This is a genomic window from Haloarcula salina (assembly GCF_049603855.1).
Taxonomy (GTDB): domain Archaea; phylum Halobacteriota; class Halobacteria; order Halobacteriales; family Haloarculaceae; genus Haloarcula; species Haloarcula salina_A.
On the sequence record NZ_CP187148.1, the window covers coordinates 285,788 to 342,469 of the forward strand.

The 56,682-nt window shown below is 65.7% G+C and carries 51 protein-coding genes (2 of these 51 only partly in view); 34 read left to right on the forward strand and 17 right to left on the reverse strand.

What is annotated here, in order from left to right; translation table 11 throughout:
- A protein-coding gene (locus tag ACOZ4I_RS18670) for an amidohydrolase family protein (protein ID WP_424004926.1) crosses the window boundary here: on the reverse strand, positions 1–738 show its 5' portion. 561 nt of this gene lie to the left of the window's left edge; 738 of the gene's 1,299 nt are visible here — the first part of the coding sequence; its start codon is at positions 736–738; the stop codon falls past the left edge of the window.
- A 145-nt stretch (positions 739–883) separates the two neighbouring features.
- Between ACOZ4I_RS18670 and ACOZ4I_RS18675 the strand changes: the two genes are divergently transcribed.
- Both ACOZ4I_RS18675 and thrC read left to right on the forward strand, forming a co-directional pair.
- On the forward strand, positions 884–2,224 hold the full coding sequence (locus ACOZ4I_RS18675; protein ID WP_424004927.1) for a dihydroorotase: 1,341 nt from the start codon (positions 884–886) through the stop codon (positions 2,222–2,224).
- Positions 2,225–2,408: 184 nt separating this feature from the next.
- Positions 2,409–3,668 (forward strand): threonine synthase, encoded by a 1,260-nt coding sequence (thrC, locus tag ACOZ4I_RS18680; RefSeq protein ID WP_424004928.1) that lies wholly within the window; start codon positions 2,409–2,411, stop codon positions 3,666–3,668.
- 46 nt (positions 3,669–3,714) lie between these two features.
- On the opposite strand, the gene ACOZ4I_RS18685 is transcribed toward thrC, so the two are convergent.
- The 4 genes from ACOZ4I_RS18685 to ACOZ4I_RS18700 all read right to left on the reverse strand — a co-directional run bounded on the left by ACOZ4I_RS18685 (position 3,715) and on the right by ACOZ4I_RS18700 (position 8,636).
- Entirely contained in the window at positions 3,715–4,749 is a 1,035-nt protein-coding gene (locus ACOZ4I_RS18685; RefSeq protein ID WP_424004929.1) for an LLM class flavin-dependent oxidoreductase, read from the reverse strand.
- A 142-nt stretch (positions 4,750–4,891) separates the two neighbouring features.
- A complete protein-coding gene (locus tag ACOZ4I_RS18690) occupies positions 4,892–5,872 on the reverse strand; it encodes an ABC transporter permease (protein WP_424004930.1) in 981 nt (326 codons plus the stop codon).
- On the reverse strand, positions 5,872–6,972 hold the full coding sequence (locus tag ACOZ4I_RS18695; RefSeq protein WP_424004931.1) for an ABC transporter permease: 1,101 nt from the start codon (positions 6,970–6,972) through the stop codon (positions 5,872–5,874). The genes ACOZ4I_RS18690 and ACOZ4I_RS18695 overlap by 1 nt, the downstream gene beginning before the upstream one ends.
- Positions 6,972–8,636: an ABC transporter ATP-binding protein gene (locus ACOZ4I_RS18700; RefSeq protein WP_424004932.1), complete on the reverse strand. Its 1,665-nt coding sequence runs from the start codon at positions 8,634–8,636 to the stop codon at positions 6,972–6,974. Before ACOZ4I_RS18700 ends, ACOZ4I_RS18695 begins: the two co-directional genes overlap by 1 nt.
- A 292-nt stretch (positions 8,637–8,928) precedes the next feature.
- Between ACOZ4I_RS18700 and ACOZ4I_RS18705 the strand changes: the two genes are divergently transcribed.
- Both ACOZ4I_RS18705 and ACOZ4I_RS18710 read left to right on the forward strand, forming a co-directional pair.
- Positions 8,929–10,095 (forward strand): BMP family ABC transporter substrate-binding protein, encoded by a 1,167-nt coding sequence (locus tag ACOZ4I_RS18705; protein WP_424004933.1) that lies wholly within the window; start codon positions 8,929–8,931, stop codon positions 10,093–10,095.
- Between the two features lie 181 nt (positions 10,096–10,276).
- Positions 10,277–11,431, forward strand: coding sequence for a BMP family ABC transporter substrate-binding protein (locus ACOZ4I_RS18710; RefSeq protein WP_424004934.1), 1,155 nt, complete (start codon positions 10,277–10,279; stop codon positions 11,429–11,431).
- Positions 11,432–11,541: 110 nt separating this feature from the next.
- On the opposite strand, the gene ACOZ4I_RS18715 is transcribed toward ACOZ4I_RS18710, so the two are convergent.
- The gene (locus tag ACOZ4I_RS18715) at positions 11,542–13,254 is read right to left on the reverse strand and encodes an N-acyl-D-amino-acid deacylase family protein (RefSeq protein ID WP_424004935.1); all 1,713 of its coding nucleotides are present in this window, start codon (positions 13,252–13,254) and stop codon (positions 11,542–11,544) included.
- A 131-nt stretch (positions 13,255–13,385) separates the two neighbouring features.
- On the opposite strand from ACOZ4I_RS18715, the gene ACOZ4I_RS18720 reads away from it, so the two are divergent.
- The 11 genes from ACOZ4I_RS18720 (at position 13,386) to yqeB (ending at position 24,540) form a co-directional block, all read left to right on the forward strand.
- Positions 13,386–14,612, forward strand: a complete 1,227-nt coding sequence (locus tag ACOZ4I_RS18720; protein ID WP_424004936.1) for a Zn-dependent hydrolase — start codon at positions 13,386–13,388, stop codon at positions 14,610–14,612.
- Between the two features lie 280 nt (positions 14,613–14,892).
- Entirely contained in the window at positions 14,893–15,465 is a 573-nt protein-coding gene (locus ACOZ4I_RS18725; RefSeq protein WP_424004937.1) for a (2Fe-2S)-binding protein, read from the forward strand.
- Positions 15,458–17,932 (forward strand): xanthine dehydrogenase family protein molybdopterin-binding subunit, encoded by a 2,475-nt coding sequence (locus tag ACOZ4I_RS18730; protein ID WP_424004938.1) that lies wholly within the window; start codon positions 15,458–15,460, stop codon positions 17,930–17,932. The genes ACOZ4I_RS18725 and ACOZ4I_RS18730 overlap by 8 nt, the downstream gene beginning before the upstream one ends.
- Positions 17,933–18,007: 75 nt before the next feature.
- On the forward strand, positions 18,008–18,376 hold the full coding sequence (locus ACOZ4I_RS18735) for a MarR family transcriptional regulator (protein ID WP_424004939.1): 369 nt from the start codon (positions 18,008–18,010) through the stop codon (positions 18,374–18,376).
- Positions 18,369–18,716, forward strand: a complete 348-nt coding sequence (locus ACOZ4I_RS18740) for a hypothetical protein (RefSeq protein ID WP_424004940.1) — start codon at positions 18,369–18,371, stop codon at positions 18,714–18,716. Before ACOZ4I_RS18735 ends, ACOZ4I_RS18740 begins: the two co-directional genes overlap by 8 nt.
- Positions 18,717–18,872: 156 nt before the next feature.
- Positions 18,873–19,460 (forward strand): (2Fe-2S)-binding protein, encoded by a 588-nt coding sequence (locus tag ACOZ4I_RS18745; protein WP_424004941.1) that lies wholly within the window; start codon positions 18,873–18,875, stop codon positions 19,458–19,460.
- Complete coding sequence (locus ACOZ4I_RS18750; RefSeq protein ID WP_424004942.1) at positions 19,457–21,922, forward strand: xanthine dehydrogenase family protein molybdopterin-binding subunit; 2,466 nt, start codon at positions 19,457–19,459, stop codon at positions 21,920–21,922. The genes ACOZ4I_RS18745 and ACOZ4I_RS18750 overlap by 4 nt, the downstream gene beginning before the upstream one ends.
- A gap of 71 nt (positions 21,923–21,993) precedes the next feature.
- Positions 21,994–22,365, forward strand: a complete 372-nt coding sequence (locus tag ACOZ4I_RS18755) for a DsrE/DsrF/TusD sulfur relay family protein (protein WP_424004943.1) — start codon at positions 21,994–21,996, stop codon at positions 22,363–22,365.
- Positions 22,362–22,715, forward strand: coding sequence for a DsrE family protein (locus ACOZ4I_RS18760; RefSeq protein ID WP_424004944.1), 354 nt, complete (start codon positions 22,362–22,364; stop codon positions 22,713–22,715). The genes ACOZ4I_RS18755 and ACOZ4I_RS18760 overlap by 4 nt, the downstream gene beginning before the upstream one ends.
- A 2-nt stretch (positions 22,716–22,717) precedes the next feature.
- Positions 22,718–22,963: a hypothetical protein gene (locus ACOZ4I_RS18765; protein ID WP_424004945.1), complete on the forward strand. Its 246-nt coding sequence runs from the start codon at positions 22,718–22,720 to the stop codon at positions 22,961–22,963.
- A complete protein-coding gene (gene yqeB, locus ACOZ4I_RS18770; RefSeq protein ID WP_424004946.1) occupies positions 22,960–24,540 on the forward strand; it encodes a selenium-dependent molybdenum cofactor biosynthesis protein YqeB in 1,581 nt (526 codons plus the stop codon). Before ACOZ4I_RS18765 ends, yqeB begins: the two co-directional genes overlap by 4 nt.
- A 74-nt stretch (positions 24,541–24,614) precedes the next feature.
- Here the strand turns inward: yqeB and selD are convergent, their stop codons facing one another.
- Together selD and ACOZ4I_RS18780 are read right to left on the reverse strand one after the other, a co-directional pair.
- Complete coding sequence (gene selD / locus ACOZ4I_RS18775) at positions 24,615–25,643, reverse strand: selenide, water dikinase SelD (protein ID WP_424004947.1); 1,029 nt, start codon at positions 25,641–25,643, stop codon at positions 24,615–24,617.
- A gap of 2 nt (positions 25,644–25,645) precedes the next feature.
- A complete protein-coding gene (locus ACOZ4I_RS18780; RefSeq protein WP_424004948.1) occupies positions 25,646–25,891 on the reverse strand; it encodes a sulfurtransferase TusA family protein in 246 nt (81 codons plus the stop codon).
- A 94-nt stretch (positions 25,892–25,985) separates the two neighbouring features.
- Between ACOZ4I_RS18780 and yqeC the strand changes: the two genes are divergently transcribed.
- The 6 genes from yqeC to phnE all read left to right on the forward strand — a co-directional run bounded on the left by yqeC (position 25,986) and on the right by phnE (position 30,580).
- Positions 25,986–26,762 (forward strand): selenium cofactor biosynthesis protein YqeC, encoded by a 777-nt coding sequence (yqeC, locus tag ACOZ4I_RS18785; RefSeq protein ID WP_424004950.1) that lies wholly within the window; start codon positions 25,986–25,988, stop codon positions 26,760–26,762.
- Positions 26,763–26,805: 43 nt separating this feature from the next.
- Complete coding sequence (locus ACOZ4I_RS18790; RefSeq protein ID WP_424004951.1) at positions 26,806–27,408, forward strand: nucleotidyltransferase family protein; 603 nt, start codon at positions 26,806–26,808, stop codon at positions 27,406–27,408.
- A 78-nt stretch (positions 27,409–27,486) separates the two neighbouring features.
- A complete protein-coding gene (locus ACOZ4I_RS18795) occupies positions 27,487–27,867 on the forward strand; it encodes a Rid family detoxifying hydrolase (RefSeq protein WP_424004953.1) in 381 nt (126 codons plus the stop codon).
- 84 nt (positions 27,868–27,951) lie between these two features.
- Positions 27,952–28,842: a phosphate/phosphite/phosphonate ABC transporter substrate-binding protein gene (gene phnD, locus ACOZ4I_RS18800; RefSeq protein WP_424004955.1), complete on the forward strand. Its 891-nt coding sequence runs from the start codon at positions 27,952–27,954 to the stop codon at positions 28,840–28,842.
- 6 nt (positions 28,843–28,848) lie between these two features.
- On the forward strand, positions 28,849–29,676 hold the full coding sequence (locus ACOZ4I_RS18805; RefSeq protein WP_424004957.1) for a phosphonate ABC transporter ATP-binding protein: 828 nt from the start codon (positions 28,849–28,851) through the stop codon (positions 29,674–29,676).
- Positions 29,669–30,580: a phosphonate ABC transporter, permease protein PhnE gene (phnE, locus tag ACOZ4I_RS18810; RefSeq protein WP_424004959.1), complete on the forward strand. Its 912-nt coding sequence runs from the start codon at positions 29,669–29,671 to the stop codon at positions 30,578–30,580. The genes ACOZ4I_RS18805 and phnE overlap by 8 nt, the downstream gene beginning before the upstream one ends.
- A gap of 31 nt (positions 30,581–30,611) precedes the next feature.
- Here phnE and ACOZ4I_RS18815 read toward each other — a convergent pair whose 3' ends face one another.
- From ACOZ4I_RS18815 to ade, 8 genes are all read right to left on the reverse strand, one after another.
- Positions 30,612–31,946: a 5'-deoxyadenosine deaminase gene (locus ACOZ4I_RS18815; protein ID WP_424004961.1), complete on the reverse strand. Its 1,335-nt coding sequence runs from the start codon at positions 31,944–31,946 to the stop codon at positions 30,612–30,614.
- 123 nt (positions 31,947–32,069) lie between these two features.
- Positions 32,070–32,267: a 30S ribosomal protein S17 gene (locus ACOZ4I_RS18820; RefSeq protein WP_424004962.1), complete on the reverse strand. Its 198-nt coding sequence runs from the start codon at positions 32,265–32,267 to the stop codon at positions 32,070–32,072.
- A 101-nt stretch (positions 32,268–32,368) separates the two neighbouring features.
- On the reverse strand, positions 32,369–33,217 hold the full coding sequence (gene nadE, locus ACOZ4I_RS18825) for an NAD(+) synthase (RefSeq protein ID WP_424004963.1): 849 nt from the start codon (positions 33,215–33,217) through the stop codon (positions 32,369–32,371).
- 479 nt (positions 33,218–33,696) lie between these two features.
- Positions 33,697–34,530, reverse strand: a complete 834-nt coding sequence (locus tag ACOZ4I_RS18830) for a hypothetical protein (RefSeq protein WP_424004965.1) — start codon at positions 34,528–34,530, stop codon at positions 33,697–33,699.
- A gap of 127 nt (positions 34,531–34,657) precedes the next feature.
- The gene (locus ACOZ4I_RS18835) at positions 34,658–35,602 is read right to left on the reverse strand and encodes a hypothetical protein (protein ID WP_424004967.1); all 945 of its coding nucleotides are present in this window, start codon (positions 35,600–35,602) and stop codon (positions 34,658–34,660) included.
- A gap of 102 nt (positions 35,603–35,704) precedes the next feature.
- Positions 35,705–37,492: an archaea-specific SMC-related protein gene (locus ACOZ4I_RS18840; protein ID WP_424004969.1), complete on the reverse strand. Its 1,788-nt coding sequence runs from the start codon at positions 37,490–37,492 to the stop codon at positions 35,705–35,707.
- The gene (gene rdfA / locus ACOZ4I_RS18845; protein WP_424004970.1) at positions 37,489–38,130 is read right to left on the reverse strand and encodes a rod-determining factor RdfA; all 642 of its coding nucleotides are present in this window, start codon (positions 38,128–38,130) and stop codon (positions 37,489–37,491) included. The genes ACOZ4I_RS18840 and rdfA overlap by 4 nt, the downstream gene beginning before the upstream one ends.
- A 135-nt stretch (positions 38,131–38,265) precedes the next feature.
- Entirely contained in the window at positions 38,266–39,927 is a 1,662-nt protein-coding gene (ade, locus tag ACOZ4I_RS18850; protein ID WP_424005395.1) for an adenine deaminase, read from the reverse strand.
- A 642-nt stretch (positions 39,928–40,569) separates the two neighbouring features.
- Here ade and ACOZ4I_RS18855 point away from each other — a divergent pair.
- The 8 genes from ACOZ4I_RS18855 to ACOZ4I_RS18890 all read left to right on the forward strand — a co-directional run bounded on the left by ACOZ4I_RS18855 (position 40,570) and on the right by ACOZ4I_RS18890 (position 49,648).
- The gene (locus ACOZ4I_RS18855; RefSeq protein ID WP_424004972.1) at positions 40,570–43,746 is read left to right on the forward strand and encodes a GAF domain-containing protein; all 3,177 of its coding nucleotides are present in this window, start codon (positions 40,570–40,572) and stop codon (positions 43,744–43,746) included.
- A 70-nt stretch (positions 43,747–43,816) separates the two neighbouring features.
- Positions 43,817–44,080, forward strand: coding sequence for a HalOD1 output domain-containing protein (locus ACOZ4I_RS18860; protein WP_424004974.1), 264 nt, complete (start codon positions 43,817–43,819; stop codon positions 44,078–44,080).
- Between the two features lie 632 nt (positions 44,081–44,712).
- Positions 44,713–45,255: a DUF7344 domain-containing protein gene (locus ACOZ4I_RS18865; protein ID WP_424004976.1), complete on the forward strand. Its 543-nt coding sequence runs from the start codon at positions 44,713–44,715 to the stop codon at positions 45,253–45,255.
- A gap of 1,366 nt (positions 45,256–46,621) precedes the next feature.
- Positions 46,622–46,822 (forward strand): hypothetical protein, encoded by a 201-nt coding sequence (locus ACOZ4I_RS18870; protein ID WP_162414327.1) that lies wholly within the window; start codon positions 46,622–46,624, stop codon positions 46,820–46,822.
- A 109-nt stretch (positions 46,823–46,931) separates the two neighbouring features.
- On the forward strand, positions 46,932–47,711 hold the full coding sequence (aglF, locus tag ACOZ4I_RS18875; protein ID WP_424004978.1) for a UTP--glucose-1-phosphate uridylyltransferase AglF: 780 nt from the start codon (positions 46,932–46,934) through the stop codon (positions 47,709–47,711).
- Positions 47,711–48,295, forward strand: a complete 585-nt coding sequence (locus ACOZ4I_RS18880; protein WP_424004980.1) for a metal-dependent hydrolase — start codon at positions 47,711–47,713, stop codon at positions 48,293–48,295. Before aglF ends, ACOZ4I_RS18880 begins: the two co-directional genes overlap by 1 nt.
- A gap of 177 nt (positions 48,296–48,472) precedes the next feature.
- A complete protein-coding gene (locus tag ACOZ4I_RS18885; RefSeq protein ID WP_424004982.1) occupies positions 48,473–48,748 on the forward strand; it encodes a hypothetical protein in 276 nt (91 codons plus the stop codon).
- An 84-nt stretch (positions 48,749–48,832) separates the two neighbouring features.
- Positions 48,833–49,648, forward strand: a complete 816-nt coding sequence (locus ACOZ4I_RS18890; protein ID WP_424004984.1) for a glycosyltransferase family 2 protein — start codon at positions 48,833–48,835, stop codon at positions 49,646–49,648.
- Between the two features lie 105 nt (positions 49,649–49,753).
- Here the strand turns inward: ACOZ4I_RS18890 and ACOZ4I_RS18895 are convergent, their stop codons facing one another.
- The gene (locus tag ACOZ4I_RS18895; protein ID WP_424004986.1) at positions 49,754–49,942 is read right to left on the reverse strand and encodes a hypothetical protein; all 189 of its coding nucleotides are present in this window, start codon (positions 49,940–49,942) and stop codon (positions 49,754–49,756) included.
- Between the two features lie 498 nt (positions 49,943–50,440).
- Between ACOZ4I_RS18895 and ACOZ4I_RS18900 the strand changes: the two genes are divergently transcribed.
- The 5 genes from ACOZ4I_RS18900 to ACOZ4I_RS18920 form a co-directional block, all read left to right on the forward strand.
- Entirely contained in the window at positions 50,441–51,580 is a 1,140-nt protein-coding gene (locus ACOZ4I_RS18900) for a Gfo/Idh/MocA family protein (protein ID WP_424004988.1), read from the forward strand.
- A gap of 206 nt (positions 51,581–51,786) precedes the next feature.
- Entirely contained in the window at positions 51,787–53,295 is a 1,509-nt protein-coding gene (locus ACOZ4I_RS18905) for a lipopolysaccharide biosynthesis protein (protein ID WP_424004990.1), read from the forward strand.
- Between the two features lie 49 nt (positions 53,296–53,344).
- Positions 53,345–53,857, forward strand: a complete 513-nt coding sequence (locus ACOZ4I_RS18910; RefSeq protein ID WP_424004992.1) for a hypothetical protein — start codon at positions 53,345–53,347, stop codon at positions 53,855–53,857.
- Positions 53,858–54,078: 221 nt separating this feature from the next.
- Positions 54,079–56,286 carry a carbohydrate-binding domain-containing protein gene (locus ACOZ4I_RS18915; protein ID WP_424004993.1) on the forward strand — a complete coding sequence of 736 codons (2,208 nt, stop codon included), beginning with the start codon at positions 54,079–54,081 and terminating at the stop codon, positions 56,284–56,286.
- 9 nt (positions 56,287–56,295) lie between these two features.
- Positions 56,296–56,682 carry the start of a hypothetical protein gene (locus ACOZ4I_RS18920; RefSeq protein ID WP_424004995.1) on the forward strand. Its footprint extends 873 nt past the window's final position, so only the first 387 of its 1,260 coding nucleotides appear in the window; it begins with the start codon at positions 56,296–56,298; its stop codon lies beyond the right edge, outside the window.

Below are 56,682 nucleotides of genomic sequence, written 5' to 3' on the forward strand. Positions count from 1 at the left end.
GTCGAAAAAGCCCATCTCCGCCAGCGCGGGGACCGGTCGTTTCCCGTACTCGGCGATGGACTCGTGGACGTCGACTAGGCCCTCTTCGAGGTGAATCTGGATCGGGCGGTCGTCGTCGGTCGCCCGGTCGACGCACGCCTCGACGACGGCTTCCGTGTTGGTGAACAGCGTGTGCAGGCAGTAGTGACCCGAGATCCTGTCGTAGTCGCCCTCGCCCTCGCGGACGAACTGGCGGTTCTCCTCGATGCCGGCCATCGCCTCGTCCTCGGAGTTGCGGGCCGTCGTCTCGAACGTTATCATCCCGCGAATCGGCGTCTGGGCGACGCCCTCGGCGACGGCGTCGAGACCGCCGGGCAGCGTGTTCGGCCCGGAGTAGTTGTCACAGAACGTCGTGACGCCGCTCTCGAGCATCTCGGCCGACGAGCCGAGCGCCGAGAGTCGGGCGTCACGCTCCGTGAACGCCTCGTCCACGTTCCACCAGATGTCGACCAGCGCCTCGTAGAAGCTCTCGGGCGCGGCGTCGAGGGGCGCGCCGCGGATCGGGAGCGCGTACATGTGGGTGTGGCAGTTCACCAGGCCGGGGATGACGACCTCGTCGCGGGCGTCGACCGCGTCCTCGCCCGACGCGTAGCCGTCCTCGATGGCGACGATCTCGCCGTCCTCGACGACGACGTGGACCTCCGAGCGGACCTCGCGCTCGTCGTTCATGGTGACGAGCGTGCCTGCGTTCAGTATCACAGGTCCGAGGATACCGCCACGGGACTAAAAGCTATCCGCGGCACGCGGTCGCTCCGCCCGGCGTGGCGCGCCAACACCGATGTGTCTCCGATGTGTGACTGCGCACACACCAACTGTTTTCTCGCTGCGCGCCCCCGGTTCGGGCATGACTGACCTCCTCGTCGAGCGGGCGCGGGTGGTGACGCCGACGGGCGTCGAGCGCGGGGCGATCGCGATTTCGGACGGGAGCATCGACGCCGTCGGTCCGGACGCCGCGGCCGCCGCCGGATCGGCCGACACCGTCGTTGACGCCGACGGGATGGTGGCGCTCCCGGGCGCGCTCGACGTGCACACGCACATGCACGACGACGACCTGTTCCCCGACGGCATCGACTTCGCCTCACAGACGGCCAGCGCCGTCGCCGGCGGCGTGACGACCGTCGTCGAACTGCCGACGCAGACGCCGGTCACGACGCCAGCGGCGCTCCGAGAGAAGGCCGAGGAGTGCGCGGACCTGGCACACGTCGACTTCGGCCTCGTCGCGGGCAACGTCCAGGACCCTGACCTCGACGTCGACGGGCTCATGGAAGCGGGGACGCCGGATTTCAAGACCTTCACCGCCGACCCATATCTCGCGAGCGACGAGGCCATCGCTCGGCTGATGCGCCGGGTGGGCGAGGCGGGCGGGACGGTCCGCGTCCACTGCGAGACGCAGGGCCTGCTCGACGACGCGCGCTCGACCATCGACGGCGACGACCCCGAGGTGTACATGGACTCTCGGCCGCTGGAGGCCGAACTCGACGGTATCTCCCGGGCGGGCTACTTCGCCGAGTACGCCGACTGCCCGCTCCACGTCGTCCACATCTCCAGCGGGAGTGGGGCGCGAGAGGGCGCGCGATTCGCCTCTCGTGCGACCGTCCCCGTCACGCTGGAGACGTGCCCGCAGTACCTCGCGTTCTCGAAGGCGGACGTGGCCGAGAAGGGCCCGTTCCTGAAGGTCAATCCGAGCCTGAAATCGGCCGAGGAGGTCGACCGACTCTGGGACGCGGTGCGTGACGGGACCATCGACGTCGTCGGCACCGACCACTTCCCCACCTACCGCGAGAACCGCGAGCGGGGGTGGGACGACATCTGGGAGCCCTACGCCGGCCTTCCCGGCGTCGAGACGATGGTGGAGTTCCTCGCAAGCGAGGGCGTCGGCGAGGGCCGGCTCTCCTGGCCGCGCCTGCACGAACTGGTCTGTGCCGGGCCGGCCCGGTCGGCCGGCGTCTACCCGCGGAAGGGGTCGCTCCGGGTCGGGACCGACGCCGACGTGATGCTCCTCCGTGTGGGCGAGTACGAAGTGACTGCCGACGATCTCGAGTTCTGCGGCGGGTGGACGCCCTACGAAGGCGAGCGCTGGAGCGCCCGCGTCGACACGGTGATCGCGGGCGGCGAGGTCGTCGCCGAGGACCACGAGGTCCGGTCGGAGCCCGGGCGGGGGACGTTCCTGGACCGGCCGCTGTGAACGCGACACGGGCGGCCCCGAGTCACACGCGGCCGTGTGGGGCGTGTGTCGCGTGTGTCGCAAGTCACACATCGGGCGGCTCGGCGGGTGTAGCGTCCGACACGCGGGCCGACGGTGCCCACTCGACGGAGCCACCGACGGGCGAGGCGGCACTGTTTTTTACCCGGTTGTCGTGGGAGTCACCATGGGAATGCAGCAAGTCACGACGCTAGAGTGTACGCTGTGCGGGGCGGAGTACGACCCCGCCCAGGTCATCTACACCTGTCCGGAACACGACGGCGTCAAGGGCATCCTCGAAGTGAAATACGACTACGACGCCATCGACGACGCCTTCGACGGCGACCTCGGCGGGCCGATAGCGAGCCAGTGGAAGTACGAGGCGTTCCTCCCGGTCGCCGAGGACGCCGACGTGGTGACGCTCAACGAGGGCGGGACGGACCTCTTCGACGCGCCGAATCTCAGCGACGCGCTCGGGGTCACGACGCTCGTCAAGGACGACGGCCGCAACCCCACGGGCTGTTTCAAGGACCGCGCCAGCTCAATCGCGGTCACGAAGGCAAAGCACGCCGGCCGCGACATCATCACCTGCGCCTCCACGGGCAACGCGGCCGCCTCGCTGTCGGGCTACGCCGCCCGCGGCGGGATGGACTGTCGCATCTTCGTCCCCGGCGACGCCCCGACCGGAAAGCTCGCTCAGCCGCTCGTCTACGGCGCGGACGTGCTCGCCGTCAACGGGAGTTACGACGAGGCCTACGACCTCAGCGTCGAGGTGACCGAGAAGTACGGCTGGTACAACCGCAACGCCGCGATCAACCCCTTCCAGGTCGAGGGCAAGCGGACCGTCGGCCACGAACTCGCCGACCAGTCGATCGACCGCGGGCACGTCCCCGACTGGGTCGTCTTCTCGATGGGCGACGGCTGTACCATCGCCGGGGCTTGGAAGGGCTTCAGGGAGTTCTACGACATGGGCTACGTCGACGACCACCCGAAGATGCTGGGCGTCCAGGCCGAGGGCGCGTCGGCCATCCACGACGCCTTCCACGAGCACGACAACGTGGACGACATCGCCGACACCGTGGCCGACTCCATCGCCGTCGGCCGGCCGCGCAACACCGTCAAGGCCTGCCGCGCGCTCGAACAGAGCGGCGGGACGAGCGTGCTGGTCTCCGACGACGAGATTCTTGCGGCCGAGAAGCTGCTCGGAAGCACCGAAGGTATCTACTCCGAACCCGCGGGCGCGACGCCCGTCGCCGGCGTCCGGACGGCCCTCGACCGCGGCATCGTCGCCGAGGACGAGACGGTCGTCGTCGCCTCGACCGGGTTCGGGCTGAAGGACACGGAGAGCGCCGAGAAAGCCACGGGCGGCGTCGACCGCATCGACCCCGACATCGAGGAGGTCGAGCACCTCTACGGCACGGCCGAGGAAGCCGCGGCGGACGACTGAGACGGACAGCAGTCCGATAAAAACAGCTCGTGCGCCTCGCCTCAGACTACAGGTAGCCGTCGGCGAACTCGTCGATCATCAGTTCGCGGTCGTCGCCGAGTGGGTAGAGGATGGGGCACTGACAGCCGTTCTGTGCGTACTCGCGGACCTTCTCGCGGCACTGCTCGGGCGTCCCGCTCGCCGTGAGCTTGTGGACCACCTCGTCCGGGATGAGGTGCATCCCCTTCTCGATGTCCTCGTGGTCGGCCGGCCAGCCGCCGATGGTCTCGCCCACCTCGTCGATGAGGTCCTGGCTGACGCCGCTGGCCTTCATGATGTGCGGTTGCTGGCCGAGGTACTGGGTGATGAGTTCGCGGGCGTTGTCCAGGGCCTTCTCCTCGTCGTGGTCCATCGAGCAGACGACCAGCTGCGGGCGGTCGATGTCTTCCAGCGTGCGGTCGGCGCGCTCCGCGCCGGTCTCCAGCGCGTCGAGGGCCTTCTGGTTGTACTCGGGGCTGACGAGGTAGTTCAGGAGTGCGCCGTCGGCGAAGTGGCCGGTGAGTTCGAGCATCTTGAAGCCGGTGCCGCCGACGTAGACGGGCACGGTTCGGGGACCGGCGTCGCCGTGGACCACGTCGAGTTCCACGTCGCGCATCTGGACGAACTCGCCGTCGTAGGTGACGTTCTCCATGTCGAGTAGGTCCTGGGTCACCTCGACGCACTCGCGCATCGCCCGGAGTGCGCCGCTGCGGTCGATGCCGACCTTCTCCGCCAGCGGGTCCCACCACGCACCGACGCCGCACATGATGCGGTCCGGGCCGGCCAGTTCCTCCAGCGTGCTCATCGACTGGGCGATCAGCGCCGTGTTGCGCGTCCAGTTGTTGATGACGCCCGTTCCGAGTTTGATGTCGTCGGTGACGGCGGCGTACGCGCCCAGCGGTGAGACGGCGTCCCGAGCGAGTCGAGACTCGGCCTGCCAGATCTCGTCGATCCCCTGCTCCTCGGCGTACTGGACCAGTTCGACGTTCGCTTCGAGGGAGTGCTTGTCCTGTAAGTAGATCCCGACACGGTCGCCTCTATCGAAGACCTGTCTGTCGCTCATGAGACATGCGAGGTTGAGAGAATGCGGATAAATAGATTTGGGTGACGTGGACGTGACACACGGTCTGTGTGGCGTGTGTGGCGGCGGTTCGGGGCGGGTGTCGTCCGGGGTGAGTGGTCGCCGCGGGGCTGAAGCCGCGCCGTCAGTCCGTCTCGCGGCTGTAGGACTGCAACAGCGCGGACGGGACCGCGAGCCGGTCGCTCTTGGTCCGGATGACTGCGTAGGCCAGGACGACGATGGTCGCCAGGTACGGGTACGTCCCCATGATCTGTGGCGTCATGAGGAACTCGACGATGGGGTTGATCAGCGAGGCCAGCGGCGCGTCGGGCCCGAGCGTCAGCGAGAGCGACTGCGAGCGCAACTGGAGCGCGTCGAGCAGGCCAAAGAGGTACGCGCCGACGAGCATCCGGCGGGGCCGCCACTGCGCGAAGATGACGAGCGCGACGGCGATCCAGCCCCGGCCCGCGGTCATGCCGGGGACCCAGAGCTGTGAGAACGCGAGCGAGAGGTGCGCCCCCGCAGCGCCCGCGAAACCGCCGCCGATGAGCACTGCGAGGTAGCGCAGTCGGAACACGGAGACGCCCATCGTGTCCGCCATCTCGGGGTCCTCGCCGACCGAGATCAGCTCAAGCCCGAGGTTCGAGTGGTACAGGAAGTACCAGACGACGACGACGAGGAGCAGGGCGAGGTAGTCAGTGGCGGTGCTGCGGAAGAACGCCTCGCCGATGACCGGGATGTCGACGAGCACCGGGATCGCGATCTGCGGGAAGCCGCTGATTGACTCCTCGACCCATGCCGACCCGAAGAAGGTCGTGATGCCGGTGCCAAGCAGCGTCAGCATGACGCCGCTGATGACCTGGTTCGACTTCAGCGTGATACAGAGGAAGGCGTGTATCAGCGCGAGCACCATCCCGAGGACGATGCCGGCGGCGAAGCCCAGCCAGTAGCTCCCGGTGACGACGGTGACGATGAACCCGCCGAGCGCGCCGACGAGCATCATCCCCTCGACGCCGAGGTTGAGCACGCCAGCCCGCTCGCTGATGAGTTCGCCCAGGCCGGCGAGCAGGAGGACCGTCGCCGCCTGGACGGTCGCGTCGAGCAGGCCGGCGAGGAAGCTGACCATCAGTCGTCACCTCCCTGTGGCTCGACCGCTGCCCCGCTTGGCCCGCGGTCGAAGTCGAGGCTGACCCGGTAGTTCTTGAAGAACTCCGCGGTGATCAGAAAGAGGATGACGAGCGCCTGGATGATCTCGACGAGCGCCGCGGGCACGCCGAAGGCCACCTCCATGCTCGACCCGCCGACGAACAGCACGGCGAAGAACAGGCCGGCGAGCAACACCTTCAGCGCACTGTTGCGACCGAGCAGGGCGATCGGGATGGCGGTGAAGCCGTACCCCGGCTCGAACGCGGCGCGGTAGCGCCCCTGCGCGCCGGCGATCTCGCTGATGCCGCCCATGGCGGCGAACGCGCCGCCGACCACGAACACCAGCAGGTACACCTTGTACCGGCTCATGCCGGCCTGCTGTGCGGCCTCGTGGTTCGACCCGACGAACGTGATCTCGAAGCCCAGGCGCGTCCTGGTCATCATGACGTAGGTCACGACGACCATCGCGACAGCGACCAGCAGGCCCGCGTGGACGCCCGAATACAGCTCCGGGATCGTCGCCGCGTCGGAGAATCGCGCCGACTGCGGGAAGTTCCCGGTCCCGCCCTGCATCGGCCCGCGGAGCAGGTAGCTCTGGATTTCGAGCGCGACGAACGTCAGCAGGAGTGACGTGATAATCTCGTTGACGTCCCACTTCGCCCTGAGCCACGCCGGAATCCCGGCCCAGACGGCCCCGGCGACCGCCGCGGCGGCGAACATCAGCGGGACGAGCGCGAGGCCCGGCAGGGAGACGTTGAGCCCGACCCACGTCCCGGCGAGCGCGCCCGCGATGAGCTGGCCCTCCGCGCCGATGTTGAACAGCCCGGCCTTCAGCGGGAGGTAGACCGCCAGTCCCGTGAGGATCAGCGGGACGGCTTTGACGAGCGTCTCGGTGAGACCGAACTCGGTCGTGAGCGTCTCGACGAACATCGTCGCGTAGGCCGCCAGCGGGTTCACGTCGAGCAACTGGAGGGCGACGGCGCTCACCGCGAGCGCGGCAAGGACGGTGAAGACGGGCGTGCCGTAGGCCAGCCAGGCGGGGACGTCCTCACGGGCGTTCACGTCGATGGCGACGTTCATCAGCTCTCACTCTCCTGGGTGACCTCGGCGTGGGTCGCCGTCGGGTCCGACGCCGACTCGCCGCCGCTGCCCCCGGTCATCTCGAGGCCGATTCGCTCGCGGTCGGCCTCGGCCGGCGTGGTCTCGTAGACGAACTCGCCCTCGTAGACGACGAGAATGCGGTCGCTCAAGTCGAATATCTCGTCTAAGTCCTCCGAGAGGAGGATGATGCCGGTCCCCTCCTTGCGCTGTTCGAGCAGCGTCTCCCTGATGAACTCGATGGCACCCACGTCGACGCCCCTGGTGGGCTGGTTCGCCACCAGCAGGTCGGGGTTGCGGTGGATCTCACGGGCCAGGATCAGCTTCTGGAGATTCCCGCCGGAGAGGTCGCCGGCGGCCGTCTCTGTCACGTCCCTGACGCCGCGCACGTCGAACTCCTCGACCAGCGTCTCGGCGTAGTCTTCGAGCTTCCCGTAGTCGAGAAAGCCCCGGTCGCCGAAGGTCGCGTCGCCGAAGTCTTTCATCGTGGCGTTGTGCATCACCGAGAGGTCTTTGGCACAGCCGTAGCGCAGGCGGTCTTCGGGGACGAACGAGACGCCGTTTTCGACGAACCGCTTCGGTTTCGCGCCCGTGATGTCCGTGCCGCCGCCGACCAGTTCGCCCGCTGTCGGATCGCGGATGCCGGCCATCACCTCTGCGAGTTCCTTCTGGCCGTTGCCGCTGACGCCCGCGATGCCGACGACCTCGCCCTGGCGGACGGTCAGGTCGACGCCGGAGAGGGCCTCGATGCCGCGGTCGTCCTCGGCGCTGACGCCGCGAGCGCGCAACACCGGTTCCCCCAGGTCGACGGTCTCCCTGTCGATCTCGAACAGCACCTCGCGGCCGACCATCATCTCCGCGAGGTCGGCGCGACTGACCGAGGACACCTCGGCCGTTCCGACGTTCTTCCCCTCTCGCAGGACCGTCACCCGGTCGACGACCGCGTCGACCTCCTTGAGCTTGTGTGTGATGAAGATGATCGACAGGCCCTCGTCGGTCAGCCGTTCGAGCGACTCGAAGAGCCGCTCGGCCTCGGTCGGCGTGAGCACGGCCGTCGGCTCGTCGAGGATGAGCAGGTCCACGTCGCGATACAGCGCCTTGAGGATCTCGACGCGCTGTTGCTGGCCCACGTCCAGTTCCCAGATCTTCGCGCTCACGTCGATGTCGAACCCGTAGCGGTCGGCCAGTTCCTGGATCCGCTGTTCGGGCACGTCGAGTCCGAGCGAGAAGGTGCCGGCCAGCGACTGGACGATGCCGTTGTTCCGAATCGACGCCGGGAGCCAACTGTCCTCGCCGGCGTCGTCACGGAACACCGTCGCCGGTTCGCGCTCGCCGAGGACGACGTTCTCGGCGACCGTCAGGCGTGGAATCAACATGAAGTGCTGGTGAACCATCCCGATGCCAGCGTCGATGGCGTCCTGCGGGGAGTCGAGGTCCAGGCGCTCCCCCTGAAAGTAGATGTCCCCGGCGTCCTGGGAGTAGAGTCCGTAGAGAATCTTCATGAGCGTGCTCTTCCCCGCCCCGTTCTCCCCGAGCAGGCCGTGGATCTCGCCACGCTCGACCGAGAGGTCGACGTGGTCGTTCGCCACGACCCCGGGGAACTCTTTCAGGATCCCCTCCATCCTGAGAGTGGTGTGTTCCGACATGCGCTGTGTTCTTGACCGGGTATCCATAATGTACGGGTATAACTGTTTCCACTGACCAGGTTCTGGACCGCTGTGGCGTGTTTGTCACGTTGCCGCTTCGAACCCGCTCTCCGACGCCGACGCCGGCGAACCGACCCTTCGCCGGACGATCCGGCTGGACAAATCCGACAGATTCGCCCCACATTTCACTCAGGCGTCGGTTCTTCCCGCCCGGTCGACAGACGGCGGGGCGATACCTGCGCGAACACCATCTTTTAAGTCTCCCTTCCCGGAATATCTCGTCGGTTAGCTAATGGTTGACAAGACACATGCACGGACGAGACGAGCGGTACTGCGCGGACTCGGGGCGACGGGAATCGCGGCGCTCGCCGGGTGTAGCGGTGGCGACGGCGGAGACGGCGGTGCCACAGACGCCGACGGCGGTGACGGCGGGAGCACCGACACCGAGAGCGGCGGCGGAACCACGACGGGTGGCGACGGCGGAGGCGGTATGGACTCGGTCAAAGCCGCGTGGGTGTACAACTCCGAGGTCGGCGACCTCGGCTGGTCCTGGGCGCACAACGAGGGTCGCAAGGCCGTCGCAGAGCAGTTCGACTGGCTGGAGACGGAGTACACGGAGGCGGTCGCACCGGGAGACTCCGAACGCGTCTTCGAGCAGTACGCCCAGGGCGACGCCGACATCATCTTCGGGTGTACGTTCGGCTATCAGGACCCGATGCTCAACGTGGCCGAGCAGTACACCGACACCTACTTCGAGCACAACACCGGCTATCGCACCCGCGAGAACATGGGGCGGTACATGGGCCGCATCTACCAGGCCCGGTATCTGGCCGGCCAGGCCGCCGGCATGGTGACCGAGACGGATCTGCTTGGCTACGTGGCGGCGTTCCCCATCCCGGAGGTCGTCCGGGGCATCAACGCCTTCACGCTCGGCGCGGCCTCGGTCAACAGCGAGGTGACGACGAAGGTCCGGTGGACGAACTCCTGGTTCGACCCGCCGACCGAGAGCGAGGCGGCGAAGGCGCTCTTAGACGAGAACGTCGACGTGATGGCCCAGCACCAGGACTCGCCGGCCGCTCTGCGCGCGGCAGCCAACGCCGGTGTCTGGGCGACCGGCTACGACGCGCCGATGGGCGACATCGCCGGCGAGAACTACCTCACCTCGCCGATCTGGCACTGGGAGGAGTTCTACGGGCCGACGATCCAGTCCGTCAGGGACGGTAGCTGGGAGGCCGACGCCTACTGGGAGGGCCTCGACGCCGGCATCTGTAGCCTAGACGACTGGGGGCCGGAGGTCCCACAGAACGTCATCGATTCCGTCGCCGAGTCCCGGTCGGGCATCGTCGACGGCGACCTGGACGTGTGGGCCGACTCGCAGTTCTCGGGCGAGAGCGACGAGTTCCTCTTCCAGGAGATGGGAAGCTACGTCGAGAACGTCGAGGGCGAAGTGCCGAACTGAGACGGCCATCCAGTCGAATTCGTCTGTTCGTTCAGTAATCTTCGACAGCTCTCCGACTACTATTACAAACAGGCGAATTTTGTCGAATATCTGGCGCATTTGTCTGCTATTTGTTCCAGATGTGGCGGCATCAATAAGACATTCTTAAGTGAGCGGTTACGCAATAGTCATCCAGTCCACTATGGATTCCAAACGCACGGTTTCGAGACGCGAGATGCTGGCCGGCCTGGGGGCGACGGGGGTCGCCGCGTTCGCCGGCTGTAGCGGCGGCGACGGCGACAGCGGGAGCACCGATTCCGGCGGCTCCGACGGGACCGCTTCAGACGGCTCCGGTGGGACCGCGACGAGCGGCGACGGCGGGTCCGGCATGGACTCGGTCAAGGCCGCGTGGGTGTACATCTCCGAAATCGGCGACCTCGGGTGGTCCTGGGCGCACAACGAGGGCCGCAAGGCCGTCGACGAGAAGTACGACTGGCTGGAGACGGAGTACACGGAGGCGGTCGCACCGGGAGACTCCGAACGCGTCTTCGAGCAGTACGCCCAGGGTGAGACGGACGTCATCTTCGGGACGACGTTCGGGTATCAGGACCCGATGTTCAACGTCGCCGAGCAGTATCCTGACACCTACTTCGAGCACGCGACTGGCTACCGAACCCGCGAGAACATGGGGCGGTACATGGGCCGCATCTACGAGCCGCGCTACCTCGCGGGCCAGGCCGCCGGCATGGTAACCGAGAACAACACCATCGGATACGTGGCGGCGTTCCCCATCCCGGAGGTCGTCCGGTCGATCAACGCGATGGTCCTCGGTGCGCGCTCGGTCAACCCCGAGGCGACGTTCAAGATCCGCTGGGTCAACGCCTGGTTCGACCCGCCGACCTCCCGGCAGGCGGCGAACTCCCTCATCGACGAGGGCTGTGACGTCATCGCACAGGAGCAAGACTCCCCCGCCGCGGTCAAGGCCGCGGCCGACGCGGGCGTCTGGGCGTCGGGCTACAACGCCCCGATGGGCGAGTTCGGCGGCGAGAACTACCTCATCTCTCCGGTGTGGAACTGGGAGGAGTTCTACGACCCGGCCGTCTCGGCGGTCCACGACGGCTCCTGGGAGTCCGACGCCTTCTGGGGCGGCATGGAGACGAACCTCCCCGCGCTCGACGAGTGGGGACCGAACGTGCCCCAGGACGTCAAGGACACGGTCGCCGAGACCGAACAGCAGATCCTCGACGACGAGCTGAACGTGTGGTCCGGCTCGAAGTTCGAGGGCGAGAGCGACGAGTTCCTGTTCCAGCAGATGAGCAGTTTCGTCGAGGGCGTCGACGGCGAAGTGCCGGAGTAAGCGAGCCACGCGGGTCGCGGTGTTTTTTCGAGCGGGTCGACGGCCAGCAGAGAGCGGCGTGAGCGGCCGTCACAGCGCAAGCGATGCCACGATCACGCGCGGCGACCCGCTCACTCGGCGGCGCGGTCCAGCGCGGGCCGGGTCGGCCCGCCCCACTCCTCGTGCGAGCGCAGGACGCTCCCGTTTCGCGCCCCCGTCGGGTCGCCATCCGCGACGGCCACGTCGCCGCCGACGAGGACGTACTCGATGCCGTCGGTGAACTGGAACGGGTCCTCGTAGGTGGCGTTCGCCGAGACCGACCCGAGGTCGAAGGCGACGAGGTCGGCGACGTAGCCCTCGCGGACGTAGCCGCGGTCTTCGAGGCCGAGGATGTCGGCCGGGTGGCCGGCGGCCTTGTAGGCCAGCAGTTCCGGCGAGAGCACGTCGCGCTCGCGGACGTAGCGTTCGAGGATGCGGCCGAACGTCCCGATGGCGCGGGGGTGGGGCTTGCCACCGAAGATGCCGTCGGTGCAGAAGGTCCCGCGGTCGTCGGCGAGGAAGCGCTGGATGTCCTCCTCGGACATGATGAAGTCGGCCATCGTCACGTCGAGGTCCTCCTCGACGAGCAGTTCGCACATCGCGTCGACCGGTTCCCGGCCCATCTCCTCGGCGACGGTCGCGATCGTCTCGCCCTGATACCGGCCGCTGCCGGTCCGCGTGATGAGGATGTTCTCCCACGTGCCCGCAGCGCGAGCGAGGTTCTCCCAGTCGCCGTCCCCGTCGATGTCCGCGGCGATGCGCTCCCGAACCGCCGCCGAGTGCAGACGATGACGGATGTCCTCGGACTCGCCCTGTCTGGCCCACGGCGGCAGGAGCGCGGTGAGCATCGTCGACCCCGCCGTGTAGGGGTACTGGTCGAACGTGACCCGCTGGCCGCGCTCGACGGCCTCGTCGAACAGGTCGACCACGGCCTCGGACCGCCCCCAGTTCTGCTTGCCGCCGACCTTGAGGTGCGAGACGTGGGCGTGACAGCCGCCCCGGCGGCAGATGTCGAGGTAGCGCCGGATGGACTCGACCACGCGGTCTGTCTCGTTCCAGACGTGCGAGACCATGAACGAGTCGCGCTCTGCGAGCACGTCGGCGAGCGCCTCCAGTTCGTCGTCGCGGGCGTAGGAACTGGGCGGGTAGATCATCCCCTTGGACATGCCGAACGCGCCCTCGTCGAGGGCGACACCGAGTTCTCGGCGGAGCGCCTCCAGTTCTCCCGGAGCCGTCTCGTCGTCGCCCGTCTCCTGTTCGAGGTGCGGGGCGTCCACCGGCCCGGCGGCGACGACGTGCTCGTCGCCGAGCGGGCGGTCTTCGAACCCGGCGAGCTGAGACCGGATGTTGCCGTGGGGCGCGTAGTACGCGCAGTTGACGGCCGGCTCGGCGGCTTCGAGTTCGTCGAGGTAGCCCGCGACGGTGTGCCAGGGCCAGCGCCCCTCCATCTCGCCGTCGAGGGACTTGACTCGCTCCTCCCACTCGGCCGTGAGGTCCGCCGGTATCGGCGCGACGCTCACTCCGTCCTGGCCGAGGACCTCCGTCGTGATGCCCTGGGTCAGTTTCTCCGCCGCTTGGGGGTGTTCGAACAGCCGCAGTTCCGAGTGCGCGTGCATGTCGATGAACCCCGGTGCGAGGAACGTCCCGTCGAGGTCGATCACTCGCTCGGCGTCGAGCGGTTCGTCGCTGATCTCGTCGATGCGTCCGTCCGCGACGCGGACGCTCCCGGCGAACGCGGCCGCGCCGGTCCCGTCCAGGATTTGCGCGTCTCGGAAGGCGAGGGACGTGCTACTCGCTGTCGTCATACCCCCATCCTTGCGGAATAGTCGTTTGGTTCTTTCGGTGATTTGCGCCTGTGTCGCGGCCGCAAATGGGACACGGGACGGTCGTCGAGGGCGGCGAAATCTTCAAGACCGCGCCACGGAACAGCTACCCAATGGCACACATCGACAGCGAGCGGTTCAGCCGTCGGTTCGAGGCGTTCAGCGAGATCGGCGGGACGGAGAACGGGGGCGTCAATCGGCCCAGCCTCTCGGACGCCAACCGGGAGGCTCGCGACACGCTCGTCGAGTGGTTCCGCGAGGCGGGTCTCGACGTTCGCATCGACGAGATGGGCAACATCTTCGGCCGTAGGGAGGGGGAAGCCGACGACGCGGACCCGGTCCTGTTCGGCTCGCACATCGACAGCCAGTACAACGGCGGGAAGTACGACGGCGTCGTGGGCGTCCTCGGCGCGCTCGAAGTGGTCGAGGCGCTCAACGACGCCGGCGAGACGACGAGACGCCCGCTGGTCGTCGTCGCCTGGAGCAACGAGGAGGGCGTGCGCTTCCAGCCGGACATGCTCGGCAGCGGGGTCTACTGCGACGTGTTCGATATCGACTACGCTTACGCGCGCGAGGACAAGGACGGAAAGCGGTTCGGCGAGGAACTGGAGCGCATCGGCTACAGGGGGGACGTTCCCTGCGAGGCCGACGACCTCCACTGCTACTTCGAGTTACACGTCGAGCAGGGCCCGTTCCTCGAACAGCAGGGCCTCCCCGTCGCCGCCGTCGAGGGCGTCTTCGGCTTCGCCTGGCTGAACGTCACCTTCGAGGGACAGGCCAACCACGCCGGGCCGACGCCGATGGACATGCGCCACGACGCCTTCGTCGCCACGGCGGACGTGACGCGGGCCGTCAGGCGCATCACCGCGACGGAGGGCACGGACCTCGTCGGCACGGTCGGCAGCGTCGACGTGTGGCCCAACGCCATCAACGTCATCCCCGAGCGGGTGGAGTTCACCCTCGACTTCCGCTCGTACGACGACGCGGCGGTCGACGCGGCCGTCGAGCAGATCGAGCGAGAGATCGCCCACGCCGCCGAGCGCGAGGGCCTCGACTACGAGGTCGAGCAGATCATGCGCGTCGACGCGGACCCGTTCGACCAGGACTGCATCGACACGGTCGTCGACGCCGCCGAGACGGTCGGCTGCGAGTACACGCGGCTGGTCAGCGGCGCGGGCCACGACGCGAACTACCTCAACAAGATCACGCCCACGAGCATGATCTTCGTCCCGAGCGTCGACGGCATCAGCCACCGCGAGAGCGAGTTCACCGAGTGGGAGGACGTCGTCACCGGGACCGAAGTCCTCCTCGAAGCGGTCCGGACGAAGGCCGCAGAGTGAGTGTGTGGCACGTGTCGCACATGTGGCACACGACACACGTCTGCTGTCTCACGGGGAGGACACGAGGTCCGGCCCGCCATGGACGCCCGGCCCACCACTCGCCGCGAGTCGACCCGCCTGTGGACCATAACTATATGGGCCGGTGTCACCCAGCATAGAGACGACAGATATCGTACCAGTCGAAACGACGGACGCTGCTCGCACGCAGTCGTGCGATCGGGCGTCCAGTGCCTTTCACTGGCTACGATAGGTGTGCCGACGGCGCACCGGAGGGATCTCCGTGGACATCGAACTCACGATAAACGGCGAGACGGCGACAGTGGAAGCCGGGACCGAGCAGGACCTGGCGACGGTACTGAGACAGCACGGCCACATCGACGTGAAGTGCGGCTGCGACGGCGGCACCTGCGGCGCGTCGAAGGTGTTCGTCGACGGCGAGATCCGCATGGCCTGTGGCATGGCCGCGAGCGAGGCCGAGGGCAGCGACGTTCGGACGGTCGCGTCGCTTGGCACGCAGGACGACTTGCACCCGGTCCAGCAGGCCTTCGTTGACAACTTCGCCGTCCAGTGTGGCTTCTGCATCCCGGGGATGATCGTCCAGGCGACGGCGCTGCTTTCCGAGAACCCGGATCCGACCGAGCAGGAGGTCCGCGAGGCGCTGGACGACAACGTCTGTCGCTGCACCGGTTACCAGAAGCCCGTCGAGGCGGTGCTCGACGCCGCAGACCGGATGCGCGAGGCGGGTGTCGCCGCCGACGGCGGCCGGCCGGTCGGTGGCGGACGGGCGGACGACACGGCGGCCGGGAAGGCAGCCGACGCGGGCGGCTGCTGTGGAGGTGACTGCGATGAGTGACGACGCCGACCCACGGGAAGACGCCGACGCGGCCGAGACCGATGGCGGGACGGCCTCACAGTCGGACCCCGCGGAAGACCTCGCCGAACTGGAGCAGTACCCCTTCGAGTGGGACGAGCCGGCGAACAACGACCTCTCGCCAGGGGAGCGCGACAGCGTCTCCCAGCGCGCGGAGAAGTACGACGACCGAAAGCTCGTCACCGGGCAGGCGAAGTACACCGCCGACTACGAGGAGCGGTATCCGGACCTCGCCTACGCTGCCGTCGTCCGCAGCGAGATACCCCACGGCCGTGTCACCGACATCGACACGAGCGCGGCCGAGGCGATGGACGGCGTCGCGGCCGTCCTCACGCCGGACTCCGACGCCGTCCCCGACGCGCTGTACACCAGCGCCGGGCAGTCCTACCCCGAGCCGAGCCCCTGGGACATGCGCGTCCTGAACGAGCACGTCCGCTACGTCGGCGACCCGGTCGCGGCCGTCGCCGCCGAGGACGCCGAGACGGCCAGGGCCGCCGCGGACGCCGTCGACGTGCGCTACGAGGAGTACGACCACGTCACCGACCCCGAGGCGGCCTTCGACGCGGACGCGCCGCAGCTGTTCGGCGCGGGCGAGGTGGACAACGAGATCGTCGGCCACGACTACGACCGCAACCGCATGGCGAGCATCGAGGGCGAACTCGGCGACCCCGAGAGCGCCTTCGACGGCGACGACGTGCACGTCCACGAGACGGAGTGGGAGACCATCCGGCAGTCCCACGCCAACGTCGAGAAGCACACGTCGCTGGCCTACCGCAACGAGGACGACCGCCACGTCCTCGTGACCAGCACGCAGGTCCCGAACCACACGCGCCGCCAGCTGGCACACCTGTTCGACATCCCCATCCGGGACATCCGGGTGAAGAAACCGCGCGTCGGCGGCGGGTTCGGCGGCAAGCAAGCGATGGTCGTCGAACCGATCCCGCTCGCGCTCTCGCTCGCCACCGACCGCCCGGTACTGTACGAGGCGACGCGCGAGGAGGAGTTCTACGCGATGCGCTCGCGCCACCCGATGAAAGTCAAAGCGAAGACCGCCGTCACCGACGACGGCGACATCGAGGCCATCGACATCTACGCGCTGTCGAACACCGGCGCGTACGGGAGCCACGGAATGACAGTCGCGGGTAACGTCGGGAGCAAGCCCCTGCCGCTGTACTCGAAGGTCCCGAACGTCCACTTCGAGGCCGACATCGTCCACACGAACACGCCACAGACCGGCGCGATGCGTGGCTACGGCGCACCGCAGGGAACGCTCGCGCTGGAGGGTCACCTCGACGAGGTGGCCCGCGACCTCGATCTGGACCCCGTCGAGTTCCGCCAGCGCCACTACATGGAGGTCGGCGACTTAGACGAGATCGCCGGTATGATGGGCGGCGAGGGCGCGAAGCGGCGCATCCGCTCTTGCGGCCTCGACGAGTGCATCGAGCGCGGCAAGGAGGCCATCGGCTGGGACGACATCGAGCAGCCCGACGAAGACCACCTGCACCGCGGCGTCGGCATGGCGCTATCCGCCCAGGGGACCGGCGTCGCCGGCGACGAACTCGGGGCCGCCCAGCTCATGATGAACGAGGACGGAAGTTTCCACCTGCAGGTCGGCGGCGTCGACATCGGCACCGGCGCTGACACCGCCTTCCTCCAGATCGCCGCGGAGGTGCTGGGCTGTGACGAGGACCAGATCGTCGTCCGTTCCTCGGACACGGACGTGACGCCCTTCGACTACGGTGCGTACGCCTCCTCGACGACCTACATCAGCGGCATGGCGGTCAAGAAGGCCGCAGAGGACGTCAAGGAGCGCATTCTGGAGTGGGGGTCGAAGCTGCTGGACGAGCCTGTTTCGGACCTCGACACCGGCGACGGCGCGGTGTACAGCGAGGCGACCGGTGACTCCGTCACGCTCGAAGACATCGGCTACGAGGCGGCCTACGGCGACGAGGAGCGCGAGCACATCCTCGGGAAGGGGACCCACTGCACCGAGGAGAGCCCGCCGCCCTTCGCCGCCCAGTTCGTGGACGTGACGGTGAACGAGGAGACCGGCGAGTTCGACGTGCACAAGCTCGCGGTCGCCGTCGACTGCGGCGTCGCCATCAACCCCGGCATGGCCGAGGGCCAGGTCGAGGGCGCGAACCACATGAGCTACGAGCTGGCCGTCAGCGAGGGCATCACGCTCGACGAGCAGGGCCGTGCCGAAGTCTCGGACTTCGACGAGTACCACCTCCCGTCGGCCACCGAGACGCCACCCATCGAGTCCATCCTGGTCGAGACCCACGAACCGACCGGGCCCTTCGGGGCGAAGTCCGTCGCCGAGGTGCCGACGAACACGGTCCCGCCGGCGCTGTCCAACGCGGTCCGCGACGCCGTCGGGGTCCGAATCCGGGAGATGCCGATCACCGCGGAGAAAATCCGGGCGAAGCTGGACGAGCGCGAGGGCTGAGACGAATTCTATCGCAAATTCAGTACAGCCAGTACAGTCAGTACATTCAATATCGGCGGGACATAACTGACGAATATGCCAATCAGCGCGGACCGATTCGAGAACATCCCCGACGACGGTGACACGCCCTCTCCGGAGACAAACGCGGGAGCAATCCTGGCGTTCCTCAGGGACAATCCTGGCAAGGCGTTCACTCGGAGCGAAATCGCCGCCGAGACCGACGTAACAGAGGGGTCCCTCGGTCCAACGCTCGTCCGACTCCGGGAGCGCGGAAGAGTCGACCATCGCGGGAACTACTGGCGAGTCAGTGACCACGAGGCGAGCGTCGACACCGCAACGACTCACGCGGCTGCTACCATCGCCGCACACGAGGATGACGGTGAGACGCCGGACTACGACGAGTGGCAGGAACACGCGATCGACCCGCGTGACCTCGATGAGTAGCGACCGATACAGCGCTGGCGACGTGTTCTGGGCACCGGATCCCTACAACGCTGGAGGGAATCCCCGCCCGTGGCTCGTTCTCACTGCGGATGCGCTGCCGTTCAGCGGAGAGGAGTATCTCTGTGCCGGGCTAACGCTCAGTGATCTCCCGGAGAACATCGCTATCGGCGATAACTGGATTGCCGGCGGCAACCCGGACAGGAAATCGTTCTGTTCACCGTGGGTCCTCGCCACAGTCAAACACGATGCGGTAGCGAACCCACAGGGACGTGTGGATCCGGGTTTCACAGAGACGATTACGAAACGAAGTGCCGAGTACATTACCGCCGACACCGGCTAGGGGCGGACTGACGGACCGAGTCACCGGTGCAAGCCCCGATATCGGGGCAGTGCGACACACGCTGTTTGTGGCGGTCTGTGAGGGTGCGTATCCGCGATAGCTATTTACGGTTCTGGGCGGCACGTAGCCGATATAGTTAGCGAGCTGATGAGCCATATGCAAATCGAACTCGAAGTGAACGGCGAGACGGAGACGTTCGAGGCGTCGAAGTCCGACTCCCTCCTCGACGTGCTGCGGGCCAACGGGTACACCGGCGCGAAACGGGGGTGTGACACCGGGGCCTGTGGCTTCTGTACGGTCCACGTCGACGGCGACCCGACGCTGTCGTGCGTGACGCCCGTGACGAAAGCCGAGGGGGCGTCGGTCGAGACCATCGAGGGACTCGGCGATCAGGACGACTTACACCCGGTCCAGCAGGCCTTCGTGGACAACACCGCGCTGCAGTGTGGGTTCTGCATTCCGGGGATGATCATGCGCTCGAAGGCGCTACTGGACGAGAACCCCGACCCCACCGAGCAGGAGGTCCGCGAGGCGCTGTCGGACAACCTCTGTCGGTGTACGGGCTACAAGAAGATCGTGGAGGCGGTGCTCGACGCCGCCGACCGGATGGACGGGGACCATGCGGTGGCGACCGACGGCGGGCCGCCGAGCGACCGGGGCCCATCGCCCGACGACGCGGCCGGCGGCACGCCCGACTCGGGCTGTCCGCCCGGCGGGTGTGACTGTTCGGAGGGCGAGCCATGAGCGACTCGGAGGACGCATCGGACCTCGACGACGGACCCGACGGCGTACGGGCGGAGGAGGAGGCCACCGGCGGAACGGTGGAGGGCGCGGCGAGAGAACCGGACCGCAAGGCTCCGGACGAACGCGAGAGCATCACGACGGACGAGGAGAAAGACGACGCGCGACAGATCGTCACCGGCGAGGCCCGCTACACGGCGGATTACCGGGACCGCTTCCCGGATCTCGCCCACGGCAAAGTGGTGCGCAGCGACATCGCCCACGGCTACGTCGAGTCGGTCGACACCAGCGCCGCCGAGGCGATGGACGGCGTCTACGCGGTCATCACGCCGTTCGACGACGTGGTCCCGGACAAACTGTACTCCAGTTCGGGCCAGTCCTACCCCGAGCCGAGCCCGTGGGACCTGACGGTCCTGCGCGAGCACGTCCGGTTCGTCGGCGACCCGGTGGCGGCCGTCGCCGCCGAGGACCCGGACATCGCCGATCGCGCGGCCCGGAAAGTCGAGGTCGAGTACCGCGAACGCGACGCGGTGTTCGACCCCGAAGAAGCGCTGAACGAGGACGCCCCGCAACTGTTCGAGACCGACGACGTGGAGAACAAGCAGTCGGGCGCGGACTACGCGAGGAACCTCGAATCGCACTTCGAGGGGGAACTGGGCGACGTCGACGCGGCGTTCGAGGCGGCGGAAGCCGGGGACGACATCCACGTGGTCGAGACCGAGTGGGAGACGCCGTACCAGTCCCACTGCGTCCCGGAGCCCCACGCAACCATCGCCTACACCGACGAGGACGACCGCCACGTGTTCATCACGGCGACGCAGGTTCCGTTTCACACGCGCCGCCAGATCTCGCACCTGTTCGACGTGCCGATCCGCGACGTGCGTGTGACGAAACCGCGCATCGGTGCGGGGTTCGGTTCGAAACAGGAGATGGCGATCGAGCCGATCACGTTCGCGCTCCACCTCGCGGCCGGTCGCCCGGTCAAACTGGAGATGACGCGCCAGGAGGAGTTCACCGCGCTTCGCTTCCGGCACCCGATGCGGATGCGGATGAAGACGGCCGTCACCGACGAGGGCGACATCGAGGCGATGGATCTCTACACGCTGTCGAACTCGGGGGCCTACGGCACGCACGGCATGACCGTCGCGAACAACGTCGGGACGAAGCCCCTGCCCATCTACCCGCGGGTCCAGAACGTCCGCTTCTCGGGCGACGTGGTCCACACGAACCTCCCGATGGGCGCGGCGATGCGAGGCTACGGCGCACCCCAGGGCCACTTCGCCGTCGAGTCCCACATGGACGAGGTGGCCCGCCGCCTCGACCTCGACCCCGTCGAGTTCCGCCTGCGGAACGCGGTCCGCGAGGGCGACCTCGACCGGAGCGTGGCCATCCTGAAAGACGACGACCGATTCGAGCGAAAAATCCGGTCCTGTGGCATCCGCGAGTGCGTCGAGCGCGGGAAGGAGGCCATCGGCTACGACGACCTCGAACAGCCCGAGGCGGACCACCTCCATCGCGGCGTCGGCATGGCCCTCATCGCGCAGGGCAGCGGCGTCGCGGGCAAGGAACTCGGCGCGGCGCAGGTGAAGATGAACGAGGACGGGAGCTTCCACCTGCAGGTCGGCGGCGTCGACACCGGGACTGGCGCGGACACGATGTTCTCACAGATCGCCGCGGAGGTGCTCGGCTGTACGCCGGAAGACGTGGTCGTCGTCGCCGCGGACACCGACCTGACGCCCTTCGACTACGGCGCGTACGCCTCCTCGACGACCTACATCAGCGGCCGAGCGGTCAAGAACGCCGCCGAGGACGCCAAGGAACGGCTGTTAGACTGGGGCTCGAAGCTGCTCGACGAGCCGCCCGAGGTCCTCGACACCGGCGACGGCGCGGTGTACAGCGAGGAAACCGGGAACCGCGTCTCGCTGGAGGAGATCGGGTACGAGGCGGCCTACGGCGACGAGGAGCGCGAGCACATCCTCGGCGACGGCAACCACTCGACCGACGAGAGCCCGCCGCCCTACGGCGCGCAGTTCGCCGACGTGACGGTGAACGAGGAGACCGGCGAGTACGAACTGAACAAGCTTGTGTTCGCCGCTGACTGCGGCGTCGCCATCAACCCCGCGCTGGTCGAGGGACAGATCGAGGGCGGTGAGCACATGAGCCTCGAATTCGCCACCAGCGGCGGCCTCTCGTTCGACGACGAGGGCAACCCCGAGGTGCTCGGATTCCGCCAGTACGGGATGCCCCGGACGACGGATCACCCGCCGATGGAGACCATCCTCGTCGAGACCCACGAGCCGACGGGCCCCTTCGGCGCGAAGTCCATCGCGGAACTCCCGACGAACGGCGTGCCCCCGGCGCTGTCGAACGCCATTCGTGACGCCGTCGGCGTCCGCCTGACCGACCTGCCGTTCACCGACGAGGACCTGCGGGCCGCACTTGACGCGAGAGACAGCGACGACTGACGGCCACCCCCCGATCCCACGCTCGCTGTGTCGGGGGAAGCGTTAAGACCGATTCTCCGGAAATCGACACCATGGCTTACATCGGGTTCCTCCTGACCGGCGGGCCCTTCGACAGCGAGCGCTGGCGCACCGCCTACGAACTCGGGCGGGCGGCGCTGGACGCGGGCCACGAGGTGAGCTACTTCCACTACCTCGACGGCGCGCTCGTCCCGGTGGCCGACCAGTCGTTCCCGGACTGCTCGGACTCGGGGCTGTACGACGAGATGCCGACGGCGAAGTTCCAGGAACTCATCGAAGACGGCGCGGAGGTCATCTGCTGCGGGCTCTGCGTCGACGCCCGCGGCATCGACGCCGACGCGGACTATCCCGACGGCGTCGAGGTGGGCCTGCTCCCCGATCTCGCCGACATCCTCGGCGAGGCGGACCGGGTGGTCTCGCTATGAAGCGAGACGTGGTCGTCATGCTGACGCGCGCCCCCTACGGTCGGGTCCACGTCCCCGAGGGTCTGCGGGCTGCCCGCGGCGTCGCGGCCGGATTCGACCTGCACGACGTGACGGTGGTCTTCACCCAGGACGGGGTCCACGGGGCGCGCGACTCCGTCGACCGCGAGGCCCTGAACATGACGGGCCACGTCGCGGACCTCGTAGAACAGGACGGGACCATGGTCGCAGACGCCGCCGCGATGGACGCCCGTGACATAGACGAAGCCGACATCGCAGACGACGTTGCGGTGTGGCCGGGCGACCGCGTCGCCGCCCGCATCCGGGACGCCGACCACACGCTCGACTTCTGACCATGCTCTATCTCATCGACAAGCCGATGGCCGAAATCGGACTGCGAACCGCCGCGGGCGATCCGGACGCCCACGTCGTCCTGATCCAGGACGGCGTCTACCTGACGCCTGACGTGGACGCGCCCGTCTCAGCCGTGGCGAGAGACGTCGACGTCCGCGGGGTCGACCTGCCGCCGGAGATCGAACCGATCTCATACGACCGGGTGGTCGGCCTGATGGTCGACCAGGAGGTGACATCGTTCGTATGAGCCTGTTCGAGCGCCTCGACGAACTCGCCGCGCGCGGCGACCCGGCGGCGCTGTTGACCATCGTCCGGAAGGACGGGAGCGCCCCGCGGGACGTGGGCGACAAGATGGTCGTCACCGCCGGGGAGACGTACGGGACCATCGGCGGCGGGACGGTCGAGCACCTCGCGGTCGAGGACGCCCGCGCGGTGCTTTCCGGCGACGAGGAACCGGGTGTCAGAACGTACGAACTCGAACCCGGCGGCAACACCGGGATGGTCTGTGGGGGCGAGATGGACGTGTTCGTCGACCGGGTCCGGGGCCGCCCGCGCCTCTACGTCGCCGGCGCGGGCCACATCAGCGCCGACCTCGCGCCGCTGGCGGAGCGACTGGGCTACGCCGTCACCGTCGTGGACGACCGCGAGGACTACGCCGACCCCGAGGCGTTCCCAGAGGACACGACAGTGGTCCACGGCGACTACGGCGACGAACTGCGGGACCTGCCGATGGGACGCGAGACAGCGGTCGCCGTCGCGACGCGGAGCGGCACGTTCGATCAGGACGCGGTCGGCGCGGCGCTGGACGGCGGCGCGGGCTACGTCGGCCTCGTCGCCAGCGAGACGAAGGCCGATCACGTCCTCGACTCGCTCGCCGCGGACGGATACGCCCGGCGCGACCTCGCTCGCGTTCGGACGCCCGTCGGACTCGACCTCGGCGGGAGCGGCCCGGCCGCGGTCGCCCTCTCCATCCTCGCGGAGGTCAGCATGGACCGTCACGACGCGACGGGCGAGCGCGCGACCGACCTGAACCTCGACGACCTCGCCGTCGTCCGGGGTGGCGGCGACCTCGGTAGCGGCGTCGTCTACCGCCTCCACCGGGCGGGCTACCCGGTCGTCGTCACGGAGGTCGAGCGCCCCACGGTCGTCCGCCGCGCGGTCGCGTTCGGGGCCGCGCTGTACGAGGGCGAGGTGTCCGTGGAGGGCGTCACCGGCCGGCGAGCCGACGACATCGACGAGGCGATTGAGGTCCTGGGCAACGGGGACGTGCCGGTTCTCGTCGACCCCGACGCGGCGGTCGCCGACGAACTCGACGCCGCCGTCCTCGTCGACGCCATCATGGCGAAAGGGAAGTTCGACACCGGGACGCGCTGCGACGACGCCGGGGTGGTGGTCGGGATGGGGCCCGGGTTCGAGGCCGGCGCAGACGTTGACGCCGTCGTAGAGACCGACCGCGGGCACGAACTCGGCCGCGTGTTCTACGAGGGGACCGCGAGCGACTACGACGGCGAACCCGGCGAGCGCCGCGGCTACACCCACGAACGGGTGCTCCGCGCACCGAGCGACGGCCCGTGGGAGCCGACCGTCGCCATCGGAGACACCGTCGCCGCGGGCGACGTGGTCGGACACGTGGGCGACAGCCCGGTCGAGACGGAGATCGACGGCCTCGTCCGCGGCCTCGTTCACGGCGGCCTCGACGTCTCCGAAGGGACGAAACTCGGCGACGTGGACCCCCGTGGCGAGTCGGTCGATCCGACGAAGATCTCGGACAAGGCGCTCTGTCTCGGCGGCGGCGTCCTGGAGGCAGTGCTTCGCCTGAGTTGATGGGTCAATCCTCCCACGACCCAGTATTGTTGTTAGAGACCTCCTGAACCGCGGTAGAAGACTCCTACGAACGCTTATCGGCGGATCGGTTCGACGGTCGGCTCGTCGACGGTGACGCCGCTTCCGTCGGTGACACGGCCGACCTCCCTGAAGAACACGTCTGCGTCGTCGAACGCGGCTTCGAGGTCGGCCGTCGCGTCCGGCGGGACCGCGACCAGCAGTCCGCCGCTGGTCTCGGCGCTCTCGCCGGCGGCCAGTCCGTAGCCGAACAGCCGCGAGAGCTGTGGCGTTCCCGCGATGACCGGGAGGTGCGTCAGTTCGACGCCGACGCCCGAGCGCTCGGCGAGGACGCGGCTCTGGCCGGCGAGACCGAAGCCGGTCACGTCCGTTACGGCAACCGCGAACTCCCGGCAGGCCAGCGCCGCGTCGCGGTTTGGTGTCGTCATCCACGCGACCGCGTCCGCGCCGATGCGGTCGAGCGGGCGGTCCGTGGCCTCCCGGACTGTCTCGACGAACTCCCCGTCAGAGACGCGCGTCGCGCCCATCGCCGGCTGCGTCCCGAGCGGTTTCGTCAGGTAGAGCCTGTCGCCGGCGGTGGCTCCCTGCGCCGTGTGCAGCGCGTCGGGGTGGGCCGTCGCGGTGACGGCCCCGCCGGCGAACGGCCACGGGCTCATGATGGTGTGGCCGCCCGCGACGCCGCCGCCCATCGCGTCGAGGGCGTCGGCCATGCCGGCGAGAATCGGGGCCGCGCTGTCGGTTAGTTCGCGGGGCAGGCCGAGGACGACGAGGCAGTCGACGTTGTCCGTCGCGCCCGTCGCGAACGCGTCGCTCGCGGCGTTACAGGCCGCGACCCGGCCGAAGTCGTAGGGGTCGTCGACGATGGGCGTAAAGAAGTCCACCGTCGAGACCAGCGCGAGGTCGTCGGTGAGCCGACGGGCGGCGGCGTCCTCGCCGACCCCGAACAGCAGGTCGTCGCGGCCGTCGTCGAGTCCGGCGTCGGCGAGCAGCGCGTTGAGGTCGCTCTGTCCGACCTTGCAGGAACAGCCGTGCAACTCCGCGTACTCTGTGAGGTGCGGCTCGTCGTCGCCCCCATCGCTCGGCATCGTCACCGCTCCGGGAGCGACGACATGTCGGTCACCAGCAGCCGGAGCTCGAACTCGTCAGCCTCGTCGGTGTCGGCGGCCGACACGTCGAAGCCGTGGGTCGTACACATCCGGCGGAGGTTCTGCTCGGCCGGCGGGTAGTCGCCCCTGACCACGAGCGTGTCTCCCGGTTCGAGGTCCGCGAGCTCCCGGCGGACGATGAGCGCCGGTCGGGGACAGATCTCGCCGCGAACGTCCACGCGAGGCATACCGGAGACGTGCCGCCCGGTCACAAAAACGCTATCGGCGACACGGCGGGTGTGGCGGCGAGAGCTATATGTGGCTGTGCGAGCGAGCTATCGCATGCGACTGACCGACGCGCTGGGCGTCGACGCCCGCGCGCTCGTCGCGTTCGTGGGGGCCGGCGGGAAGAAGACCGCTATGGGGCAACTGGCCGCCGAGGGCGCTCGCGAGGGCTTCGACGTGGGATACACGACGACGACGGCGATGCCGCCGCCCCCGGACCTCCCCCTGACGCTCACCGTCCGCGACGGCTACCCCTACGTCATCTCCGACCACGACCCGCCGCTCGCGTTCGCCCGCGAGTGGGTGGCTGACCCCGAGCGCGCCGACGAGAAGGTCCACGGATTCGATCCCGAGTTCCTGCGGTCGGTGTACTACAGCGGCGTCTTCGACCGGCTACTGGTCAAGGCCGACGGCGCGCGCCGACGCGAGTTCAAAGCCCCTGGCGAGGACGAGCCAGTTATTCCGAGCGCAGCGACGCACGTCGTGGCGGTGGCCTCGGTCGCCGCCGTGGGCGAACCGCTGACGACCGCCACCGTTCACCGCCCGGAGCGCGTCGCGGCCCTCACCGAACTCGACGTGGGCGATACCATTACGGCCGATGCGGTCGGGGCGGTGCTCGCACACCCGGAAGGCGGCCGCCGAAACGCCCCGTCGTCAGCGTCCGTGGTCCCGCTGGTGAACAAGGCGGACACGGAAGGGCGGCGAGCGACCGCCCGCAAGGTGCTCGACCACGCGATGGCACAGACCGGCCGTTTCTCTCGCGGCGTCGTCACCTCCTTCGAGACGGGCGTCTGCGAACGCGTCGAGGCTCCGGTGCGGGAGGTCGGTGACTGATGACCCCGAACCGTCGCGGAGCGACCGCCCGGGAGCCGCAACAATGATGGAACGGGACCGCTCGACGGTCGGCGGCGTCGTCCTCGCCGCCGGTGACAGCTCTCGGTTCGGGGCCGACAACAAACTGCTCGCGTCGGTCGACGGCGCGCCGCTCGTCCGGTACGTGGCCGAGACCGCGTGCGCGTCGGGGCTCGACGCCGTCGTCGCGATACTGGGTCACGAGGCCGAGGCGGTCGGTGCGGCACTCGACGGCCTCCCGCTCGCGAAGCGTCGCAACGATGACTACGCCGAGGGCCAGAGCACCTCGGTCCGCCGCGGCGTCGCGTTCGCTCGCGAGTCCGACTGGGACGCCGCGGTCTTCCTGCTCGGGGACATGCCGTTCGTCAGCGTCGAGACGGTCGACCGGGTCGTCGCGGCGTACCGGACGGGCCAGGACAGTATCGTCGTCCCGCGCTACGACGGCCAGCGCGGCAATCCCGTGCTGTTCGACCGGCGGCACTTCGACGCGCTCGCGGCCGTCTCCGGCGACCGTGGAGGGCGTGACCTCATCGAGAGCGGCGACGGAGTCCAGTTCGTCGACGTCGACGACCCAGGCGTCCGGCGAGACATCGACACGGAGGCGGATCTCGAAGGGGACGCCCAGTAGCCGCGGGCACTCGACGGGGGGTGTTGGCAGCCGGCTGGAGGGCGTGCCTTTAAGGCGCTGTTGGCGGAACGACGGGATATGAAGCGCGTCATCAGCACCGACGACGCCCCCGCGGCCGTCGGCGCGTACAGTCAGGCGACGACGAACGGCGACCTCGTGTTCACGGCGGGCCAGATCCCGCTGACGCTCGACGGCGAACTGCTCGACGACGAACCCATCGATGTCCAGGCCGAGCAGTCGCTCTCGAACGTCGAAGCGGTCCTGAACGAGGAGGGCCTGGACATGAGCGACGTGCTCAAGGTGACTGTCTTCCTCGACGATATCGAGGACTTCGATGCGATGAACGACACCTACGCCGGGTTCTTCGACGACGAACCGCCGGCCAGAAGCGCCGTCGAGGTCGCGAACCTCCCGAAGGGCGTCGGCGTCGAGATCGAGGCCATCGCCGCGAACGACTGACCGTCGGGGAAGCGACGCGACACACGGGCCGGCCGGTGTGTCCCACGAAAGTTTCAAGCCGCTCGCCATGCCAGCGAGTAGCACATGCAGACCACGAGACGCGGCTTTCTGGGGACAGCGGCCGCGCTGTCGCTGTCCGGCTGTCTGGGGAGCACGAGCGAGCCGACGCTGACCGTCGGCGTCGTTCCCGACGTGGACCCCGACACCGCCATCGAGCAGAACACGGCGCTCGCGTCCCATCTCGAGGCCGAACTCGACGCGACGGTCGACCTCCGGACCGCCGCGGACTACGCCGGGATGGTCCAGGCGATGGTCGCCGGCCAGGTCGACCTCGCGTACTACGGCGGCGTCTCGTACGTCCTCGCCCATCATCGGGCCGGCGCTGAGCCGGTCGTCGTCGGGTCGAAGGACGGCGAGACGCTGTGGCACTCCGCGTTCGTCGTCGGCGCGGACGCCGACGCCGAGGGGATGGACGACGTGGCCGCGAACGTGGGCGACCTCGACCTCGTGTTCGGCGATCCAATCTCCACCAGCGGGACGGTGATGCCGACGTACTACCTCCAGACGGAGCACGATTTGGCCCCGCAGACGGCGTTCGACCAGGTCACACACGTCGGCGCACACGACGCCACGGCGAAGACCGTCGCTGGCTCGACCGGGACTGTCGGCGCGCTGAACGCCCGTATCTACGACGCGCTCGTCGACGACGACGCGGTGACGGACATCCGGGAGATCTGGCGGACGCCGGGCTTTCCCGACTACCCGTGGGCCGTCTCGCCGTCGATGGAGGCGGCGACGACAGAGGAGGTCCGCCGGGCGTTCACGAGCCTGGATTCGACAGAGGATGCCGACATCCTCGACCAGCAGAACGTCGACCGCTACGTCGAGGTCAGCCACGACGACTTCGCCTCGCTCGACGACGCCGTCGAGATGGCCGGGATCGAGACCGGGACGGAGACGGGGGCGTCGGGGTGAGAATGGATGTCTGAGTCGGCGGGCCGCGAACTGGTGTTCGACCGTGTGACCAGGCGCTTCGACGGCGAGCCGGCGCTGTCGGACGTGTCGCTGCGGTTCGCCCCCGCTGAGCACGTTGCCGTCGTCGGCCCCTCCGGCGCGGGCAAGACGACGCTCCTCCGACTGGCGAGCGGCGCGCTCACGCCCGACCAGGGGACGATAACGCTCGGCGGAAAGCCAGTCTCCGGAGCGGACGTGACGCTCGCGTACCAGGGCGAGACGCTGGTCGACCGGCGCACCGCGCTCGCGAACGTCCTCAGCGGCCGCGTCGGGGACTGTTCGTGGCTCAGGGGATTTCTCGAACCACTCGTTCCGCGCGACCCCGAACCGGCGCTCGAACTGCTCGACGCCGTCGGACTGGCCGAGAAGGCCGATGCTCGCGCCGCTACCCTGAGCGCCGGGGAGCGCCAGCGCGTCGCCTTCGCCCGGGCGCTCGTCCGGGACGCGCCGGTCGTGCTGGCCGACGAACCGACGGCGAACTTAGACCCCAGTTCCCGCGCGAACGTGATCGACGTGCTCGACGCCGTCCTCGACGACGAACTGCTCGTCACCGTCCTCCACGAAGTCGGTCTGGCGCTGGACCGCTTCGAGCGCATCGTCGGACTGGCGGGCGGTCGCGTGCGCTTCGACGAGCCCGCGGCCGAGGTAACGGACGCGATGCTCGACGACCTGTTCGCCGCGGGGACGTCGACCCCCGACGGGCGGCGTTCGTCGGATGGAACGCAGCAGCACCGAGCGGCGAAACCGACCGAGGGCGACGACGAGTCCCGAGCGCAGGCCCGCTGGTATGCCTGAGGAGCGCGCCGGCTCGTCGGCCGAGACCGGACTCGGTCAGTCGGTGGCCGGCGAGGCGTACGAGACGGAGCCGCTGGCCTCGAAGCGGCGGCTCACGACGCTGCTCGCCGGGTGTCTCGTTCTTCTGGTCGCCGCCTGGATTGCGGAGGTCGACCCGCTGGCGCTCGCCTCGCCCGGCGCGCGCGAGCAGATGCTGGCCTTCGTCGCCGAGGGGTTGCCGCCCGATACCAGCCGCGACTACCTGCTGGGCCGAACCGTCCGCGACGGCCTGCTGTGGGCCGTCGTCGAGACGCTGGCCATCAGTGTCGTCGGGACCGCGCTGGCCGTCGCGCTGGCCGTCCCGCTCGCGGTGACCAGCGCCGCGACGGTCACTCACCGCGGCCCGCTCTATGCGAACGCCTCCCCGACGCGGGTCGCCGCGGGGAAGGGCGTCTACCACGTCAGCCGGACCGTCCTCAGCTTCCTCCGCTCCGTGCCCGGCATCGTCTGGGGCTTCCTGTTCGTCACCGCCATCGGGCTCGGCCCCTTCGCGGGCGTCCTCGCGCTGGCGGTCCACAACGCCGGCGTCCTGGGGAAGCTGTACGCCGACTTCCTCGAAGACACGAACCCAATGACGACCGAGGCGGTGGCGGCCGGCGGCGCGACGCGGCTCCAGGCGGTCTGTCACGGGATGGTCCCGCAGGTGACCGCGACCGTGACCTCTTACACGCTGTACCGCTGGGAGTGTACCATCCGCTCGGCGACGATTCTCGGCTTCGTCGGGGCCGGCGGCATCGGCTACTATCTCGTGGTCACCATCCAGCGCCTGCAGTACCAGAAGCTCGTGACCGCTATCGCCGCCGTCTTCGGGCTGGTCGTCCTGAGCGACTGGCTCGCCTCGCGGTTCCGGACGCGCCTGGGGTGAGACCGACAGCGACCGTGTCCCCGACCGCCGCTCAGGGCTTCTGTTCTTGGGCCGACTCTCGGGCGTCTTCGAGGTCCATGTTCAGTCCCATCTCGGACGCCCGTTCGCGGACGGCGTCGGCGTCGACGGCGGTCACCTCGCCGTGTTCTTGCAGGACCGTCCCGTCGACCATCGTGAAGCGCACGTCGTCGCCGTGGGCGGCGAACACGAGGTGCGAGAGCACGTCGTGCAGCGGGGTCGCGCGCGTGAGGTCCGTGTCGACGCCGATAATGTCGGCGCGCCACCCCTCACGGAGCGCCCCGAGCTTCTCGAAGCCGGCGGCTTTCGCGCCGTTGATCGTCGCCATCTCGAAGATTTCGCTCGCCGGCGTCACCGTCGGGTCGAGCTGGTCGACCTTCTGGAGGAGGCTGGCCTGTCGCATCTCCGTGAAAGCGTCGAGCGTGTTGTTACACGGCGGGCCGTCGTTGCCGAGCGCGACGTTGATGCCACGGTCACGGTAGTCCCAGACGGGCGCGATGCCGCTCGCGAGCTTCATGTTCGATGACGGGCAGTGCGTGACGTGCGTGCCCGTCTCGGCGAGCACCTCCCGCTCGCTCTCGTCGGTCCAGACGCAGTGGGCCAGCACCACGTCCTCGCCGGTCAGGCCCACTTCGTCGAGCCAGTGGATGTTGCGCATCCCGGTGTCGGCTTCGACGGTCTCGATCTCGCTCCGGTTCTCGCTGGCGTGGGTGTGGATGCGCACCCCGTCGTAGGCGTCGGCCAGTTCGCGCGCGCCGCGGAGACACTCCTCGGTACAGGAGACGGCGAAGCGCGGCGTGACGGCGTAGCGGATGCGGTCGTCGAACGCGCCGTGGTACTTCGTGATGAGCCGCTCGGACTCGTCGAGCGCGGCCTGCGTGTCTTCGAGCAGGCCGTCGGGCGAGCGCTGATCCATCAGCACCTTGCCGAGGACGCCGCGGATGCCGATCTCGCCCGCCGCCTCGAAGGCGCGGTCGGCGTGGGCGACCGAGAGGTGGTCGATACACGTCGTCGTCCCGCTTTCGAGCATCTCCAGGTAGCCGAGCGTCGCCGCGACTTCCATCTCGTCGGCCGACAGCGAGGCCTCCATGGGGAGGATGTAGTCGAACAGCCAGTCGAGCAGTTCGGTGTCGTCGGCGATGCCCCGCCCGAGGCTCTGGACGGAGTGGACGTGGCCGCCGACGAGCCCCGGCAACAGCACGTCGTAGGACTGCCGGTCGTGGTCGGGGTACCGCGGTGCAACCTCGGATCGTGGACCGACCGCTGCGATGCGGTCGCCGGAGACGACGACCGCCCCGTCAGGGTAGACGGTCGAGGAGTCCGCGACGACGGTCCCAGTGAGCAACATACGTCGTGCAACACGGCCCTCGATACATAAAGAACGTCCTCGCGACAGCGCCCCCGCCACGGCGGCCTCAGCGCCACACCTGTGTGCGGCGTCTGTGGCGCGTGTGTCACGAAGCGTGCGGGCTCAGCTGCCAGCGGACTCTCCCGTCCGCTTCTCGCGCGTGATGTACCCGGCGAGGCGCGACCGCGAGCGAAACGACTCGACGCCGACGACGCGTTCGACGACCCGGTCGTTCGCGGCGTACTGCTCGGTGAATAGCTCCGGGTACTCCGCCAGCAGCCGGTCGCCGATCCTGACGATCTCCTGCGGGTCGGCATGCATGGGCCTGGAAGTCGACGGGTGACCGTGTTAATTGTGGTGCCCGCAGACCCACACAGATCGTCGGAGAGACGTGCCACCGTGCAGCTCCGGTCGCTTCTCGGTCAGTTCGCCATCGACGGCTTCGGCGGGGTATGGCGCTTGTGGCGGGTCCGCGAGCACCAGCGGACGGCCCGCCGGACGACGCTCGGATCGACGCCGACGCGGTCAGCGGTCTCCGGTGCCGACAGCTGCCTGTCGACCGCGAAGTGCAGGAGGCTGTCGAGCGTCGCCGGTTCGATGCCGAGTTCCTCGGCGTCGCTTCGGTCGGCGTAGTCGAACCGGGTCGTCGCCCGGTCCATGATGTCCGACGGGACTTCCATGTCCTCGGCCAGCGACCGGAGTTCGGTCCGGTAGAGGTCGCCGAACAGGTCCACGTCGACGCCGTTCTCGCCGTACTTGGCGACGGTACCAAGCAATCGCTCGGTCCGGTTCACGGTGCCGACGACGAGTCGGTTCGTGGTGTTCGCGACGTAGTACGTACAGGCCATTCGGAGCCGCTCGCTGGCGTTTCGAATCGCCACGAGATCGTCGGTGGGCTGACCGGTCTCGCCGACGACGCTCTGGAACGCGGCCAGCACCGGCTGTAGCTGCAGTCGGTGGTGCTCGATATCCAGCATCGACGCGACCGCCTCGGCGGTTCGCGCCGGCGCTTCCTCGCTCAACTGGATCGGAACGACGAGCCCGGTGACCCGCTCGGCTCCGACGGCGTCGACGGCCATCGCGGCCGCGACTGTCGTCTCGATCCCGCCGTCGAGCGCGACGACCAGGCCGTTCGCTTCCGCCTCGACGACGGTGTCTTCGAGGAACGCGGGCAACAGCTCCTGGACCCGCCTGACCGCGGGTTTCGACGTGGCGAGGCCGTTCTCCTCGCGGGGTAGTTTGAGCGTCCGCGGGTGTTTCGCGTGGCTCACGGACCGCCCCTCCGCTGTGCCCGCGTGAGAGTGTTCGCGCAACCGTGCCAATGACGGACGGCGCTCGTCCGAGTCCTGTGTCGAACCGACGTGTTCACGATGCGAAACGCGGGACTGCCCGCTGATAACTGTTTTCACCAAACGCCATAATTCTCTGTCGTATACTGTATATTCCTTATATTTGTTCGAGTACTGTGCACTTTCTATCGACGCATATTTGTGAATGTGTGATCACTCGCAATATTTCTTTACTGACAAAGATATATAAGCCGCTACCGCCGGAGGCCCAACAGAGAATGATCGGATCGCTGAAGCGGAGACGTGCATCGAAGGGGAGTCCCGTTCGCTGTGGCGAGGGGGCCGGGGAATCACAGTGTGAACTCTGTGGCGAACGACGGGCCTGTTCTGACCAGTACGGAATCGTCGCCTGCCGGAGTTGCCACGTCGATTTCCTGCCGGCCCACGGCGTTCTGTGACGGTCACTCTGCGGTCGGCACTTCTCTCGAATCCACGTCCGAAAGCACTACTCGCCGGTCGCAGACGAGTCGGACGACGTCCGCGGGGTCGAGGATTTCGGTGTCTGGGTCAGTCGTTTCGAGGTCGGTGTCTGGCGAGTAGCGCTGGACCTGGTGCGCGTCGAGGGCGTTTCGGTTGTCGGTGACGGCTTCGAGAACTCGGATCCGCTCGCCCGTTTGTCTGTCGCGGTAGGTGGTGTCGGGGTCGAGACCGACGACCGGTCGGTCGGCGGGCCAGTCCCAGGCGAACTCTCGGCGGTACTGATCGAACTGCCAGACGAGGCGGTCGACGTCTTCGTCGGCGTCGGCGGCGTGCTGGAGGGTCCGATCCCAGTAGTCGCGGACACACTGTCTGAGGTCGGACCGCAGGGCGTCCTCGACGAGTTTCTGCTCGATGGGGTAGCCGATCTCGATGGCCACGACGGCGTGACTGTCGAGGTGGGTGAGACAGCGCTGGCACTCCGTCTCGAAGACCGAGAGCCCTAGCGGCGTGTCGACGGTCAGGTGCGCGAGCTCGTTGCCGCAGTTGGGGCACCACAGGAACACGACCCCGTTGTCGGGTTGTTCCAGTTCCGCCAGCACGGTTAGCTCATCGAAGGGCCTGTCGGTGGCCGTGGGTTCCCCCTCGCTCTCCTCGGCCTGGTCGGTCGGAGATTCGACCGGGTAGTCGACGTACTGGGCGAGCTTACGGTCTTTCAGGAGGGACTTGATGACCGAGTCGTGCGACGAGTGCGACTCCGCATCCCGGATGCGCTCTATTTGCTCTTTCGTCCAGTCCCGTACGCGAATCGTTGCCATTTATGTCTTAATTCTCGGCCAAATTAATAGTCTTTCTGTATATCTCGCGTATATCTTGACGAACAGCTACTGGACATTCGTCTCGGACCGGACCACGGCCCGTGGCGACGGCGCTGGCTGATCGTCGTCAGGAACTCGCGGTGTCGATGCGGCGCTTGATCTCCGTCTCGGAGACGGCAATCTGGGACGCGCCGAGCGGGTGGGTGACGAACGTGACGAGGTCGAGTTCGCGCAACAACCGGCGGGCGTTTCCGCGGCTCATCCCCAGCTGTTGGGTGACCTCGTGGACGGAGTCGGACTGATTGACGGCCGTCGCCAGGTCGGCGACGGTCAGGTCCTCCGAGATGCCGATTCCGTCGGCGACCAGGTTGTCGTCCTGGCCCTGGCCGTCAGATTCGGTGAGCAGTTCCGCGACGGGCCGTCGTCCGAGTTCGCTCCTCTCGGCCGACTCAGACTGTTCGCTCTCGTCGCTTTCAGATGGGGCTTCGCCCGCGTCTGCGACCGGTTCGTCGGTCTCGTCAGCGTCGACTGCCGCCGATTCGTCGCCGTCGTCGCTTTCCGACTCCGGCGACGAGAAATCGAAGTTGTCGGGGTGGGGCGTGTTGTCCGTCGGATCGTGGATGTCGTACTCGACCATGTACCGGCGGACGGTCTCGGAGGTAACGTCGACGTCCAGTGCCTCCGTCATCTCCGGGAACGTGTTGTACTCCTCGTAGACCGCCGCGAGCGCTTCTGGGTCCTTGTAGGCCGGGATCGACGACTGCGGTGACCGCCCGTTTCCAGGTTCGTCGTCCAGTCCGTACTCGGCAGCGCTATCGCCGTCCGCGGGGACCGTGACCGACAGATCGAGTTCGATGCGTCCGTCGTCGTCGAGCGGATCACCGTCGACGGAGACGCCCTCGTTAAGCGACAGCCCGGCAAACGCGGGCACGCTGACCGTCATCTCGGCGGTGAGTTCTTCGCCGTCGTCGATCTCTCGCTCGGGGATCTCGACACGCTGTATCTCGGCGGCGGCGGATTCGATGCCGTCGAGCACGTCCGTCAGCTGGCCGAAGGCAGCGCTAACAATCATATGGAAATCGTCGTCTGGGATTTACAAATACGTGTCGGATGGTGCAATCGTTCGACTAACGTTCTCGTATACGCTCGGAAAACACAGATGTCACATCTGAGGTTAGCCCGCTGTGGCCGGCGACTCGTTGGCGACCTCCCACTCGGTCGGGTCGATCTCGCGGCCGTCGAAGGCGGTGTACTCGGGGTAGGCGGTGAACACGAGGTACTCTGTCCGCCCGCGGAGGAACTCGATGAGCGTGTGGAGGTTGTCATCGTCGAGGCCGCCCAGGCCGTCGACGAGCAACAGCGGGACGGTCTCGGCCACGTCGAAGGACTCGCGACCGGCCAGCGCCGCCACGAAGCCGATGAGTTCGAGTTCACCCTCGCTGAGCGCGTCGAGGCTGGCCTCGCGGCCGTCGCGAGCCACGACGATTTCGAAGTCGGCGGTGAGCCGGGCGGTCTCGAACCCGGTGTCGAACCGCGCGAGGATCTCCCGCATCGCCTCGTCGAAGGCGTCGCGCGCCTCGTGTTTGATGCGGTCCTTCCGGTTGCGCAGCGCCGACAGCTCCTCGCGTATCGACTCGAGTTCGGCCTCGAGGTCGTCGACGCGGCCCGCGCGCGTCTCTAACTGCGAGAGCTCGTCCGCGGCGTCTTCCAGTTCCGCCTCACGGTACTTGATCTCGCTCTCGACGTCCGAGCGCTCATCGACTGTCTCGTCGACGCGCTCTGCGAGTTCCTCGACGCGCTCCGTCGCCTCTTCGAGACGGTTCCTTGCCGCGTCGAGGCTCTGTTCGCGGTCTGCCAGCGTCTCTACGAGATCGGCGATCTCGTCTTCGAGGTCTGACTCGCGTCGGCGCGCCTGGCTGATCTCCTCGCGCTGGGTCTCCAGTTCCTCGACGGTGTCGCGGTGTGACTCCTTGCGCGCCCGGAGTTCCGTGAGCCGGTCGCCGAGGGCGTCGAGCCGGGTTTCCAGGTCGGCCCGTGTCGTCTCGTTGCCGCAGGTCCAGCACGTCAGCGTGTCGCCCTCGATGTCGCGCTCCACGTCTGTGATGAGGTCGAGCCGGTTCTCCGAGAGGACCAGCTCCGTCGCGGAGTACACCGACTGGAGCACCTCGGCGTCGCGCTCGACCTGTTCGAGGCTCTCCCGCGCTTCTTCGAGGCGGGACTCGACGTCGGTGTAGTCAGGAATCTCGAGGGCGTCGAGGTCTTCACGGCGCTCGGCGAGCCGCTCTTCGGTCCGCTCGACGCTCCCCTCGAGCCGTTCGACGCGACTCCGCGCCTGGTTCTGCTCGGTCCGGGCCTGACTCAGCTGACGCTGGACGGACTCCGGGGCGTCGTCGCTGGCGCTGTCCGCTATCGCGTCGCGCTTCTCGCGCAGTTCGGCGAGTTCGTCTTCGAGCCGCGTGACACGCTCCTGGACCGTCGGCAGGCGCTTCTTGGCTTCGCGGGCCTGCGAAAGCTCCGTCTCGATCTGCTCGCGCTCCCCTCTGAGCGCCGCGATCTGCTCGTCGATGTTCTGGAAGTCGAGGGGGCGCATGAGCACCGATTCGAGGTTCTCGCCCTCGCGGACGGCCCGGCGGACCTCGTTTCGCTCGTCGAGGCACGCGAACAGGTCCGCTCGAATGGTGTCGTACTCGTCGACGAGGTACGGCGTCCCGCTGCGGTGGACGGTCCCGTCCTCCCGCGCGAGCGACACGTCGAAGGTTCCCTCCGACGTGTCGAGGCGGACGCGGCCGCTGTCGGCCCCCTCGGTCAGTTCGGTCGACGTACCGAGCGCCACCTTGAGCGACTCGATGAAGCTCGACTTGCCCTGCCAGTTCGAGCCCCGGACCGCGTTCAGCCCGGGATCGAGCGTCGCCGCGCCGTCGAGAATGCCGGCGATCCGCTCGATGTCGATATGCCAGGTCATGGCTGGCTCGAGGAGAGCTGTCGGCGGTGCTGTTCACAGACGTACCCGCGCTCCAGCGCGACGTCGAAGGGCACGCGAGTGGGACAGTCCGGGCACCCGAGCTGGATCTGGACCTCGATGTCGGCGTCGTCGCCGCCGTCGACCTGGCCCTTCGTCGAGAGCGAGGACAGCGCCGACTCGGTCTTGTTCCGGGCCACGTCCTTGGCCGTCTCGACGCTGTCTCGCTCCCAGTCCGTCGCCGCGGACTGCGTCGCCTTCTCGCCGTCGAGGCAGTCGTTGAGGTGGGTCCGCATCGTCCCCCACGAGACCATGTCGTCGACGACATCGGCCCCGGGAATTCCGTCGGCGCGCAGACTCTCGATGAGCTCTTCGCGCCGCAGGTCGTCGTCGCCCCGGAGCGTCTCGTAGTCGCTCTCGACGCGCGCGTCGAGCGACTCTCGCCCGTGGTCGTCGTACACCCGCTTGAGGAGCCGCTTGTTGAACCACGCCGTCAGCGAGCGATACCCTTCGGCCGAGCGGCCGTCTGCTCCCGTCCAGCGGGCCAGCAGGCCCTCGTTCAGCGAGGGGTAAACAGGGTCCGCCGACGAGAGTCCGTATTGGTCGATGATCGTCTCTATCTTACAGCCCGAATCAGCCATTACCGACCGTTTCACACTTGCGCGTAATAGACTTTGACGTTGTGTGTACGCACTGTCCACGGCTCGTCACGCCGCCACTCTCTATTCACACCCTAAGTCCGTAAAGGGGATCGGCCACCGCGTCGTGAACGGCGGTCATTCGACCAGTACGTCGACGTGCGTCGCCGCTTCGACGTCGACCAGCCCCCTGTTCGTCAGCCGGTAGTGGGGAATGACTTCGAGCGCGAGGAAGGACAGTTCCATCAGGCCGCTGTCGACCAGTCCCATGTCGTCGGCCAGCGACTCGACGGTCTCGTAACCCTCGTAGACGGTTTCGATGGGTTCGTCGGACATGAGGCCGGCGACAGGGAGCGCGAGCGCCGCTAGCTCGTCGTTCGCCGGGTCGTACGCTGCGATGCCGCCGCCGATGTCTCGGAGGTGGTTCGCCACGCGGGCCATCGCATCGCGGTCCGTGCCCGCGACCACGCAGTTGTGTGCGTCGTGTGCGACCGTCGACCCGATGGCCCCGCGGTCCAGGCCCATTCCGTGGACGAACCCGCGTCCGATGCCGCCGTCGCCGCCGTGGCGCTCGATGACGGCCAGTGACAGGATGTCTTCGTCCGGGGGCGCGACGAGCGTGCCACCGTCGACGGGAACCGCGGCCTCCATCCGGTCGGTCTGGAGGCCGCCGACGGCGTCGATGACGCGGACGGTGGCGGTGTCGGCGGCGCCGTCGGCCACCGAAACTGCGAGGTCACCGGCCGAGACCGGGTCGAAGGTGACGGTGTCCGTCGCCAGGTCGGTGGTCGCCGTCGCCGCTCCGTCGGCCGTCGGGTCGAGTTCCCCGTCGACCATGACGTGCTCGACGGACCAGGTTTCGAGGTCCGACAGGAGGACGAGGTCGGCGGGCGCGCCGGGCGAGACCCGCCCGAACGGGAGGTCGTAGCTCTCGGCCGTGTTGAGGGTGGCCATCTGGACGACCTCGACCGGGTCGGCACCCTCTGCGATGGCCGTCCTGACAGCGTCCTCGACGCCGCCGTGGTCGACGACGTCCACGACTTCCCGGTCGTCGGTGCACAGCGAGAGCCGCCGGCTGTCGACCGCGTCGACCAGCGGGAGGAGGTCGACGAGGTTCTTGCTGGACGACCCCTCCCGGAGGTAGACGCGGACGCCGAGGTCGGCGCGCTCGCGGGCCTCCGCCAGCGTGATGCTCTCGTGGTCAGTGTCGAGAAAGCGGGCCGCTTCGTGGAGGTCCGAGCCAGCGACCCCCGGCATGTGGCCGTCGACGGTGAGTCCGCGCTCGCGCGCCGCGCGAATCTTCTCGTGAACCCCATCGTCACCGGCGAGCAGTCCGGGGATGTCCATCACTTCGCCGAGTGCGATGACCCGGTCGAGGTCGAGCAGCGACGCGACCGCCTCGGCGTCGAGCGTCGCCCCGCCATCTTGCAGTCCGGTCGCGGGAACGCTCGACGGGACGGTGAACCGCGCCTTCAGCGGCGTCTTCGTGGCGTCTTCGACGACGGCGCGGACGCCCGCCTCGCCGAGGACGTTCGCGATCTCGTGGGGGTCGTGGACCACGCTGGTGACGCCCCGGGGCACCATCGCCCGTCCGTACTCCGGGAGCGTCACCATGCTCGACTCGACGTGCATGTGCGCGTCGATGAGACCCGGTGCGATGTACTCCGCCTCGACGTGGCGGTCCGCGGGACGCTCTTCCAGCGCGACGATCTCCCCGTCCTCGACGGCCACGTGGCGTTGTTCGAGCGTCCCCGTGTGGACGTTGACGAGCGTTCCCGAAACGAGCGTGTCGACCGTCATCGGACCGACGGAACCCGAATCCACGCCCCGCTCGTCGGCGTGCCCGGCTGAACTGTCGTGAGCACCGCGTACCCGGCTCGAAGTGTGCGTAGCATACCCACAGGTGCACGAAGGCGGTGAAATAGCTTGCCCCGACAACCGCCACACACCGGCGTCTCGCACTGCCTCGAAACTTATGATTGTTTACTAACCTATGGATATGAATATCAATTAATATATTACTCTTGCTATCGTTTCACTGCGACCTCGGCTGTAGGTGTACGTTCGGAGTCCAACACGGGGTATACAAATTGGAATTGATATGGTACGTAATATTTGGAATATTTATACAATAATTTATACATCCTATAGTAACTAACTATATATACACTCGTGCTGTCGCGGCGGCTCCGATCAGGCTCTGGGTCGCTGAACCGGTACGGCCGGTGCTACCACGACTGAAGTTGTCGATCAGAGTGCGCAAAACAATCAGATAGTAATACATACTGTCTTTCAAATATATCGCTGAAGCCTGGCACTGCACTCGTGCTTCTTTCGGGCTAGTCACGACGACTGGTGTCCGCACATCTCTGCGTCGTCACGGTTCCGTCGGTGTCGTCTCAAGTCACATGTTTATACTGGCTTCGCACAATACCCACACACATGCGGAAGCTGGCCGCTGGGACGGCACCGACTGATGGCGACGCGAAGGCGTCGGTTATCACGGTGCTACTGGTCGACGACTACGGGGACTTCCGCCGAACGGCCTCGACGCTTCTGGAACACGAAAGCGACCGGATCGAGGTCGTCGAGGCGGCCAGTGTCGACGACGCACTACGGTACTTCGAGTCCGAAAGCGACTCCATCGACTGCATCGTCTCGGACTACGAGATGCCGTCGGCCAACGGCATCGAGTTCGTCAAGACGGTCCGCCAGACAAACGGCGACCTGCCGTTCATTTTGCTGACCGGTCAGGGGAGCGAAAAACTGGCCAGCGAAGCGGTCTCGGCCGGCGTCACCGATTACTTCGTGAAAGGCGGCGGGCCGGAGCAATATGCCGTACTCGCGAACCGGATCGAGAACGCGGTCGAATCGTACCGGTTCCGCCTCGAGACGGCGCGGCTGTCCCGGATCAACTCGCTGTTTCGGGAGATCAACCGACAGGTGCTCCGGGCGACCACGGCCGAGGAGATCAAACAGGCCGTCTGCGATATCCTGACGCGCTCGAAGACGTACCAGTTCGCCTGGATCGGCGAACGCGACGAGGAGTCCGGGACGATCGTTCCGACCGCCGGTGGCGGCGACGCGATCGAGTACGTTCGGGAGCTGGTCGACCGCCACGGTGAGTCAGTGTTCGACGGCGGGCCGTGTGATCGAGCCCTGACTACCGGGACCCCACAGATCGCGGCGGAGATCCACTCCGACCCCGGATTCGAACCGTGGCACGCCCTCGCTGACGAGTACGGCTTTCGGTCGATGATCGCCCTGCCCATCCAGTACGCCGGATCGGTCCACGGCGTGATCGCGATCTACGCGGACTCACCCTTCGCCTTCGACGAGGCGGAACAGACGATCCTCACGGAACTCGCTGAGATCGTCGCTGACGGACTGCTCTCGACGGCGACGCGCTCCGAGCTCGAGGATCGCGAAGAGGTGCTCCGAACGATCACCGAGGTGTTCACGACGCGTGAGAAGTCGCTGCCCGAGCAGATCGGCGACCTCATGGAGATCGGACGGCGCGTTCTCGGGATGGAGTTCGCGACGCTGTCTCGCGTGAACGGAACGGAGTACACGTTCGAGGTCCTCCAGACGCCCGACGAGACGATCTACTCCGGGGGATCGATACCGCTGTCCGGCACACCCTGTGAGGAGACCGTCGCCAACGAGGAGACGCTCGTCCTCCAGGACCTCGACGAAGACGAGCAGTTCGCGGACGGATCCCTCGCAGACAGCGGTATCACGCGCTACCTCGGAACGCCGCTCACGGTCGGTGGCACGATCTACGGGACGTTCTGTTTCTACGGTACGGAGGCCGGAAGCGGCACTGTCTCGGACTGGGACGTCACTCTCGTGGATCTGCTGAGCAAGTGGATCAGCAACGAGCTCCAGACTCAGCGCGCCGAAGAGGGGTTCACCCACCTCTACGAGACGGCGACCGATCTGCTGGCTGTCACCTCGGAGACCGAGGCGGCGCAGATCGCCGTCAACAGGGCCCGGAACCTCCTCGATTTGCCGGACGTGGTGCTGTACGGGTTCGACAGCGACACGAATTCGTTTCGCCCGCTTGCGGCGACCGCGGACGACGCGCAGTCGAACGACGCGATTCCGGCTGACGGCGACAGCCTCGTGAGTTCGGCCTTCTTCACCGAGGAGACGATAATCGTCGAGGACGGGTCGGAGACCGACATATCCGGGGACGCTTCCGATCTGGACGGGAAGGCGGTGCTGGTCCCGCTCGGAGACCACGGCGTCCTTCGGGCCGGAGACGAGATCGGCGGGACCTTCGATGCGCAGACACGTCGGATCACCGAATTGCTCGGGGCAACGATCCGAACTGCCTTCGACCGGCTGAACTACGAGACCGAACTCGAGGACCGTCAGCACGAACTCGAGCGGCAGACGGTCCAGCTCGAACAGATGAATCGCCTGACCGAACTGAGTCAGAAGATCCACGAGCAGGTACTCAGAGCGGACAGTCGATCGGAGATCGAACAGACAGTCTGCGACCAGCTCGTCGCGTCCGACATCTGCTCGTTCGCGTGGATCGGCGAGTACGAAGCCGACGACGAGCGGGTCACACCGCGGACGTGGGCCGGAACGGATCGAGGCTTCCTCGAAGAGTCACGCTCGCCCACTGGCGAGTCGCCGGCTCCACCCGCGATCCAGACGGCGCGCACGGCTGAACAGACGCTCGACAACAACGTCGCAGACGGTCTCCGCGGCGGCGGCGGGTGGCGCCGGCGTCTTCTCGAACGCGGCTACCAGTCCGTTATCAGCATTCCCATCGCGTATCAGCAGATTTCCTACGGCGTCCTCACCGCGTACGCGAAGTCTCGGGACGCCTTCGACCTTCCGACGCAGTCGGTGCTCGAAGAGGTCAGCGAGACGATCGGCTACGCTATCAACAGTATCGAGACGAAACAGGGTCTCGTCGCGAACCACGCGGTCGAACTCCATCTCGAGGCGACGGAGTCCGACGACATCCTCCACCGAATCGCCAGCACCGTCGACGCGACGGTGACCTTCGAGGGAATCGTTCCACAGGAGAGCGATACCTGCATCGTGTTCTTTAGCACCGACGGGGAGCGAGACTCGGTCCTGGCAAGCGCCGACTCACTGCCGCGACTCGAGCGACTCGAGTGCCTGACTGACACCGAGGACAGGTCGCTCTTCGAAGCCACGGTATCAGGCGGCCAGCTCGCACTGACGATCGCCGAACAGGGTGGTGCTCCGCAATTGATCCGATCGGACGGCGAGACGCTCGAGATCCGCCTCGAAGTCCCACAGACCGTCGACGTTCGTCAGTTTATATCCGAATTGCGTCGCTCGTGCCCCGACATCGAACTCCTCAGTCGATACAAACGCGAGCGCGGCGTTCAGACGCGTGAATCGTTCCAAGCTGAGTTGACGTCACAGTTGACGCCGCGCCAGTTCGAAGTGTTACTGGCCGCCTACTACAGTGGGTTCTACCAATCGCCCCGGGAACGAACCGGTCAGGAGATCGCGAACACCCTCGACATCTCCCAGCCGACGTTCAGCCACCACCTCAGGGTGGCTGTTCGAAAGCTCCTCGAACAGCTGTTCACGGAGGGGCTGACCGCTAGCGATCTAGATAGCTAGCCTACCCAGTTCTGGACACCTAGTCTAATAGTACATACTCTGATAAGGGAGTATATCGTTCCGACATACAATGAGTCTGGAGTGGAACGAGACACAGACCGTCTTCTGGGCAGAGCAGCACGAATCTCCGAGCGAAGCGATCGTATCGACTATCGCGGCACAACAGCACGTCGCGGAGACCGACCTCCCGCCGCTGTACGAACAGGTCGACCCCGAAGCGCTCGACAAGATCGTCACCAGTTACGCCGGTTCGAGCATTCAGATCAGTTTCACCTATAGCGGCTTTCACGTCCATATTCAGAACAGCGACAAAATCGAAATTTCGCCGAACTGATCGTATACCCTCCTGATTCGTGGATACGTGGATACTGAGTAGCGCCGTGGGCGATCTCTCCGTGAGACCTTCGAGTGAGGAGGGCACTCGCGTCGGGACGACGCGCCTGTTCAAGCGATCATCGAAGGACCCCAACCCGTCTCGGATCGACTGACGGTATACGCGATATCGACACTCACCGACGCATCACGAACGATTACGGCCGCCAGCGGACCGACGGTCATTCTGGACTTCGCCGTTGAGTTCGACGAAAGTCTGCTTTTTATTCCGAGGCAAGCAACATCTCTGTTATACCCAGTTTATATTCTCCCTAAGGTCGTGTTCGGTCCCGATCGGTCTGGTGGATTGCAGCGAGCAGTCGTCGAATTTCACGTCACATCCTCTGTGGAGTGCCGATAGTACTTCGACGCTGCAGGCGACCACCTCTCACAGAGGGTCGGTCGGATTAGTTGGCGACTGACGTATTCTGCTGACGAGACGGCCCACACACGGTCACACAAGTAACTATTTCTTACTCCAGGTGTGCCGGGTAACGGGGGTGTAACAAAACGGTACCCCGGGTTTCGTGTATATATGCCCATTTCGCGGCCTGAACACAAACCAACGCAGCAACCGAGGTCATGAGCGAACCGATGGTAGAGGAAGACACAGAGCTATCGCGCGACGAGATGTTCGATATCCTCAGTAGTTCGAGGCGGCGGTATACGCTGTACTATCTCCGCCAACAGGACCAGCCGGTCCAGTTGACCGACCTGGCTGAGGAATTGGCCGCGTGGGAGAACGACACGACGGTGGACGAACTCTCTTCGCAGGCGCGAAAACGAGTGTACGTTTCGCTGTATCAGACGCACGCTCCGAAGCTACAGGAGGCCGGTCTAATAACGTACGACGCTGATACCGGCGAGATCTCGCTTCGCGAGGACGCACCCGAGGTCGAACCGTTCATCAGTAACGGTGACGACGACGTCGAGTGGTTTCGGTACTACGGTGCCGTCGCGCTGGTCAACGCACTCCTGTTGATTGGCGTGGTCGCGGGAATCCCGCCGTTTACCGCGCTCACTCCGATCGCCCTGGGAACGATCGTCATCTCTTCGTTTCTGCTCCTCTCGATCGTCCACGGCATCTATCGGTGGCGAGGTGGAAACGACAGCTCGTTCGAGATCGGTGAGCCGTAGGCTGTTGGCAATGGAGAAACGAAAAGACGACACCCCCCTGAGGGATGCGTTACTCGTCGTCGTCAGTTGCTCCGTCGGGGAGCAACTGATCCGGCGACCGTTTGTACATCGGAGTGGTCGCGAACTCTGCGATTCGTTCCATTTCGCTGTCAGAGATATGCTCCGGCATACACCCACATGTCCCCTTACGTCGGTTTAGTAATTGAGTTCATATTTTGAGTAGTCGGCGTGTTCTCGACGTTGGTGTGTCCCCCAGGCGTCTATCGTAACTTTCGAAACGAGATCTTCACGGATCGTTCCGCCGTCGTGCGATCGGAGATGCAACTGATTTTCAGTGGCTCCAGAGGTATCGCTCCGGGTGATCGGTGTGTGGACACGATCGGAGGACACAGAGCTGATTGTCTACCTGACTCTGGGACGACACCTCCGCCCGTGCGAGATCCAGATCTTGTCTCTCCCCCGTGCGCGCGTTGGGGAAATTGTTGAGCCGTCCGATAGCCAGACGCCTCTTACTCCCGATTGTCATCCCCGTGTGGAGTTGGATAGTGGCACTTCAAAACGGATTCTGCATCCAGACCTCGCCTCTATTCATCGGAACTCTCGCACTCCCGATCAGTATCGACTCAAGAGCGGAGTGTCGGTAGAACGCGGGTGGATCGGGTTACCGATCCGACACACCCGCTGACGTGGAGAGAGCGTCCGAGTCGACAGCGACTGTTACAGGGCACGAGCGTCCCTGAGGGGGGTGGTAAGGATTGGGCCGGTGTGTTGTGGGTGTCGGGTAACTGCCCTCTCCATTTCCATAATAGATGGGGGTCTGTATTGTTATAGTCGTGTTATTTCCCCACATCGGAGCTTACCAGTCGTGAAGTGGTGATTTCGATCCTGTTTCCGAGTTTTGCACTACCGTCACTGTCAGAGTCGGTTCTTCCGCTGTGTTCTCTCTCCTATCGCTTCCTGTGGCATCGCTCTACTCGTGCTGAGGTCCTACGCCCTCCTCGAAACGACGATCGTGGGACACGCGTGCCACGGCTGAATCTCGGATTGGCGGTGTGCAGCCTTGTAGTAATTCGTTCTTACCGACAAGCTCGTGACCGATTGTAGATATATCAGGGCCCATCGCTCCGCTAGGTAAGTGGTAAGTATATTTGGACCATTCAAATGGTAAGGGAACCCTCTCGGGCAGAAGCTTTAATACAGTAATTACTCCTTTCGATCATATGCCTGATATTGGACAGGTGAATAGAATGGATAAAGAGTCACTTAATATGGTCTTATCGACTACAGCCCTCCGATCTGATGACATGCGTGCGCGCATAGCCTCCCGAAATGGTCCGCGGTCCTCCAGCGCTGGAGTGTTCTCGGCATGATGACGACAGAGGAGTGGGAAGAGATGCCGACAGATCCCGACTGGGAGGCAGATCTCGGCTACGAGATGGAGGAACTCACGGTCGTCAGGTCGTCTACCGATTCCCAGCTGATATTCCTGCCGGAGCACGAGTCCCAGCTCGGCGAGGAGGAGTTCATCGTCATTCACTCCGACTCGCTGTGTGATCTTCGACGGTAGTTCCCGAACGAGTACCGTTTCAGCAGTGTCGGGTCTGAACGAATAACACGGTACGATCTGGCATTAGTAGCACCATTACAATGGGTGTACTGGGGGTTTCCTGCACACGATGAAAGCAGTAGTTCTCGCGGCTGGCAAGGGAACACGCCTCCGTCCGCTGACCGATGAGATTCCGAAAGCACTCGTCGAAATCGATGGGTCTCCGCTCCTGACGCACTGTCTCGAGGAACTCGTATCTCTCGACGCGGAAGAGCTCGTTATCGTGGTCGGTTACCAGAAAGATCAGATCATCGACCACTACGGTGACAACTTCGACGGGGTTCCGATAACCTACGTTGAGCAGGACGAACCCGACGGACTTGCCGACGCGCTGTTACAGGCAGAGTCGGAGATCGACGACGACTTCATGCTGATGCTCGGGGACAACGTCTTCCGGGGGAACCTCGATACCGTCGTGCAACGACAGCAGGAGCAGCGGGTCGACTGCGCGTTCCTCGTGGAGGAAGTCCCCGAATCGGAGGCGTCGCGGTACGGCGTCTGCGTGACGAACAAGTATGGCGAGATCGTCAACGTCGTCGAGAAGCCCGACGATCCGCCGTCCAATCTCGTCATGACTGGATTCTATACGCTGTCTCCGGCGATCTTCGAGGCGTGTAACCTCGTTCAACCGTCCGACCGCGGCGAGTACGAACTCAGCGACGCGATCGACCTGCTGATGGAAAGCGGTCGAACCATCGACGCGGTTCGACTCGACGGCTGGCGCATTGACGTCGGCTATCCTGAAGACCGTGATGCCGCCGAACGTCGCCTTCAGGACGAGAAACCGACCCCGACACCCGACGGCGGGAAACAACTACCGACCGAGCCTACGTCGCCAAGTAACGATTGATGTGGCCGTGGGAGCACTTCTCGGTCAGCTACATCTGCTACTCGGTGGCTGTCCGAGCGAGCCGTCGGCGGCCTCCGAACGCCGTCGAGGGTTACGCGCTCCTGTTCGGCGCACTGTTCCCCGACCTCGTCGACAAACCCGGGAGCTGGCTCTTTCACGTATTACCGTCCGGCGTCTCGGTCGCCCACTCGATCTTCGTGGCCGTTCCGCTGACGGTGGTGGTACTCTTGGTAGGGCGACATCTTGGGCGGACAGAATTCGGAACCGCCTTCGGAGTCGGTTATCTCCTCCACCTTCCACAGGACGCGGTGTATGGAACGATCACGTCCGGGAGTGCGCCGGCGTATCGGGTGTTTCTCTGGCCGATCGCGCCGAAACAGACCAGTTCGTACGGCGGATTTCTCGCCAACGTGCGCCATTACTTCGGACAATATCAGGCCTTGCTCGCCGATCCGCGGACGGTGTGGTTCGTCCTCTTCGAGTTCCTTCTCCTCTCGGCAGCGCTGTCACTCTGGCTCGCGGACGGGGCCCCGGGCTGGAATATGGTCAGTAAACGACTGCCCACCAGATGGCTGCCTCGGTGACGACGGACCTGACCCCCGGTTTTCGCGGTCACGCCTGCCCGGCAAGCGATATCTTCGCATCAATTGAAACGGCTTACACATCGATCGAGCCACAGTTGTGTGATCGGGTATGCGCTGAGCTTCAATGGCTACTATAGTAGTGGCATAACAAAACCCTATAGTCGAGATGGATGGAGTATGAGTGCTGCATGGGTCAAACATTTCGTGCTGTTCTTCGTCGCGTGGCTCGCTCTGACGGTGGGCGGGATGGTATTCTTCGGTCTCGGGAGCCCGCTGCTGTTTTACCTACTCGGGTACGGGGGATTCCTGCTGGCCGTCGAGTTCAGTAACCCCGACGGGGATCGACCGACAAACCACAGGCGTCTCCGGTGGCTCTCGATGGGCGGGTTCGTCGTGTTCATCTACGCGATGGTCTCGTGGGTACAGTCCGTCATCGCTTCCATGCCGGCGTGACCCAGACGAATACGATCCTTACCTGTACCAAGCAGAGTATACTAATACCCAACTCCTGAGAACTGGAACATACAAGGCTCTCAAATGGTTTCCGTCAGTGTTATTATTGCGACGCTGAAGTCTCGCTGTGAGATCGAAGCGATACAGGTCCTCGATCATCACGCGTTCGACGACTACGAAGTTATCGTCTGTGACGAAAGCCCCGTGACTGCGGCTCGAAACGCGGGCATCAAACGAGCGACGACGGACAAACTCGTCTTCCTTGACGACGACTCCCGTCCGCAGCCGGGATATCTCGAACGTGCCCGTGACGTTCTCGAGACGGAGGCGGCCTATGCCGGCCGAACCGTTCATCCGTTCGACGATCTCTTCTCTCGGCACTTCACCAATCACTACGACTGGGGAGACGAGCCCTGTTACGTCAAGCACTTCTGGGGTTGTAACATGGGTGTTCACCGGACGGTATTCGAGACGGTCGGCGGCTGGGACGAACAGATGGGGTGGGGTCACGAGGAAAAAGAGCTCGCGTACCGGGTCATCGAGGAGTTCGATATCCGTTACGACCCCGACCTCGTGGTCGAACACCCCTACGCGGATTCGATCACCGACTACTGGCGGAAGCAGTACAAACTCGAACAGAAGTCGCCCTACTACTGGTCGAAACGAGACATTCCGCTCCGAGAGCAAGTCCTGTGTACTCTCTGTGACGCGTCCGATCCGCTCAATTACGTGCGAAGGACACCGATGGCAACCGTCACACAGGCCGGCGGGACGATTGCGAGGGCGGCAGGTCGGATCAAAGGACTCCTCGATGGCTCACAGCGACCGAGTCGGGTGCCGAACCGGCCCCCGGAGATCGAAGTCGAAACCGATCCGAAACCGGAACTGATTCAGGAATAGTCGACTCTGAGCAGTACTTTCGTGCGGTCGCAGGGAGGATGGATGGATGCTTCGACCAGGACCACGAAAGGGAAACCACTGTTGAAGCCCAGGGAAACCCATCGTTTAGCCGCCGTAGTCCTCGTCTCCGTACCCGCCTTCACCGTAGCCGCGATAGAATAGCTCCCGCTCGAATAGGAGGGCGATAACGAACGAGAGAGCGGTGAGGATGAGATACAGCACGGTTCGCCGTGTCGTTCGCTTCGAGTCCTCGGTTGTCGGAGGTTCCTCGGAGGGAGTCGACTCGTCGGACATTATCGGTAGCTTGGGTGACTGACGTCGACCTGTCCGACAATCTCACGCGAAACACCGAGACGACAGCGGGGTACCATTTCGTATGTACTCCGTCGGAAGATGGGTTTAGTAGTTGTGGCATACTCCCACCCGGTTGACAGAGACGACCGAACCAACCCTCCTTCGTTGCCGTTCTCACGCTCTGGCGGCCGATTCTGACCGTCCCATCGTGATTTTGCGTCGAACTGGACGATTCTGTGGGACTATTGTACGCCAGTTCGATCCATACCCCGGCCGTTCAGTCTGCACTTTTCGCAGCCACCGACAGTTAGCAGCCGTTTAATATCCTGACTTTCGGCGGACGCGTCGGGCTCGGATTTACCGGCACTTCGATTCGAGAGACGGCGCCCTCGCTCGACTGCTGGGCTCGACTTGGCTGGACGGGACCGCCCAGTGGTCCTCCGTTCGTTTGACAGTACGAGGTTACTACTATTGGGGCCCCTCGCCCCACATCCATCGATGACTTACACTGTCGCAGTCGTCGGGACCGGTGCAAACCCCGACGACCCGGACACTGACGGATTCGCGATGGCCTACAGACATGCCGGCGCTTACAGTCGACTCGACTCGTGTTCGCTCACCGCCTGTGCCGACATCATCCCGGAGAACGCTCGACAGTTCGCTGACCGGTGGGACATCCCGGACGACAATATCTACACGGATTCGGTGAAGATGCTCGAAGCGATCGAGCCAGACATCGTGAGCGTCTGTGTTCCCCCGCACGTCCACGCGGACGTCGTCATCTCTTGTGCGGAAACCGGTGTGATGGACGCTATTCACTGCGAGAAGCCCATGGCGACGACGTGGGCGGACTGTCAGCGAATGGCTTCGACCTGCAAGCGCGCCGGCATCCAGCTCACGTTCAACCACCAGCGTCGGTTCGGGAAACCGTTCCGACAGGCCAAGAAGCGCCTCGACGGAGGTGCTATCGGGTCGCTCGACCGCATCGAACTCGGCGGGAAGAATCTGTTCGATTACGGATCGCACCTGTTCGACCTCTGTGGGTTCTTCACCGACCAGGCCGTAGCGAAGTGGGTGATGGCCGGCATCGAGTACAGCGAGGAGAACGTGCAGTTCGGCGCGCACAACGAGAACCAGGCCATCGCGCAGTGGCAGTACACGAACGGCGTAAACGGCCTCGCTTCGACGGGTGACGGCGGAATCGTCGACTGTCAAATGCGACTCCTCGGGGACGACGGCGTCATCGAAATCGGTGGCTCGGAGGCGCCGCTTCGTATCCAGTCCGGTGGGAAGTGGCGGACTGTCAACACCGGTGGCGAAGACGTCCACGGCCCGAGCGAATCGATCTTCGACGCCGCCAAACAGAAACTCTCGGCGCGACTTCCGGGTGTGTCCACAGAAACCGCTCGTCCCGAGACCTTCGTCGACCGGGCGATCGCGGATGTGGTCGACGCTCTCGACACGGGGCGAGAGCCGGAACTCTCGGCAGACAACGCCCTCCAGGCGACCGAACTGATCTTCGGGTGCTGGGAGTCCGCACGTCGGTGTGGGAGAGTCGACTTCCCGCTCGAGATCACCGACAACCCACTCGAAGCAATGGTCGAGAACGGCGAACTACTCAGCGCCAGTGGGCAGTGATCGACCGTGGCCTGTCGATTGCGCCGGATCGTCTCCCGTCGACACCGACGTTACAGCGAGCATAACAAACAGATAGTACCCGAACGCTCTACCAACGTGAGTACTGTACGGGAAGGGTGTGTAACGGGAGCGAAGCGTGGGCGTACCTCGGTAACCCACGTTTATCGGCTCCGCTGGACGCGCCACGAGGAGTTGTGGTCGAGACTATGATAGACAAACTGAAAGGACTACTGCGACGGCTGCTTCCGTACGGCGACGACGTCATGGAGCAGGCGGTGAAAAGCGGCGTTTGGGTGGGCGTGATGAACGTCACCGAGCGCGGCCTGGAACTCCTGCTTCTGGTCATCGTCGCCTCGCTGCTGTCGCCTCGTGCCTTCGGTCTGATGGGGATCGCACTGTTGATTCTCTCTTCGCTGAAGAAGTTCTCGGAACTCGGGGTCAAAGACGCCCTGATCCAGGCAGAGGAGGACAACGTCGACGAGGAACTCAACACTGCGTGGACGATCGAGACGGTTCGCGGGGTGGTGATCGCCGCGCTGTTGTTCGTCGGCGCACCGTACATCTCGTCGCTGTTCGCCGAACCGGCGGCGACGGGCGTCGTCAGGATCATCGCGCTCTCGCCGCTGGTCGTTGGGCTCCAGAACCCGGCCGTCGTCTACTTCAAAAAGAGCCTCGACTTCCACAAGGAGTTCGTCTACAGGGTGAGTGGTGCGGCTGCGTACTTCATCGTCACTGTCGGATACGCGCTGTACGACCCGAGCGTCTACGCGCTCGCGGTCGGATACATCGCGGGCGACCTGACTCGATTCGCCGTCTCGTACCTCGCTGACGGCTTCCGTCCGTGGCCGGCCTTCGAGGTCGATATCGCACGGCGCCGTCTCGGGTTCGGCAAGTGGATCACTGCCAACTCTATCCTCTACTTCCTGTACAGTCAGGGTGACGACGCCTTCGTCGGGTGGGCGCTCATGGCGAGCGCACTCGGGTTCTACCAGCTCGCCTACCGGCTGTCGAACGCGCCGGCGACCGAGATCACGCACACGATTTCGAGCGTCACGTTTTCGGCGTATTCGAAGGTACAGGACAACACCGAGAAACTCCGTGCCGGCTATCTGCAGACGCTCCGAATGACGACGTTCGCCTCGTTCCCCGCGGCTGTCGGTATCGCCGCGGTGGCACCAGCCTTCGTCGAGGCGTTCTTCACGCCGGAGTGGCGGCCGATGATCCGCGTCATGCAACTGCTGGCCGTGTACGGGCTGCTACGGTCGATGGGTGCGACGATGGGTCCGATCTGGAAAGCGATCGGCCGCCCGGATTACATCGCGAAACTTTCGGCCCTTCGTGTCTTGCTGATCGCGATATTCATCTATCCGGTTACGATGAACTACGGTATCGAGGGGACGGCTGCGCTCATCACGGGTGTGTACATCTTCCCGATGATGCCGATCGACATTTACCTGATAGCCAGGACGATCGATTCATCACCGCGAGAGATCCTCCGGGAGATCGGGTATCCGCTCGTCGCGAGCCTCGGGATGGGTGCTGCGGTGACGTACGTGTATCACACCGTGGATCTCAACGTACCGATCGCCGAGTTCGCCATGCTGGTACTCGTCGGTATCATCACCTATGCCGTCCTCTCGATCACGTTCATGGTCAGTTTCGACTGGGAAGTGAAGCAGAACCTCGAATCGATCGTTGATACTCTCGCAGGATGACATCAATGACAACTCACAACATGCGACGTGTACGGGCCGAGGTGAGACGATGAAACGACGGACGTTCCTGACGAGTAGCGCGCTCGTATCGGTGCCGTCGGTCGAGAAGCTACTGCAGTTGCTCTTGCAGGTCAACCAGGGCCAGATCGTCGCCAAACGTCTCCTGGCGGTTCCCGAGGGGGGAGCCGAGCAGCATGAACTCGCTGCTGTCGATGCGAACGGCACGTCGGTTGCCTCGAATCACGAGGACCTTCTGGCGGAGTCGCCGGGGACGGTCCCCACCGAAGCGGCGACAGAGCTGCGGACCCAGTACCGCGAACTCCGATTCCGGGTGACCGTCTCGCACCACGAGTCGAGTCTCGGTCGGCCGGCAGACGGAGAGCCAGTGGAGTACGAGACGTCACGGGTCCTGTACAGCGGGATGGATATCGGGGATCACGCCACGTTCCAGACTTCGTTACTGGATGACAACACGCTCGTTTCGCTCTCCTGTTTGTCGGACGAGAAGTCTTCCCTCCAACGGCGCTGTCGCGTCGGCGTCGAAGATCCGACTGGGGAGTGAACCTCGGAGGGCCGTAACTCGGTCCCGACAACGGGTGTAATCGACTCCTACTACAGCCCGCGTCTGACGGTAATAACTCATTATACCGCTCCCGAGAACGAATTCTCTGTCATCATTTCGAAAAAATTTGGTATGCAACAATCTCTAATCGGATTCTGTGAAACTCCAAGGGAAACCACCAGGGAACAACCCTTAAAAGAGTAACCAGGAACTACCGCACTGTGACGAACACAGAACAGAATCGCTCGCATACAACTGATGAATCGTTGCAGGGCGCCGACCGATCCACGTCGAAAGTCCCTATTAACCGCCGTACCTGCCTGAAACTCGCGGGTCTTGCCGCGACTTCGCTCGCCGGCTGTGCCGGTAATGGTGGTCCTACTGCCGGTGAAACGGCGACTGGTTTCGGCTATGGCGGCAGCCCAGCGGTCACCGAACAGGTGGCCGCAACAGACGTTACGGAGATCGCCGAACTCGGTTCGGTGGCACGATCCGTACGGACGATCGGTTTCGACGCTCCGCTTTCGAAGACACTCACGGCCGGGTCATCAGATCTGTTCGCTTTCGAGGCACGCGACGCGACGGATCTGACCATCTCGTACAAGTCGGCCGGTGACGCTGGCCTCACCGCGCTCGGTTTCTTCGACCCCGACGGTGAACTCGTCTCGCAGGCCTACGCTCGACCGAACGTTCCGGTCTATCTCCCGGAATCTATCTCGACCGCCGGTACGCACTACGTACAGGTACTGGACCTGAGTCGAGGCGGCGGCGCGTACGACCTGAATCTCTCTACGGAGTACACCACCACGCAATCACAGTCTCCGTACGAGGGGACCGTGTCGTCGATTCCTGGGCGCATCCAGGCTCAGAACTTCGACGTCGGTGGCGAGGGCATGGGCTATCACGACACCTCGAGCGGGAACGTCTACGGGCTGACCGTCCGTGACACTGACGTCGACATCCGCAAGACCGGCGACGAGTCCGGGAGCTACAACATCGGGTACTTCCAGGACGGCGAGTGGCTAGAGTACACGACCGACGTGGTGGCCGGCACCTACGACGTCAGCCTGCGCGTCTCGTCGCCGTTCTCCGGCGGCAGACTGCAACTGACGCTCGGCGACCAGACGCTCGGAACAGTCGAGGTGCCCAACACCGGCGACTGGACGACCTGGGAGACGGTCACGCTCTCGGAGGTCTCTCTCGACCAGGACGGGCAATCGGCACTCCGAGTCGAAGCGCTCGACTCCGGGATCGAGCTCAACTGGATCGATTTCGAGGCCCTCGATACGCAGGGACCCCACGGCGGCACGCCGGTGACGATCCCCGGCCGCATCGAGGCCGAGAACTACGACCTCGGCGGCGAGGGAACCGCGTACCACGACACGTCGGCGGGCAACGAGTACGATACGACCTACCGCGACGGCGACGTCGACATTCGAGAGACGCAGGACACCTCGGGGACCTACAACGTCGGGTACTTCCAGGACGGCGAGTGGCTGGAATACACTGCCGACGTCTCGCCGGGAACGTACGATCTGGGCGTCCGGGTCGCAACGACTCGTTCGGACCGACAGCTCCGGTTCTCTCTGGACGGACAGGAACTGGCGACGGTCGACGTTCCCAACACGGGCGGCTGGACGACGTGGGAACTGGCCGTCGTCGAAGACGTGTCGATCGACGCCGACGGCGAACACGTGCTCCGTGTCGAAGCGATCGGTTCCGGCATCGACTTCAACTACGTCGAGTTCAAGGAAGTCGAAACGGCGTCTTCCAATCTCCCGACGCTCCCCGGCCGTATCCAGGCGGAAGACTACGACCTGGGCGGGGAAGGCGTCGCGTACCACGACACGTCGGCGGGCAACGAGTACGACACGACCTACCGCGACGACGACGTCGACATTCGAGAGACGCAGGACGTCTCCGGCGGGTACAACGTCGGGTACTTCCAGGACGGTGAGTGGCTCCAGTACACCGCCGAAATTCCGGCCGGCACGTACGACCTCAACGTCCGCGTCGCGACCCCGCGAAGCGGTCGACAGCTCGATATCGCGCTCGACGGCACAACGGTCGGGACCATCGACGTTCCGACCACGGGCGACTGGACCGCCTGGCAGACCGCGACGCTCCGTGACGTGACTGTCTCGTCCGGCGGCGAACACACCATTCAGGTGAAGGCAGTCGGCTCGGGCATCGACTTCAACTGGTTCGAACTCCTCGAATCGGGCTCGACCGAGACGGAGACGGCCACTCCGACTGAAACGGAGACGGCCACTCCGACTGAAACGGAGACGGCCACTCCGACCGAGACAGCGACGGCGACGCCGACGGAGACGGAAACGCCGACCGAAACGGCGACGGATTCCGGCTCCACCGAGGACGACTTCGGCGAACAGGGATACGGAATGGGTGGGTACGGGGGTACCCAGTAACACAGAACAATGGCAGAACGATACACCACGCCCGCAGAGGGTACACTCGATTGGCACGTCCCGCTCAACGAAAACTTCGACAAGCTCGATACGCACGTCGAACTCCGCGACGCCGAGTCGAACCTCGGCCAGTACGAACCGAAGGCAGGCGCGAAGTTCCTCGCCACCGACACGGGAACCGTCTACATCGGTGACGGAAGCAACTGGAACCGGATCGGAAGCCTCAGCGCGAGCGACTCATCCGTCTCAGAGGCGGACGACGGCTCACTCATCGCCCCGCCGGGCGAGGTCCAGTCCGTCATCGACCAGGCCTCGAACTCACACACGTGGGCCCAGGGTCCGAGCCGGACGGTGAAACTCGTCTCCGGTGAGAACTACTTCCCCTCGGACACTATC

Excerpts from the sequence above, each read along its gene's own strand:
- ACOZ4I_RS18675 (WP_424004927.1), top strand. The coding sequence starts at position 884 with ATGACTGACCTCCTCGTCGAGCGGGCGCGGGTGGTGACGCCGACGGGC.
- thrC (WP_424004928.1), top strand. The coding sequence starts at position 2,409 with ATGGGAATGCAGCAAGTCACGACGCTAGAGTGTACGCTGTGCGGGGCG.
- ACOZ4I_RS18685 (WP_424004929.1), bottom strand. The coding sequence starts at position 4,749 with ATGAGCGACAGACAGGTCTTCGATAGAGGCGACCGTGTCGGGATCTAC.
- ACOZ4I_RS18690 (WP_424004930.1), bottom strand. The coding sequence starts at position 5,872 with ATGGTCAGCTTCCTCGCCGGCCTGCTCGACGCGACCGTCCAGGCGGCG.
- ACOZ4I_RS18695 (WP_424004931.1), bottom strand. The coding sequence starts at position 6,972 with ATGAACGTCGCCATCGACGTGAACGCCCGTGAGGACGTCCCCGCCTGG.
- ACOZ4I_RS18700 (WP_424004932.1), bottom strand. The coding sequence starts at position 8,636 with ATGTCGGAACACACCACTCTCAGGATGGAGGGGATCCTGAAAGAGTTC.
- ACOZ4I_RS18705 (WP_424004933.1), top strand. The coding sequence starts at position 8,929 with ATGGTTGACAAGACACATGCACGGACGAGACGAGCGGTACTGCGCGGA.
- ACOZ4I_RS18710 (WP_424004934.1), top strand. The coding sequence starts at position 10,277 with ATGGATTCCAAACGCACGGTTTCGAGACGCGAGATGCTGGCCGGCCTG.
- ACOZ4I_RS18715 (WP_424004935.1), bottom strand. The coding sequence starts at position 13,254 with ATGACGACAGCGAGTAGCACGTCCCTCGCCTTCCGAGACGCGCAAATC.
- ACOZ4I_RS18720 (WP_424004936.1), top strand. The coding sequence starts at position 13,386 with ATGGCACACATCGACAGCGAGCGGTTCAGCCGTCGGTTCGAGGCGTTC.
- ACOZ4I_RS18730 (WP_424004938.1), top strand. The coding sequence starts at position 15,458 with ATGAGTGACGACGCCGACCCACGGGAAGACGCCGACGCGGCCGAGACC.
- ACOZ4I_RS18735 (WP_424004939.1), top strand. The coding sequence starts at position 18,008 with ATGCCAATCAGCGCGGACCGATTCGAGAACATCCCCGACGACGGTGAC.
- ACOZ4I_RS18740 (WP_424004940.1), top strand. The coding sequence starts at position 18,369 with ATGAGTAGCGACCGATACAGCGCTGGCGACGTGTTCTGGGCACCGGAT.
- ACOZ4I_RS18745 (WP_424004941.1), top strand. The coding sequence starts at position 18,873 with ATGCAAATCGAACTCGAAGTGAACGGCGAGACGGAGACGTTCGAGGCG.
- ACOZ4I_RS18750 (WP_424004942.1), top strand. The coding sequence starts at position 19,457 with ATGAGCGACTCGGAGGACGCATCGGACCTCGACGACGGACCCGACGGC.
- ACOZ4I_RS18755 (WP_424004943.1), top strand. The coding sequence starts at position 21,994 with ATGGCTTACATCGGGTTCCTCCTGACCGGCGGGCCCTTCGACAGCGAG.
- ACOZ4I_RS18760 (WP_424004944.1), top strand. The coding sequence starts at position 22,362 with ATGAAGCGAGACGTGGTCGTCATGCTGACGCGCGCCCCCTACGGTCGG.
- ACOZ4I_RS18765 (WP_424004945.1), top strand. The coding sequence starts at position 22,718 with ATGCTCTATCTCATCGACAAGCCGATGGCCGAAATCGGACTGCGAACC.
- yqeB (WP_424004946.1), top strand. The coding sequence starts at position 22,960 with ATGAGCCTGTTCGAGCGCCTCGACGAACTCGCCGCGCGCGGCGACCCG.
- selD (WP_424004947.1), bottom strand. The coding sequence starts at position 25,643 with ATGCCGAGCGATGGGGGCGACGACGAGCCGCACCTCACAGAGTACGCG.
- ACOZ4I_RS18780 (WP_424004948.1), bottom strand. The coding sequence starts at position 25,891 with ATGCCTCGCGTGGACGTTCGCGGCGAGATCTGTCCCCGACCGGCGCTC.
- yqeC (WP_424004950.1), top strand. The coding sequence starts at position 25,986 with ATGCGACTGACCGACGCGCTGGGCGTCGACGCCCGCGCGCTCGTCGCG.
- ACOZ4I_RS18790 (WP_424004951.1), top strand. The coding sequence starts at position 26,806 with ATGATGGAACGGGACCGCTCGACGGTCGGCGGCGTCGTCCTCGCCGCC.
- ACOZ4I_RS18795 (WP_424004953.1), top strand. The coding sequence starts at position 27,487 with ATGAAGCGCGTCATCAGCACCGACGACGCCCCCGCGGCCGTCGGCGCG.
- phnD (WP_424004955.1), top strand. The coding sequence starts at position 27,952 with ATGCAGACCACGAGACGCGGCTTTCTGGGGACAGCGGCCGCGCTGTCG.
- ACOZ4I_RS18805 (WP_424004957.1), top strand. The coding sequence starts at position 28,849 with ATGTCTGAGTCGGCGGGCCGCGAACTGGTGTTCGACCGTGTGACCAGG.
- phnE (WP_424004959.1), top strand. The coding sequence starts at position 29,669 with ATGCCTGAGGAGCGCGCCGGCTCGTCGGCCGAGACCGGACTCGGTCAG.
- ACOZ4I_RS18815 (WP_424004961.1), bottom strand. The coding sequence starts at position 31,946 with ATGTTGCTCACTGGGACCGTCGTCGCGGACTCCTCGACCGTCTACCCT.
- ACOZ4I_RS18820 (WP_424004962.1), bottom strand. The coding sequence starts at position 32,267 with ATGCATGCCGACCCGCAGGAGATCGTCAGGATCGGCGACCGGCTGCTG.
- ACOZ4I_RS18830 (WP_424004965.1), bottom strand. The coding sequence starts at position 34,530 with ATGGCAACGATTCGCGTACGGGACTGGACGAAAGAGCAAATAGAGCGC.
- ACOZ4I_RS18835 (WP_424004967.1), bottom strand. The coding sequence starts at position 35,602 with ATGATTGTTAGCGCTGCCTTCGGCCAGCTGACGGACGTGCTCGACGGC.
- ACOZ4I_RS18840 (WP_424004969.1), bottom strand. The coding sequence starts at position 37,492 with ATGACCTGGCATATCGACATCGAGCGGATCGCCGGCATTCTCGACGGC.
- rdfA (WP_424004970.1), bottom strand. The coding sequence starts at position 38,130 with ATGGCTGATTCGGGCTGTAAGATAGAGACGATCATCGACCAATACGGA.
- ade (WP_424005395.1), bottom strand. The coding sequence starts at position 39,927 with ATGACGGTCGACACGCTCGTTTCGGGAACGCTCGTCAACGTCCACACG.
- ACOZ4I_RS18855 (WP_424004972.1), top strand. The coding sequence starts at position 40,570 with ATGCGGAAGCTGGCCGCTGGGACGGCACCGACTGATGGCGACGCGAAG.
- ACOZ4I_RS18860 (WP_424004974.1), top strand. The coding sequence starts at position 43,817 with ATGAGTCTGGAGTGGAACGAGACACAGACCGTCTTCTGGGCAGAGCAG.
- ACOZ4I_RS18865 (WP_424004976.1), top strand. The coding sequence starts at position 44,713 with ATGGTAGAGGAAGACACAGAGCTATCGCGCGACGAGATGTTCGATATC.
- ACOZ4I_RS18870 (WP_162414327.1), top strand. The coding sequence starts at position 46,622 with ATGATGACGACAGAGGAGTGGGAAGAGATGCCGACAGATCCCGACTGG.
- aglF (WP_424004978.1), top strand. The coding sequence starts at position 46,932 with ATGAAAGCAGTAGTTCTCGCGGCTGGCAAGGGAACACGCCTCCGTCCG.
- ACOZ4I_RS18880 (WP_424004980.1), top strand. The coding sequence starts at position 47,711 with ATGTGGCCGTGGGAGCACTTCTCGGTCAGCTACATCTGCTACTCGGTG.
- ACOZ4I_RS18885 (WP_424004982.1), top strand. The coding sequence starts at position 48,473 with ATGAGTGCTGCATGGGTCAAACATTTCGTGCTGTTCTTCGTCGCGTGG.
- ACOZ4I_RS18890 (WP_424004984.1), top strand. The coding sequence starts at position 48,833 with ATGGTTTCCGTCAGTGTTATTATTGCGACGCTGAAGTCTCGCTGTGAG.
- ACOZ4I_RS18895 (WP_424004986.1), bottom strand. The coding sequence starts at position 49,942 with ATGTCCGACGAGTCGACTCCCTCCGAGGAACCTCCGACAACCGAGGAC.
- ACOZ4I_RS18900 (WP_424004988.1), top strand. The coding sequence starts at position 50,441 with ATGACTTACACTGTCGCAGTCGTCGGGACCGGTGCAAACCCCGACGAC.
- ACOZ4I_RS18905 (WP_424004990.1), top strand. The coding sequence starts at position 51,787 with ATGATAGACAAACTGAAAGGACTACTGCGACGGCTGCTTCCGTACGGC.
- ACOZ4I_RS18910 (WP_424004992.1), top strand. The coding sequence starts at position 53,345 with ATGAAACGACGGACGTTCCTGACGAGTAGCGCGCTCGTATCGGTGCCG.